The sequence below is a fragment of the Burkholderia sp. Ac-20392 genome (assembly GCF_017104585.1).
Taxonomy (GTDB): domain Bacteria; phylum Pseudomonadota; class Gammaproteobacteria; order Burkholderiales; family Burkholderiaceae; genus Burkholderia; species Burkholderia lata.
This window is the reverse complement of record NZ_JAAGPB010000006.1, coordinates 1-57,671: the sequence shown is the minus strand read 5'-3', so window position 1 is coordinate 57,671 and position 57,671 is coordinate 1. Positions and strand designations below refer to the sequence as shown.

Sequence of the window (57,671 nt, the reverse complement as noted above, 5' to 3'; positions counted from 1 at the left end):
ACACCTGGCCCGAGTTGCGCAGCGAGCCCATCCGCAGCGACTCCACCGCCTTGCCGATATCGGCATCGTCGAGCACGATGGCGGCCGATTTGCCGCCCAATTCGAGCGTGACGCGCCTGATCTCGTTTCCGCACAATGCGCCGAGGCGCTGGCCGGCGGCGCTGGAACCCGTGAACGAAACCTTGTCGACCTCCGGATGCATGCAGAGGTACTCGCTGACCTCGCGGTCGGCAGGGAGAACGTTCAGTACGCCCTTCGGCAAGCCGGCCTTCTCCGCGAGTTCGGCCAGCAGATAGGCGTCGAGCGGCGTTTCGGGCGCGGGCTTGAGGATGACCGTGTTCCCGGCCAGCAGCGCAGGGGCGAGTTTCAGGACCGCTATCTGCAGCGGCGCGTTCCATGGCACGACAGCGGCAACGACGCCGAGCGGTTCGCGTAACACGAGGCCGTTGCCGGTCGCGGTGAGGCGGACCTGCGAAAACGGATAGTGCGGCGCCACCTCCAGGAACATGCCCAGCATGCTGACGGGCCCGCCTGCCTGCATCCATCGCGAGATCGAGATCGGGCAACCCATCTCCTCGGTGACGAGGTGCGCGATCAGGCTTTCGTACTCGATCAGCAACTCGCGCAACCGGGCCATCACGTCCATGCGCTGGTGCAGCGACAGGCGCGGCCACGGGCCATGGTCGAATGCATGGCGGGCAGCGGCCACGGCGGCATCCGCGTCCACTTTCGACGCGGAGATGACGCTGGCCATCTTCTCTTCGGTCAACGGGGACACGAGATCGACGAAGTGCGTGGAGTCGGGTTTGACCCATTCTCCACCGATGTACAGCCGGTCGTTTCGGCCTTCCCAGATCATGATTGTTCTCCGCCCGTCGCGCTCAGCCCTTGATGTACTGGTCGAAGTTGTCGCCGAAGCTTGCACCTGCGCCGAGCGGTTCGGCGCGAACGACGGCGGCCAGCAGCGTGGCCGGCTGGCCGCCGGTTTCGCGCCAGCTGTGCTTGACTCCGCGATCGACGATCAGGTCGCCCGCCTTGAGCTCCACGCTGCCCGTTTCGAGTTCGAGGAGAACCTTGCCGCTCAGGACAACGACATAATCGATCGTGTCGGTCGTATGCCAGGCGGACGGCGCATCGGACGAGGACGGAGAAAACAGCAGGAAGAACGTCGAGCTGGAAAAAGTGTCCGTGCCGAACGGTGCCGCCGCCTCGTCGTTGCCGGCGTTGCTGACCGGATAGCCGTCCGTTTTCCAGATCACGGCCGGAACGCCCTGACATTCGGGAATCTGGTTCAGCGTCTTGTCGGAAACCACGCAGGACTTGCCTTCGTTGTCGAGGCCCGTGACGATGCGGCGATGGGTGAATGCCATTGTTTTCTCCTGATGCGCAGCGAAGATTGCCGATCGTCGATCGATCGGTTTCGGGAATCCGGAACGGACAGGAGAAGGCTATCGGGTGGGGCCGTGCATGTCTGCTACCTGCCGAGGGGGCGCACTTACCCTAGGTCGTCGTTCGTATCGTTGCTGCGTGACCGGTTTCGTCGAGCCGGATGCGGCGCAATTTGCCTGCCTGACGTCCCGGCGAACGCGCGGCTATCGTGAAACGGCGCGCGACGTGACGCCTCGATCGGCGTGCCGGAATGCTATTCTTTTCGCAAAGACAGCATTCGAACGATTCATGGAGACAGACGTGCGTACCAAGGTAGAAAGGTCGCCTGCTTCATCGATGGCGACGGACTGGCGATGGAGCAGCGGCTTCCAGTGGGACAGCCTGCTCGCATCATTCGGGCGTCCGACATTCGAAGTCGAGGTGACGCGGCTGCTGGTCGAGGCGCTGGGTGTCGACCAGGTGCATATCTTTCGCGGCACGGTCGACGAACCGCAGATCGTTGCATCCATTTGCGCGAGCGGCACCGGACGAGCCGAGCAGCAGAGCGGAATCTATATCGACCAGAAGGTGTGGCGCTTCGATTCCGAGTTTTCCCGCTACGACCATGACATCGAGCACGGCCCGGCCGTCTTTCGCTTCGATACCGTACGCACCAAGAGCCAGGAAATGCGGGATTTCTACGAGTTCGTGGACGTGGGCGAGCGGGTCGTCGCGATTGGCGACAGTCCTTCCGGGAGGCTCTATCTGGCTGGCATCCGGTCGCGAGCACGCGGATGCTTCACGGCGGACGAGGAGAACCGGTTGCGCCTGCTCGGCGAGATGGCCTTTCCGATGGTGGCGCGGCATTACGCGTTGCAACGGGAGAAGCAGGCGATGTCCAGGGCGCTGACGTCACTGCCCATCATCGAACGGTGCCTGTCGTTGTGTCGCGAGAATTTTTCGAAGCGGGAAGGCCAGGTGGCCGCGCGCATGCTCTACGGCCTGTCGACGGAAGGCATCGCACTGGACCTGGGCATCAGTGCCGATACGGTCGTGTGCTATCGGCGCCGCTTCTATCAGCGTTTCGGCATCGGCTGTTTTCGCGACCTGGTCATCTGGTACATGGACCTGTATGGCGCGGTGGGGCATTACCTGGAACCGAACTAGGCATGCCGTTCTTTTCCGGCGGGCCATCGGCCCGTACCACCGAACGGCGAATCGATCGGCGCGGGAACGCCGAACGGATTCGCCACGGCGCGTGTATCGGTCAGGGCTTGCGGTAGTACTTCGGATAGTACTGGGCGACGACCGGCGTCGATTCCGCCCACGTTCGGCAACGGTTGATGAAAAATGGCGGTGCATCGTTGCCGAACGTCGTGTCGACCTGGTCGGGCGTGAACTGCAACTGATACGCGAAGATCGTCTGGTAGGCGGTCGTCGCCATCGACAGGATCAGGTCTCTCAGGTGCGTGCAACTCCGCACACCGCCGAGGGTGTCGTCAACGGCACGCCGGAAACCGCGCGTCAGCGATTTTCCGACGAGGCCCTGCGTGGGATCGTTCGCGCCCGGGCAATACGCGAACGGCGTCGCGGGCATCGACGTGGCCACTTCGTGAATCTTCAGGTCGTTGTCGACGGTCAGTCTTGCGCACATGTTGTGATACGGCGTGCCGGCGGGCAGCGTGCCGCGCTCGCGATCCACACTGTCGTAACCCTTCTCGTCGACGATCTCTCCTTCGATGTCCCACAGGCCGTCGTCGCGTAGAAAACCTCGGGTAATGACGCGCCGCTCGTGCAACATCTGTCGTGGTTGGGGAGGAGGCAGCTTCATTTCGTCATTTCCTTCGGAGCGGAGCGGGGGCGTCGCGTTGAACGGCATCGATGGTTGGGGGAACGGCGATCGCGGTGCACATGCGACCGCGGCGTGGCAGGGGGCGAAGCTGCGGTGGTGAATCGACATCGCGACCGGTGCGGCGCTTCGTGCCGCAGGTGCGATTTTAACCTACCTTCCGTTAGGCTGGATTGCCGCGGAAGATCGAGCGGAATGGATGTGCCGGCCAGCGGCTATGGCCGCTTTGCCTTCATCGAAACCTCCGTGTGCGCATGACTCCGGCGTTTCAGCGGGATCGGGAAATCAAATCGAAAAGAGCGGCCGGCATGCCTGCAGGCAGAGGTCGGCCGCTCGCGCCGTCAGAGCGTCGTATAGCCACCGTCGACTACCAGTTCCGAACCCGTCACGTAGGACGACTCGTCGCTTGCAAGGAAGAGCACGACGTTCGCGACTTCCTCGGGCTTGCCCGGGCGGGACAGCGGAATCCTGGACAGCACGGCCTTGACGATCTCGGGATCCTCGAACAGATACGCGCTCTGCGGGGTATGGATCAGGCCCGGGTGCACGGAATTCACACGAATGCCGAACGCCGCGAGATCGACGGCGGCACCTTTCGACAGGAGGCGGTTCGCCCCTTTCGATGCGCCGTAGCCAGGATGCAGGTTGGGGAAACAGATCATCCCGGCGATCGACGACATGTTCACGATCGATCCACCGCCGGCCTTCTTCATGTGGGGCAGCACCGCCTTGATGCCCAGGAACTGGCCATTGAGGTTCAGCGCGATCAGCTGGCTTAGCCCGTCGAGGGTGGCTTGGTCCCAGGTCTCCGGGGTCCCGGGCAATCCCGCGTTGTTCACGAGGACGTTCACTTGCCCCCATTGCGTCAGCGTCTTGTCGACGGCCGCCTGCCAGTCGCCTTCCTGCGTGACGTCCAGCCGGGCGTGATCTGCGGTCAGGCCTTGCTCCCGAATCTCCGCCGCAACCTGCGCGGCTCCATCCTCGCGGAGATCCGTGACCAGGACATTCGCACCTTCCAGCGCGAGGCGTCGCGCGCTGGCGGCGCCCATGCCGCTGGCAGCGCCGGTGATGATCACGGTTTTTCCGAGCATTCGATTCATTCAAGTCTCCTGGAAATGTTGTTCTTGACTCTGTTTTTAATGCAGGACTACTTATCGAGAAAGCTGGGCGACTCGAGGAAACTGCCGCAGGTAACGTCCGGTGTGCGTCGTGAGCCGGTGAGTGGCTCAGCCGCGCAATGCCAGTCGTGCAGCGGACTGGACGGTGGCAGCGCAGGGTACGAACACGGACATCGCGTCATGTCCGGGGCAATCGAGTGCTTGTGCAGCGTATCCGCATCGAGTCGCCCCGTAAATTCGCATTTTTAGAATTGTCGCTTCGACGAGCCCGAATCGCTGCATGTCGCAGTCGATTTGTTCCGGGCGATGGAATCGGATTGCCGAATCGCGATCGCCATGGGGGGCGTGGATGTCGGCGCGCAGCGCAGAAGCGGACCGCGACCGCGTTACGTGTCGTGCGACTGGGCCGACAGCGCGCCGGCCACGTCCCGACGTTCTTCGGATGGCGTGGACTGGCGCCGATATTGCAGCGGGGAACAGGACATCGTCCGCTTGAACGCGGTGCTGAACGCGCTTTCGGATTCGTAGCCGAGCGAAAAGGCGATCGACGAGACGCTCTGCTCGCCGTCGCGCAGGAGATTCGCGGCCGTCAGCATGCGCCATCGCGTGACATAGCCGATGGCCGTCCCGCCTTCGAGCTCCTTGAACCGTTGCGCGAAACCCGAACGCGACATCCCGGCGATCTTCGCCAGTTCCGCCAGCGTCCAGGGATGGGCCGGATCGGCATGGATCGCGCGAATGGCCGCACCGATCTGCCGGTCGGACAGCGCCAGGAACCAGCCGGGAGACAGGCTGGTCGAGGTTTCGAGGTGGAGCCGCAGTACCTGCACCAGCATGCAGTGAACGAGGTGCGTGGCCATCAGCGCGGAACCCGGCCGTTCCTGGCGGACTTCCTCGGCAAGCTGCTCCAGCGACCAGCGCAGCACTTCCGCATGACCCGTTGCGCTCGGGACATTGACGATCGCCGGCAGCGTGTCGAACAGCGGCGCGGCGTGGCTTGCGGAAACGTCGAAGCGGCCGCTGATCAGCAGCACCTCGCCGCCGCCGTTCCAGACCGCCACGCCGTCGCGGGCCGCGGCATCCATGACCGGCTGGCAGTCGGCGGGCGGCAACGCGGGATCGGACGCGAGCACGAACCGTCGGCCGCTGTTCAGCAGGAAGCAGTCGCCCGGGTTGAACCGGACGGGTTCGGCAAGGTCGTCGACGATGCCCCAGCAACTGCCGCGGACCACGGCGGTGAACTTGATGCCCGGATTGGCCGGAAACGAAAAGGACCAGTCTCCCGCCGCATCGAGCGATGCGTAGAACTGGCTGCGCGGCTTCAGGAGCGTGAGTACGTCTGACAAGGGATCCATCGAGGGCGTCCTGGACGATCTACAAAGAATGACAGACTTTATCGTATGGAGTGTCCAGGGTTCAACCGCTAATCTTGAGGGCGTCGAAGGAGGCGGCGTGCCGATCTCCTTCATGTCCCTGGAGCGCCGGGCTTGCGGCCCGGATTGGCATTCGGCAGTCGTTGCACGCTCCTTCAGCCCGATGGTGGGCGGACACGGCAAGGAGAAGGTTCATGAGCAAGGTGTGGTTCATTACCGGCGCATCGTCGGGATTCGGGCGGGCGCTGGCGGAAGCGGTGCTGGCCGCCGGCGACAGCGCCGTGCTGGCGGCTCGCCGGGGCGATGCGCTCGACGCGATCGTCGGCCGGCATGGCGATCGTGCGCTGGCGGTATCGATGGACGTGACGAACGCCGACGCGCGGCAGCGGGCCGTTCGTGCGGCGCTGACGCGCTTCGGGCGTGTCGACGTGCTCGCGAACATCGCGGGCCGGGGATCGTGCGGGGCGGCGGAAGAATTTTCGGGCGAGCAGCTTCGCGAACAACTGGAGCTCAACTTCATCGCTCCCGTCGAGCTGACGCGGGAAGTGTTGCCCCATATGCGCGCACGGGGCGCCGGACACATCCTCAACCTGACCAGCATCGCGGGTCTCGCGCCCATTCCGGCCTGCGCGCTCTATTGCGCGGCGAAGTTCGCGCTCGAAGGATGGAGCGAGACACTGCATCAGGAGGTCGGGCCGCTGGGCATCCGCGTGACGATTGTCGAGCCGGGTGGTTTCCGGACGGAATTCAACGGCGCGGCGATCATGCGGCCCGATCGATCCATCGACGCCTACCGGCCGACGGTCGAGCCGATTCTGCAGTTCCTCGAGAGCGAGAGCGGCCGGCAGCCGGGGGACCCGGACAAGGCTGCGCGCCTGATGATCGAAGCGGTCAACAGCGATACGCCGCCGCTGAGACTGATGCTCGGCGCCGATGCGTATCAACTCTGGGAACAGACGGCGGCCGCGCGCGATGCCGATATTTCCGCTTGGCGCGAGAAGGGCGAGGCGACGGCCTACGACGACGCGCAACCGACGCCGATCGGCGGCGCTTGAGCGCGACCGTCCCCATTCATTGAATCAGGAGTGCAAAGGAATCGATATGAGCAAGAATCCAAAAGTCTGGTTGGTCACGGGTGCATCGTCGGGCTTCGGCAAGGCGCTGGCCGAGGCCGTCATCGCCAACGGCGACAGCATTGCCATCACCGCTCGTCGCCTGGATCGGCTGCAAGCCATCGCGCAGGGTCATGAAGACCGCGTGCTCCCGCTGGCCGTGGACGTGACCGACGCCGCCGCGCGCGACAAGGCCGTGGCCGACACGCTCGCGCGCTTCGGTCGCATCGACGTGCTGGCCAACGTCGCCGGGCGAGGGGTGGCCGGCGCTTGCGAGGAGTTCAGCCTCGATCAACTGCGTGAGCAGATGGAACTGAATTTCTTCGCCGCTGCCGAGATGACCCGCGCGGTGCTGCCGCAGATGCGCGCGCAGGGCTCGGGCCATGTGCTCACCGTGAGCAGCATCGCGGGGCTGGTGTCGATGAATGCCGCGGGCCCGTATTGCGCAGCGAAATTCGCGATCGAGGGCTGGACCGAGGCGCTGGCCATCGAGGCCCGACCGCTCGGCATTCACGTCACGCTGGTCGAACCCGGCGCGTTCCGCACCGAGTTCGCGGGCGACGTCAACATGCGGCCCGTGCAGCGCATCGATGCTTACCGGCCCGTGGTCGAGCCGTTCGAAGCCTATCTCGAACACTCCGCCGGCAAGCAGATGGGCGACCCTGCCAAGGCCGCGCGGCGCATGCTGGAAGTCGTCGCGAGCGACGCCCCGCCGGTGCGCCTGATGCTGGGCCGGGATGCGTTTTCGATCTGGGATGCGACCATCGCCAAGCGGATTCAGGACATCGACAGCTGGCGGGCAAGCGGCGAAGACACCGCATTCGACGGTGCCGAGCTGGAGGAAATCCGGCTGTAACGCGGTTGCAGCGGGAAGGAAGAGGGGCCGGTCGATGAAGTCGACCGGCCCCTCTTTCGTCAGGATGACCGGCACCCGCATCCGCGAATCGACCGGGCAGGGTTCAACGCGCTCAGAGCGCCTGCGCGGTGTTCTTCACGGCGCCCGGAATGGCCGTGTCCTCGCCACGTGTGCGCCATACGCCGAGATCGCGGTTGCGCGACGCGACGGCGCCGTCCCACAGCTGGTAAGCATCCTCGCCCAGCATCAGGCGAACCGGCGCGGTGTCGCCCGCCACCATGTCGACCACCACCTGCATGCCCTTGACCGGGTCGCCCATCTGCTGGCCGTTCTGCGTGGTGTAGTACTCGTCCATCCCGGCATCCAGCGGCGCGTAGGCGGCGATCCGCTGTTCGGCCTTCATCGCCGCGCTGCCCGCGAAGCCGGTGCGGAACGCGCCCGGCTCGACCAGCGTCACGCGGATGCCGAACGGCTTGACCTCGTGGTGCAGCGCCTCGGTGAAGCCTTCCAGCGCAAACTTGGACGCGTTGTACAGGCCGCTGCCGGGAAACGCGACCAGGCCGGCAATGCTGGTCAGGTTGAGGATATGGCCCGACTGCCGCGCGCGCATCTGCGGCAGTACTTCGCGCGACAACTCCGCGGCAGCGAAGAAGTTCAGTTCCATCTGGGCGCGAATCTGGGCGGACGTGAATTCCTCGAGCGCGCCGTACGAGCCGGCGCCTGCGATATTGGCCAGCACGTCGATGCGCCCGAATTTCTCGTTCGCGGCCTTGAGCGCGGCGGCGCGTGCGGCGGCGTCGGTCACGTCCAGTTGCAGCGCCAGCGCGCGCTCGCCGTGAGGGGCGGCGATGTCCTGCAGCGACGCCAGGCGGCGGGCGGTCAGCACCGCGCAGTCGCCGGCGGCCAGTACCAATTCGGCGAGTGCTTTGCCGAAACCGGACGATGCGCCGGTGATGAACCAGATCTTGTTCATTTCGATTCCTTGAAAATAGGCGTTGGATCTGTCTTGCGATGGGAGCAAGACGAAATCGGGAGGTTGCTCCGGAAGCGGCCGCGCGCCTGCGTGGTGCGGCCTTGGGCCGGGCCGGCCGGTACAGGTCCGGGTGCGTGCCGATGGGCGCGATGGGACCATCCCGTGTGCCGGCGGGCGCGGTCGTGTCGAATGATTCCGGGGCATTGACGAACGGCATGGCGTGCGCAGACGCACGCTGCCAAGGCAGTCAACGATATTCACTGACGGCCGAACGATCCATGCTTCAACGTCTTTATTTTCTTTTCGATCGTACAAGCGTGGCTGCGGGCCTTCTGCCGGACGTGCGGCATTTCTTCTGAACGGCGAGGGCGGTGTGGCGGGTATGTCGGGGTGAACGATCGCGGCGAGTCTGGACGATAACGGCCCGGGGCGGGCGCGATGCGCTTGGTATACTTCGACACCTTCCCGCCTTCGACGTCATTCCTGCATGCCCAGCTCCGATACTTCGACCAAGCGCCAGCCCACTGCCAAACGCACCAGGGGACGCCCGTCCGGCACTGCGCACGTGGGTTTCGATTCGCTGCTGCGATGTGCGCGGCAGCGGTTCGCCAAGCAGGGCTACGCGGCAACCAGCGTGCGGGAGATTGCGGGGCTCGCGGGCGTCGATCCTGCATTGATGGCCCATCATTTCGGATCGAAAGAAGGGCTGTGGACTGCGGTCGTCGACCAGCTGGCCGCGCAGCTGGCACAGCTGATCGAGACGACGAACCAGTTGCGCAACAGCCGGATGTCGCCGATCGAACGGATCAGGCAGGCACTGACACTGCTGACCGACAGCGTGTTCGAAAACCCGGATATCGGCATGTTTCTTTCGACTGCCACCACGGAGCACGGCGAGCGCCTGAACGTACTCGTCGAACGACTGATCAGCCCCTATCGCAACGCACTCATTCCGCTTCTCGAGGATGCAATCGAAGCCGGCAAGATGAAGCCTCACGATCCCGAGTTGTTGCACGCGATGATCGTGAATTCGATCAGCAATACGATCTCCTACGGGCACGTGCTCGAGAAGTTTTCAACGCTGCCGGAGCAACCCGAAAAATTCAAGCAGGGTGTGCTGGAGATCGCCATGGGGCTGCTGCGATAACCCGGCCATTGCGGCGAAGTCCCCGCGATGAGCGTCGCTCTGAGGGTCGCCCGGCCGGCGCGTCATGCTGCCGAGCGGGCAGCGGCTGTCATGCGATATCCGCGGTTGCCTGGTATTGAGCCGGTGCGGGACAGTGCGGTGCGCCCGCCGATTCGTCGAACGTCGCCAGCAGATGGTCGATGAAGGTTCGCACCTTGGCGGGCAAATGGCGACGGCTGGGATAGACGATGCCGAACGTGGGTGCCGGGCCCCAGTGATCCGGAAGGACGCGCTTCAGCGTGCCTTGCTCGAGTTCCCGCTGAACCAGCGCGGGATGGATCAACGCGATTCCTGCGCCCGACAGGACCATCTGCATCAGGAAATCGATGTTGTTGGCCACGACGGCCGGATTGCACGTGATCGTTACGGCGCCGTCGGCACTGTCCAGTTGTAGCTCGGATTTGCCGCGCTGGGGGCCCGAGATCGCGAGGTACGCGTGCTCGGCCAGCTCCGCCGGGTGCGTCGGCTCGCCGCGCCGCTGAAGATAGCCGGGTGAGGCAACGGCGATGAGCGGCGCGCTGAAGACTGACCGTGCGACGAGGCTCGTGCATGACAACGACGCCAGGTCGACGATGCCGGCATCATATCCGTCCGCGACGAGATCGACCGGGCGATCGACCAGCACGGGAACCGGAAGGACTTCCGGATACGAATCGCAATAATCACGCAGGCACGACGACAGGTGCCGCAACGACAGGCCGACGGAGACCGCTACGCGCAGGGTTCCGGACGGCGTTTGCGTGGGCACCGATACCGCATGCTCGACTTCGTCGAGCTTCGCCAGAATGTCGCTGACACGCGTGTAGTACGTCTTCCCGAACTCCGTCAGCGACACGCTCCGCGTTCTGCGGACGAGCAGGCGCCTTTCCAGCTGTTCCTCGAGCCAGTTGACGCGACGGCTGATCATCATTGGAGAGATGCCGAGGCGGGTGGCCGCACGGATAAAGCTCCCGTCGTTCACGACCTGTACGAACGACCGCATCGATTGAAGTTTGTCCATATCCGTTTTCTGGTTCAGGCGCCGTTCCCGTCCCGGGCAGGTCGGGCCTCGCAATCGAGGTGGCCGGTTGGCGCACGGGAGCGGCCGTCTGTGTAGTCCGCAAGCGATATTCAACGAATGATGAATAAAATGATATCGCAAAAATGCCACCGCGTGAAGACTGCCGGTGACCGCCTGTCGCAGGCCTGCATCACCACGATGCTTGAGCGGGTCGAGCGCGCCGGCAGTGCGGGGCGTGGCAGCGCTGTCGACACCGCGGCCCGATTCGACGCTCGGCCCCCGTCCGAGGGGCTCAACCACTGAAACACGCTGACGGCCGGGGCATATGGCACATCGCGCCCGCTATCTGAGCATGGCTTCTAGCGGCTGCCTGCTTTGCCGCGTGCGAGCCGCCTGACGCGGCCACGAGCGTGCCACGGCGTCGCAGGGCGTGACGATCGAACGGTTGACAGCGTCGCGACGGATGCCCTACCATCGCAATAAATCAACAAGTGATGAATAAATTTTGACCATGAGGATTCCGGCCATCGGGGACGGATAGCGCGCAGCGCGCTCAGCTTCCGCCTTCGCACGACAGGCGCCCGGCAACCCGGGTCGCATGCCTGCCACGTCGGGTGGATGTCCCGTCGCATCGCGTGCTCATTCGGATGAGTGAGTCGTTGCGTCGGTCGTGCGTTAACGGGCGGGAGGTTCGGCACCGTTAACGTCCTTTCTTATCGATCAGTACACCTACTGAATGGGTGGGAGTCATGCTGCGCGCAGAAATCGTTGAATCCGGTGTCGCTTGCCGATTCGAGGTTGCGTGCGGTGGATCGTATGCACGTCGCGATGGCGGATGCGCCGAGCAGGCGTCCATATGGACAGACGAACCGGACTTGTCGTTCAGCCCGGCGCACGGAGGGGCTTCCCCAGTGGCTGCCGGATTCGCAACGTTGAGAGTGAGAAACATGAAACGAACAGTGAGGGATGTTGTATGTACCGGATGATCATTCCCAAGAGAACCGCCTTGCTTGCGACGTGTGTCGTAGTCGGGTCGATGGCTGTCGCCGGATGCCAGAAGAAGGAAGCCGCGGTGGCGGCTGTGCCCGAGGTCGGCGTGGTCACGCTGCAGCCGCAGGAGATCACGCTCAAGTCGTTGTTGCCGGGTCGCGCCAATTCGTGGCGTGTCGCCGAGGTGCGCCCGCAGGTCAACGGCGTGATCAAGCGGCGGCTCTTCGTCGAAGGCGACGATGTCAAGCAGGGCCAGCAGCTCTACCAGATCGACGATGCGCCGTACAAGGCCGCGTACGAGAAGGCGCGCGCCGCGCTGGTCTCGGCGCAGCATCTCGCCGAGCGCAATGAAAAGCTGCTTGCCGACAACGCGGTGAGCCGTCAGCAGTACGACGACTCGGTGTCCTCGTACCGCCAGGCGCAGGCCGACCTCGATACCGCGAAGGTCAACCTGGACTACACGAAGGTCTACGCACCGATCGCCGGGCGCATCGGCCGCTCGCTCGTGACGGAAGGCGCCCTGGTCACGAACGGCCAGGCCCAGTCGATGGCCGTCATCACGCAGCTCGATCCCATCTATGTCGACGTGACGCAGTCGTCGTCCGACATGCTGCGCCTGCGCAAGGAACTTGCCGACGGCCAGTTGCAGACCGTCAGCGCAGGCGCGGCCAGTGTCGGGCTGTTGCTCGAGGACGGCACGTCGTATGCGCACGGCGGCACGCTGAAATTCTCCGAAGTCAGTGTCGACGAAGGCACGGGCTCGGTGACGTTGCGCGCCCAGTTCCCGAACCCGGATCACCAGATCCTGCCGGGCATGTTCGTGCGCACGAAGCTCGACGAGGGCATCAAGCGGGACGCGATCCTGGTGCCGCAGCAGGGCGTCACGCGCGATACGACGGGCACGCCGGTGGCCTGGGTCGTCGGCGCCGACGGCAAGGTGCAACTGAAGCAGCTCGCGGTGGACCGGACGGTCGGCAATACGTGGCTCGTCCGCTCGGGGCTGAATGTGGGCGAACGCGTGGTGACCGAAGGCGTGCAGAAACTGCAGGTCGGCATGAAGGTCGTCGCGGTGCCCGCGACGAACGTCCATGTCGACCTCGGTGACGCGCGCATGGCCGCGCCGTCTACGGCAAACGGCAGCTAGTCGGAGCGCGCATGTCACAGTTCTTTATCAGGCGGCCCATCTTTGCGTGGGTGATCGCCATCGTCATCATGCTGGCCGGTTATCTGGCGATCCGGTCGTTGCCGATCAACCAGTATCCGAACATCGCGGCGCCTGCGGTGTCGATCACGGTCAACTACCCGGGCGCGTCCGCGCAGACGGTTCAGGACACGGTCGTCCAGCCGATCGAGCAGCAGCTCAACGGCCTCGACGGCCTGCGTTACATGTCGTCGGAAAGTAACGCCGACGGCAGCATGACGATCGTCGCGACGTTCGACCAGGGCACCAATCCCGATATCGCGCAGGTCCAGGTGCAGAACAAGCTGTCGCTCGCGACGCCGCTTCTGCCCCAGGAAGTGCAGCAGCAGGGGATTCGCGTCGTCAAGTACCAGATCAACTTCATGATGGTCGCGGCGCTCGTCTCCGAAGACGGAAAAATGTCGAGCGGCGACCTCGGCAACTATCTGGCGTCGAACCTGCAGGATCCGATCCTGCGAACGAAAGGGGTGGGCGACTACCTGCTGATGGGTTCGCAGTACGGGATGCGGATCTGGCTCGACCCGGCGAAGCTCGACAGCTATTCGCTCACGCCGCTCGATGTCACGAATGCGATCCGGTCGCAGAACGTCCAGGTGTCGTCGGGCCAGCTCGGCGGCCTGCCGACGCGGCGCGGCGTGGAGCTGAGCGCGACCGTGATCGGGAAGGTGCGCCTGCGTACCGCCGACGAGTTCAAGCAGATCCTGCTCAAGGTGAATGCCGACGGTTCGCAGGTCAAGCTCGGCGACGTCGCGACCGTGAGCCTCGGGCCGGAGAACTACTCGATCTCGAGCATGTACAACGGCAAGCCGTCGGCCGGTATCGCACTGCGCCTGGCGACCGGCGCGAACCTCCTCGAGACGGTGGAATCCGTCAAGAAGCTGCTCAAGGAGCAGGAAGCGCTGTTGCCGCCGGGCGTGAAGATCGTCGTTCCGTACGATACGTCGCCGGTCGTTCATGCGTCGATTCATGAAGTGGTCAAGACGCTGATCGAAGGCATCATCCTGGTGTTCCTGGTGATGTACCTGTTCCTGCAGAACATCCGCGCGACGCTGATTCCGACGCTGGCGGTGCCGGTCGTGCTGCTGGGTACGTTCGGCGTGCTCTCCGCGTTCGGCTTCACGATCAACACGCTCACCATGTTCGGCATGGTGCTGGCGATCGGCCTGCTGGTCGACGACGCGATCGTCGTGGTGGAGAACGTCGAGCGCGTGATGACCGAGGAAGGGCTGAGCGCGCGGGAAGCGACGAGCAAGTCGATGGGGCAGATCCAGGGTGCGCTGGTCGGCATCGCGATGGTGCTGTCGGCCGTGTTCCTGCCGATGGCGTTCTTCGGTGGATCGACGGGCGTGATCTATCGCCAGTTCTCGATCACGATCGTGTCGGCGATGGCGCTGTCGGTGCTGGTTGCACTGGTGTTCACGCCGGCGTTGTGCGCGACGATGCTCAAGCCGGGCGACGCCGATCATCACGCGAAGAAGGGCTTCTTCGGATGGTTCAACCGCACGTTCGACCGCGGGACCGACCGCTACGAAGGTGCGGTCGCGGCGATCCTGCGCAAGAAGGGGCGCTACATTGTCATCTACCTGCTGATCGTGGTCGGCATGGGCTTCCTGTTCACGCGCATTCCGACGGCCTTCCTGCCGGACGAAGACCAGGGGACGCTGTTCGTTCAGCTCCAGATGCCGAGCAATGCATCGGCGGAACGGACCGAGGACACGCTGGCGAAGGTACGTGACTACCTGTTGAAGGACGAGGGCGATGTCGTCGAATCGGTCTACACCGTGAACGGCTTCAACTTTGCGGGGCGCGGGCAGAGTTCGGCGCTGGCATTCGTCGCGCTCAAGCCGTGGGAACAGCGCAAGGGGAGCGATCCCAGCGTGTTCGGGCTTGCAGAGCGTGCCGGTGCGGCGTTTTCGAAGATCAAGGATGGCGTCGTGATTCCGATCGTGCCGCCGGCGATCATGGAAATGGGCAACTCGCAGGGCTTCGACGTGTATCTCCAGGATCGTACCGGTCAGGGCCACGACGCGTTGATGGCCGCGCGCGACCAGTTCCTGAAACTGGCGCACGAGAATCCGCTGCTGGCCAACGTCCGCCCGAACGGCATGAACGATGAGCCGCAGTTCCACATCGATATCGACGACGAGAAGGCGCGTGCGCTGCAGGTCAGCATCGCCGACATCAACGATACGATGACCGCCGCCTGGGGTTCCCAGTACGTGAACGACTTCGTCGATCGCGGCCGTGTGAAGAAGGTGTACGTCCAGGGCCTGCCGGATGCGCGCGTGGGTCCGGAGGATCTCTACAAATGGTATTTGCGCAACAGCAACGGCCAGATGGTGCCGTTCTCGGCGGTGGCGTCGGGGCACTGGGAATACGGTTCGCCGAAGCTCGAGCGTTACAACGGCATTCCGGCCGTCGAACTGCAGGGCCAGCCGAAAGCCGGCCACAGCTCGGGCGAAGCGATGCAGGAGATCGAGAAGATCGCGGCGCAGCTGCCGAACGGATTCGGTCTGGCGGTCACGGGGCTGTCCTATGAAGAACAGTTGTCGGGTTCGCAGGCGCCGGCGCTCTATGCGCTGTCGATCCTGATCGTGTTCCTCTGTCTTGCCGCGCTGTACGAGAGCTGGTCGGTGCCGTTCTCGGTGCTGATGGTCGTGCCGCTCGGCGTGATCGGCGCCGTGGTCGCCACGCTGGCGCGCGGCCTGACGAACGACGTGTTCTTCCAGGTGGGCCTGCTGACGACGGTCGGCCTGTCCGCGAAGAACGCGATCCTGATCGTCGAGTTCGCGAAAGAGCTGTACGAAAAAGAAGGGATGTCGTTGATGCAGGCGGCTGTTCAGGCGGCACGGCTGCGGCTGCGCCCGATCATCATGACGTCGATGGCGTTCGTGCTCGGCGTGCTGCCGCTCGCGATCTCGAACGGCGCCGGCTCGGGCAGCCAGCACTCGGTCGGTACGGGTGTGGTCGGCGGGATGATGACCGCGACGTTCCTGGCCGTGTTCTACGTGCCGTTGTTCTATGTGCTGGTGACGGGCCTGTTCTCGCGCGGCAAGAAAGGCAAGGCCGACAAGGCCGACGACATGGACAAGGTTGACGAGGTGACCGCATGAAGATCCTGAAACTCGCGGCATTGCCCGCCGCGCTGCTGATGGCGAGCTGCACGATGATCCCAACCTATCATCGTCCGGACCCGTCGGTCGCCGCGCGGTACGCGACGGCCGCGCAGGACCACGCCGGCAGGCCGTCGGCCGCGGAAGTCGGCTGGCGCGACTTCTACACCGACCCGCACCTGCAGACGCTGATCGGCATGGCACTGGAAAACAACCGCGACCTGCGCGTGGCCGTGCTGAACATCGAAGCGGCACGCGCGCAGTACCGGATCCAGCGGGCGGACCTGCTGCCGACGCTGTCGGCCAGCGCGTCCGGGTCGATCCAGCGGCTGCCGTCGGACCTGTCGACGACGGGCCAGGCCGGCGTCACGCGGTCCTACAACGTCGGGGGCGTCGCGTCGTACGAGCTGGACCTGTTCGGCAAGATCCGCAGCCTGACGGAGCAGGCGATGCAGACCTATCTGGCGACCGAGGCCACGCGCCAGGCCACCCGGATCAGCCTGATCGCCGAGGTGGCCACCGCGTGGTTGACGCTGCAGGCCGACCAGGACATCAAGGCGCTGACGGCCGATACGCTCGCCAGCCAGCGGGCGTCGCTGAAGATCGCCGAATCGGGGTACCGGAACGGCACGTCGTCGCTGCTCGATCTGCGTCAGGCAGAGACGACCGCTCGTGCGGCGGAAGCGAATCTCGCGCAGTACGACCGGCAGGTGCGGACCGACATCAACGCGCTGACGCTGCTGGTGGGCGTGCCGCTCGACGATGCGCTGCTGTCGCGCGAATCGTTGACGACGGTTCGTCTCGACGAGGATCTGCCGGCCGGGCTCCCGTCGGACCTGCTTGCGCGGCGGCCGGACATCATGGCGGCCGAGCATCAGCTGATGGCGGCCAACGCGAACATCGGCGCCGCCCGCGCGGCGTTCTTCCCGAGCATTTCGCTGACGGCAAGCGGCGGCACGGCCAGTGCGTCGCTGCGCAACCTGTTCGATCCGGGCAGCGCCGCGTGGTCGTTCGGGCCGACGATCAGCGTGCCGATCTTCGACTACGGGCGCAACAGCGCGAACCTGGAAGTCTCGAAGGTCAATCGCGACATCGAAGTCGCGACGTACCAGAAGGCGGTCCAGACGGCGTTTCGCGAAGTCTCCGATGCGCTCGACGGGCGTGCGACCTGGGGCCAGCAGGAGACGGCCCAGCGCCTGCTGGTGGAGGCGAGCCAGTCGGCGTACCGGTTGTCCGACGTACGCTATCGCGAGGGTGTCGACGGCTACGTGAACGTGCTCGTCAACCAGCGGTCGCTGTACGACGCGCAGCAGAATCTGGTCAAGGTCCGGCTGGCGAGGATGTCGAACACGGTCGACCTCTACCGCGCATTGGGCGGCGGCTGGCAGGACCGGACGGTGAAAGCCGACGCGTCGGCCGGGCAGGCCGCGCATCCGCCGGGTTGACCCGTGCGCTGACGTGAAGCAGGACACCGCAACGGGCCCGGCCCGTTCGGTGATTCAGGATGCGTGCCCCGACACCCGGGGCGCGCAATCGCATGCCCTTGCCGGGCCGCTGCGATGTGACACGCGAGCCATCCGGACCCGGATGGACGTTCGGAAACGTTATGGTGAAACGAACCCGTGAACAGGCACAGGCGACACGGGCCATCATCGTCGAGTCGGCACAGGGCGTGTTCTTCGATCATGGCTTCGCGCATGCGTCGCTCGAGGAAATCGCCCGCCGGGCCGGCGTCACGCGCGGGGCCGTGTACTGGCACTTCGCGAGCAAGCTCGAGGTGCTCGATGCCATCTTCGCCGATGCGGCGATCCCGCTGGATCCTTTCCTGATTGCATCGCGACACGATGCCGAGCATGAGCTCGACGCGCTGATCGATGCACTCGGTGCGTGCTGGCGGATGGCGACGCGCTCGAAGTTGTCGCGCCGGCTGTACACGCTGTCGTACACGCGATGTGAAAACGCGAAGGAAACGGCGGATTTCTGCGAACGGGTCTGCCAGGCTGCGTACGCGGCGGAACAGCGCATCGATGCGTGGTTGCGTCGTGCGATATCGGCCGGGCAGCTGGCGAGCGAGCATGAACCGGCGGTGATCGCCAGCGTGGTTCACGCGACGTTGAGCGGATTGCTGCACCGCGAATTGACGCGGCCAGGATGCCGCAATCCGGACCGGGTTGAAGTGACCGAGGTCGTCCGCACCCTGATTCAAGGATGAAGGTATCGGGCGCTCGACGCATGGCGTGGCGCCGCGATCCATGAGTGCTGTCATGAATCCCGTACCGAAAGAGCTTGAAATCGCGAAAGAACGAGCCCGTGAAATGGCACCAGGCACGTCTGGTTCGCATTTCGTCCTGCCGGAAAGGCGCCACCGTGGCATGTCCATCGTGCCATTGCTGTCGGCTGCCGATTCGTTGCAGTCCAGGTGCATCGACCGGCGCGTCGAGCAGGCGCTCGGCATTACGAAGTCGCAGGCGTCGATCCTGCACGTGCTCGATGACGAAGCGTCGCTGACGGCCGGCGAACTGGCCGATGCCTGCGGCATTGCCGGCAGCGCGGTGACGCGTCTGGTGGACCGGCTGGAGGCGCAGTATCTCGTGGTGCGGACGCAAAAGGAGGACGATCGCCGCGTCGTCTACTTGTCGCTCACGTGTGACGGGCGCCGGATCGCGGCTGCGTGGCGCGACCTGCAAGACGAGATCCAGTGCGAACTGCGCGCCTTCGCGAGCGACGACGAGCTTCGATTGCTGGGCAATTTGCTGTCGCGCATGCTCGGCAATGCAGCACGAGGCGATGCGACCGGATGAATGGCAAGGCCGGTTCATCGGTACGTGCCGAAAGGCGGCCTTCGTCCAATCCTCCCTGGTAACTGGTCGGCAATGCCGCCGTTCGCCGAATTCCGGTCGGCCCGGGTCGCGCCGTCGGTCGGCCCCGGGAACGGCCGCAGCGGCGGCCCCGGGTCGGACAGGCAGGCTTCGTCGCGTTGCGTGGCCGGCTGCTCGACGTGTATCCGACGCGCGACCTGCAAACGGCGATCGATGCAGGGCGCCTGCGGGTCGGCCACGTGATGGTCGCCCGGGATATCGCGCTCGGGGCGATCATGTACGGGATCGAAACCCTGCTGTCGGGGGGCGGGCCCGAAGACAATCGGCATCACGCTGGCGCAAAGGGGCCCGCCTTCACGACGGCTCGCCCGGGTGGCCGAGCGCGCTTGAACCCGTCATCCCCGATCAGGGGAATCCATGCTCCCAAACTACCCGAACGGGTAGCTGCCACCCGTCCCCCCCATACCTACACTCCTTTTCCAGAAACAACGCGACTGAACGGCGGCGATACCGCCGGGTCGTGACTCCCGCGCAAAAACAGGTGCACGGGACGTGATTTGTTTCGTCCTGCTTCCGATTGGCGCATGCGCGTCGACGGCAATCCTGTCGATCAACGTGCACGGACGGTCGGACTCCGCCGCGTGACGACCGGGCCCGGGCAAGCCGCGGCATCCGGTCCGGCGGACATTCGCAACAGCGAAGCACAGGTATCCAACAAACAGAGACTAGAACAGGAGACATTCCCGATGACGATCATCCCGTCCCGCAAACGTTTCGCGTCCGTTGCCGGCGTGCTGCTGGCCACGGCCGGCTTGCCCGTGCATGCGCAAAGCAGTGTCACGCTCTACGGTGTCGTCGATGCCGGCATCCTCTATACGAGCAAGGCGATCGATCCGAAGACCGGGCTGAATGCCGGGCATCAGGTATCGATGGTCACCGGCGGGATGACGCCGTCGTTGTTCGGCCTGAAAGGCACCGAGGATCTCGGCGGCGGCGTGAAGGCGCTCTTCACGCTCGAAAGCGGCATCGACGTGTCGAACGGCGGCTATGCGGACTCGAACGGCAACCTGTTCGGCCGGCAGGCGTGGGTGGGGATCGAGAGCCGCTACGGCACGGTGAAGGCCGGCGTCCAGTTCTCGCCGTTCGTGCTGTCGTTGATCGCCACCGACGCGCGCAGCGTGTCGTACTTCGGCAGCGGCGTGCCGATCTATGTCGGCGGCGTGCTCGTGACGGGGATCTTCAACGCGAATGCGATTTCGTACACGAGCCCGGTGGTGGCGGGCTTGCAGGGCAGCGCGATGCTTGCGCTCGGCGGCAAGGCCGGCGATTTCCAGGCGGGCCGCCAGTATTCGGCGAGCCTGAATTACACGTATGGGCCGTTGCTCGTCAGTGCCGCGATGTACAACGGCAACTCGGGCGGCACGGCCGCATCGACGCCGGTGCCGAGCACGGTGCCGTTTACCGGGCGCACGCTCGGCGCGAGCTATCAGTACGACGCGCTCACGGTGAAAGCCGCGTACGTCAATTACAAGATCGCGGGCTCGTTCGACAGCCGCGTCTACGGCGGCGGCGCCGCCTATCAGTTCACGCCGGTCGTGAGCGCGGACGCCGGCGTCTGGTACACGAGCGATGGCAACGACACGAACAATCACTCGATCCTCGCTGCGGCAGGGCTGACCTACAGCCTGTCGAAGGCGACGTTGCTGTACGGGCAGCTCGGCTATGTGAACAACCACGGCAAGATGAATACGGGGCTGTCGACGAACGGTGCGCTGTACGGCGCGAACGGGTCGACGTTCGGCACCGTGATCGGCATGCGCCACCTGTTCTGACGACGGGGTTCCCAGGTTTCGACAGGAGGGTGACATGCAGATCGAGATAGGTTTCGAGCAACGGCACGTGTTCGTCTTCGGCGGCACGACCGGCATCAACTTCGGCATCGCGCAAGCATTCGCGCGATGCGGCGCGGCTGTCAGCGTGGCGAGCCGCAAACGCGAGAACGTCGACGCTGCGGTGAAGACACTGCGCACGACCCATGCGTCGGTGTACGGCGCATGCGCCGACGTCCGCGATTTCGACGCGGTGGGCGCCGCGCTCGGCGATGCGGTGCGCGAATTCGGCCCGATCGACGTGCTGATATCCGGCGCGGCGGGCAATTTCCTGTGCGACGCGAACGCGATGTCGGCGAACGGCTTCCGCACGGTCATCGATATCGACCTGATCGGCTCGTTCAACGTGATGCGGCAGGCCTATCCGCATCTGCGCAAGCCGGGCGCGTCGATCATCAGCATCACCGCACCGCAGGCGACGGTGCCGATGCGCCATCAGGCACACGCGTCCGCGGCGAAAGCCGGCATCGACCAGCTCACCCGCGTGCTCGCGCTGGAATGGGGCGCCGACGGCGTGCGCGTCAACGCGATCTCGCCGGGCCCGATCGACGGTACGGAAGGCTTTCGCAAGCTGATCGCCCGCACCGACGACGAACTCGCGCTGGCCGAATCGGCCGTGCCGCTGCGCCGGTTTGGCTCGACCGACGACATTGCGAACCTCGCGCTGTTCCTCGCGTCGCCGTATGCGTCGTACGTGTCCGGCGCCGTGATTCCGTGTGACGGCGGCGGCGCGATCGACAGCGTGAAGCCGGCGATCGAACGGGCGGGCGCGAACGCGTCGGCCGGCGCCTGACGCGCGGATGCGACCGATACGGGCAATCCATACCCGATAACTACCCGGACGGGTGGCGGCGGCCGACAGGCCGCTGCCTACACTGATTCCACGACGAACATAACCAGACAGGAGACGACGTGCATTCCCTTCCTTTTCCGACGCCGCACCGTTGCATGACGGAGCCGCGCGCGCCCATCGACCTGCGCCGTGCCGCACGGGCACGGCGGCCGGGCCGCGCCTGAACCGGCCGATCACGAAGCGAGAGAGCTCATGACAATCCCAACCGATTCGATCCAGCACGCGGCATCGGGCACGTCCGGCACACGGACCGCGCGACATCGCCTGATCAACATCGACAACGGCGGCACGCTGACCGACATCTGCGTGATGGACGGCGACAACGTGATCCGCACGAAGACGCTGACCACGCCGCACGACCTGTCGCAATGCCTGTTCGACGGGCTGCGCAAGGCGTCCGTGGCGATCTACGGCAACGAAGACCTGGAGGCGCTGCTGTTGTCGACGGCCGCGATCCGCTATTCGACGACCCAGGGGACGAACGCACTCGTCGAGCGCAAGGGGCCGCGGCTCGGGCTCGTGGTCGGCGGGACGCTGTCGGCCGCGCAGGTGCGCGAAGCCGACGGCGCCGCCGACCTGTTCGACGCGGTGATCGGCAGCCGCGCAGTCACGCTGTCCGGCGCTTCGCCCGAAGCCGACGTGGTTCGCGCGGTCGGTGAACTCGCGGCGTCGGGGGCCAACCGGCTCGTGGTGGCGATCGGCGGCCCGGGCCGCGTCGAATTCGAACAGCGCCTGAAGCGCAAGCTGCTGCGCAGCTTTCCGCCGCACCTGCTCGGCGCGCTGCCGATCCTGTATGCACACGAAATTGCCGACGACGCGAGCGACGTGCGCCGCACGTGGACCGCACTGTTCAACGCGTTCCTGCATCCGGCGATGGAGCGCTTTCTCTACAGCGCCGAACAGAAGCTGCGCGATGCGCGCGCGCAGAGCCCGCTGCTCGTGTTCCGCAACGACGGCTATGCAGGGCGCGTCGCGAAGACGATCGCGCTGAAGACCTACAGTTCCGGCCCGCGCGGCGGGATGGAGGGCGCGCGCGTGCTGGCCCGGCACTACGGGCTGACGCATCTGCTGTCGATGGACATCGGCGGAACGACGACCGACATCGGCGTGGTCGACGAACGCGGCGTGCGCGCGGAACGGCACGGCAACGTCGAAGGCGTCGCGACGTCGTTCGCGTTGTGCGACGTGGTGAGTGCGGGCGTCGGCGGCAGCTCGATCATCCGCGTGGAAGGCGAACGCATCGCGGTAGGGCCGGAAAGTGTCGGCAGCGCGCCGGGGCCGGCCTGTTTCGGCCTGGGCGGCACGCAGGCGACGATCACCGATGCGTTCACGCTGTCGGGCCTGCTCGATCCCGCGTCGTTCTTCGGCGGCAAGCTGCAGCTCGACAAGGCGCGCGCCCGCCAGGCGATTCATGCGCATGTGGCCGATCCGCTGAAGATGGGCGACCTGGAAGCGCTCGCCGCGATGGAAGCCGCGTGGGTGAAGAAAGTCGCCGACAGCCTCACCGCCTATGCGTCGATCCGGCCCGACACGACGCTTGCCGCGTTCGGCGGCGCGGGGGCGCTCGTCGCGTGCCGCGTCGCGGAGGCGATCGGCGTGAAGCGGGTGTTGATTCCGGGGCTGGCGGCCGTGTTTTCCGCGTACGGAATCAGCTTTTCGGATGTCGGGCACAGCTTCTCGGCGCCGCTTGCCGAAGCGACCGACGGCGCACTCGCTGCCGCGATGGACACGCTGTTCACGCAGGCGTCGCGTGCGATGTTCGGTGAAGACGCGGCGATCGACGACTGCCGGTTGGTCTATACGGTCGAAGCGACCGACGCCAGCGGCCGGAGTAGCGAGCACGCGGTGACCGGCACGACGCTGCCGGCCGGGCTTGCAACGGATGCGACGCTGTCCGTGTCGCTGACCGCGATCAAGCGCATGCCGCAAGCGACGCTGGACGGCCGCTTCGGCGAGACCGGCCACCAGCCCGCCGTTGCGCACGGCACGCGGCGCGTCGTGGTCGATGGCCGCGAAGCCGAACTGCCGCTGTACCGCGTCGAGGATCAGCCGAAGGGCGTCGCGGTACGCGCGGCCGGCCCGGCGGTGCTCGAGGAAGCGTTCTTCACGGGGCGCATCGACGCCGGCTGGCATTTCGACATCAATTCCGCCGGAGACATCCTGCTCAGCAGCGGCACGGAGAACGAATAATGAAAGTCCTGATTACCGAAACCCTGCGCATCGATCTCGGCACGGAACAATGGGAATGCCGGCGCTGCGGTCATGCGCACGGCAGCGCGCGCGACAACTACAAGCGCGGCCTGCTCGTCCACGATCGCGATCCGCGCGAGATCCACAAGCCGCTGCTCGATCCGAACCGCTACGCGCGCACTTATTCGCCGGACCCGGACTGGTGCCGGATTCTCGAATACTACTGCCCGGAATGCGGCGTGCTCGTCGAAGCCGAATACCTGCCGCCCGGCCATCCGCCGCTGCACGACATCGATCTCGACATCGACGCGTTGAAGCTGCAATGGAAGGATCGCGAGGAGATGACGGAGCCCGCGCAGGCGCCCGATCTTGCACTCGAACGCGTGAAGCTGCAGCGCGCGCTGCATGCGGCCGCCCATCATCGCCACGCAGTCGGTGCCGGCACCGACGCGTCGTCCACTTGAGCCACGGGGAGATTCGATCATGAAACGTGTTTCCGTCGACATTGGCGGCACCTTCACCGATTGCTTCGTGGCATGGGGCGATCATTGCGTCGAGGGCAAGTCGCTCACGACGCACCACAATCTGGCGGTCGGCTTCAACGATTCGCTGGCCGACGCCTGCCGCCAGCTCGAACTGACGCCGACCCAGCTGCTGTCGGAAGTCGATTCGGTGCGCTACGCGACGACGCTCGGCACCAACGCGCTGATCGAGCGCAAGGGCCCGCGCGTCGGCCTGCTCGTCACGACGGGCTTCAAGCACACGGTGCCGCTGTCGCGTGCCCGCGGCTACGGGGAAGGGCTGTCCGAACACGAGCAGATGGACATTCCGAATGCGGCACGCCCGGAGCCACTGGTGGCGATTCCGCTGATCCGCGAGATTCGCGAGCGTGTCGACTACGTCGGCCAGGTGTTCTGGACGCTCGACGAGGACGACGTGCGCTTGCGCATCCGCGAGCTCGTCGACGCCGGTGCGCAGGCACTCGTCGTGATGTTCACGAACAGCGTCGTGAACCCGGTGCACGAACTGCGTGTGCGCGAGATCTTCCTCGAGGAGTACCCGGCGCACATGCTCGGCGCGATCCCGATGCTGCTGTCGCATCAGGTGGTCGGCCGCAAGGGCGAGTATTCGCGCGCGACGTCGTCGATCATCGACGCGTTCCTGCATCAGATCATGTACCACGGGCTCGGCACGCTGGAGCTGAACCTGCGCCAGCAGGGCTATACGAAGCCGATGCTCGTCAATCACAACTCGGGCGGGATGGCGCAACTCAACTCGACCGATGCGCTGCAGACCGTCCACTCGGGGCCGGTGTCGGGCATCGCCGCGAGCGAGTACCTGGCGGCGGCCGCCGAGCTGGGCAACGTCGTCGCGACCGACATGGGCGGCACGAGCTTCGACATCGGGATCGTCGTGCAGGGCGGGCAGAAGTTCTACGACTTCAACCCGGTGATCGACCGCTGGCTCGTCAGCGTGCCGATGGTGCACCTCGTCGCGCTGGGCGCGGGCGGCGGCTCGATCGCGCGCTACGAGCGGATGTACAAGACGGTCGAGATCGGCCCGCAGTCGGCCGGCTCCGATCCGGGGCCCGCGTGTTACGACCGGGGCGGCCAGCATCCGACCGTCACCGACGCCGACCTGCTGCTCGGCTATCTGGATCCGAAGAACTACGCGAACGGCCGCATTCCGCTGAATCCGCGCCGCGCGAAGCAGGCGATGCAGGACGACCTGTGCGACGTGCTCGATCTCGACGTGATCGAAACCGCCAAGCTGATCAAGAAGCAGGTCGACGCGTCGATGGCCAACGGCATCGCCACCGAATTGCGCACGCGCGGCTTCGAGCCGAAGGAATTCACGGTGCTCGCGTACGGCGGCAACGGGCCGCTGCATGCGTGCGGGATCGCGTCCGCGCTCGGGGTCGCGAAAGTGCTGGCGCCGCCGTATTCGTCGACGTTCTCCGCATGCGGTGCGGGGACGGTGAACCAGATGCATATCCACGAAATGAACACGTGGACGGTGCTGTTCAACCCGAACACGAAATCGTTCTTCCTGGATTTCGACGCGTTCAACCGCGGCGTCGAGGAACTCGAGCGGCGCGGGCGCGAGGATCTGGAGCGGCAGGGGATGGACCCGTCGCAAATCCGCTACCGGCTCGAACTCGACATGCGTTACGGCAACCAGCGCGTGCAGACGGCCGTCGTCACGCCGCTCTCGCGCCTGAAGACACAGCGCGACGTACTGACGCTGATGGAGCTGTTCCACGAGAGTTACGGCTCGCGCTTCGGGGACGGCTCGCAAAGCCCGGAAACCGGCGTGCGGATCAACACGCTGCGTGTTTGCGCGTACGTCGAACAGCCGTCGGTGAAGTTCGCGAAGCTCGCGGTCAGCGACAACCCGCTGCCGCCGCCGGAACCGGTCGGTTACCGCGAATGCCACTTCGTCGGGCACGACGGGCCGCAACGCACCGCCATCTACGACGACCGCGCCCGTGCCGAGCGCACGCAGATCGAAGGGCCGGCCGTCATCACGACCCGCGCGACGACGTTCCTCGTCGAGCCGAGCTGGATCTATCAGGCGACGGCCCAGGGCGGCGCGTGGTTCCTGCGCAAGTAAGCAAGGAGATCGACATGCAAAACGACATCAATGCGGAAGACCGGGCGCTGCTCGACAAGTTCATCGCCGACAACACGCTGTTTCTCGGCCCCGATCCCGAGATCATGCGCAATCACAGCATCCTGCCGCGCTCGAAGCTGGAGAACGAAGTGCTGGAGCGCGGCGTCGACCCGCACCAGGTCCACCATGTGCGCGGGCTGATCAACTCGGCGCTGTCCGAAGCGTTCACGATGGTGAACCAGATGGGCGCGGCGCCGGGCGCGAAGTGGGGCGATCTCGTCACCGCGATCTACACCGCGCAGGGCGACCTGTCGATGATCGCGCCGCACGGGATCATCGCATTCGCCGCGTGCTGCTTCTATCCGATCCGCTTCATCATCAAGAACTGGGTGAACGACCCGACGGTCGGCGTGAAGGACGGCGACGGTTTCATCCACAACGACGCACGCTACGGCGGCATCCACAACACCGACCAGTCGATGATGGTGCCGCTGTTCTACAAGGGCGAACTCGTGTGCTGGCTGTCGTCGACGATTCACGAGGGCGAAAACGGCTCGACCGAGCCGGGCGGGCTGCCGGCCAAGGCGGAGAGCAAGTACGACGAAGGCATCAAGATGCCGCCGTTCAAGATCGTCGAGAACTTCGAGCTGAAGCGCGACCTCGTCACGTTCCTGCAGAACTCGGTGCGCGACCCGCGCCTGCAGCTCGAGGACATGAAGGTGAAGCTGCACGCGGTGCTGCGCCTGCGCGAGCGGATCATCGCGCTGCTCGACCAGTATGGGCGCGACGCGCTGATCGGCACGTTGCGTACCCACCTGGAAGACGTCGAAACGGAGATGCGGCGCCGCATTCGCGAACTGCCCGACGGCACGACGCGCGTGCTGCAGTTCATGGATTCGAGCCTGCGCGAGAACGCGCTGCAGAAGATCTCGTGCGCGATCACCGTGAAGGGCGACCGGATGGTGATGGATTTCCGCGGCTCGGCGCCGCAGTTCATGAACCGTTCGGTCAATACCAACATCGCGTCGTTCAAGGCGGCGCTGTGCACGGGCCTGCTGCAGAACATCTGGCCCGACCTGCCGCATACGATGGCCGTGCTGTCGCCGATCGAGATCATCACCGATCGCAACTCGATCCTCGATGCGGAAGGCGAGATGCCGCAGGCGATGAGCCTGATGCCGCTGTTCAAGGGCTGCGTCGTGTGGACGATTCCGATGAACAAGCTGAGCTACAGCCTGCCGCATCGCTACTCGGCGGTGATCGCGTCGCAGTACGACCAGGCGGCGACGTTCATCTACGGCGGCCTGACGCAGCACGGCGACGTGACCGGCAACTTCTGCGCGGACATCAACGGCAACGGGCAGGGCGCGCGCAGCCACGCGGACGGCGAGCATTCGATTTCGCCCGTGTTCGGCTTCATGTGCGACACCGGCGAACACGAGATCGCGGAAGAGGACACGCCGATCATCCGCCTCGGTGCACAACGGCTCGCGAAGGACCGGATCGGCTGGGGCAAGTATCGCGGGGGGATGGGCTACGAGCAGATCGCGACCGCGCGCGGTTCCGGGCTGTGGGGCTTCATGACCGGCTGCGAGGGCTCGAAGTTTCCGTCGGCGCAGGGGTTGTTCGGCGGCTATTCGTGCCCGAGCTACCAGCTGATGAAGATCAAGGGCATCAACATCTTCAAGGTGCTCGAGGAGAACCCGAAGGCCGTCGACACGTTCGACATCGTCGAGCTGATGAACAAGCGGCCGATTCCGGGCGCGCAGTACAGCAGCCACGACATGGGCATGACGTTCGAGATCTGCAACGAGGGCGAGATCTACATGATCTGCCAGGGCTCGGGCGGCGGCTATGGCGACGTGCTCGAACGCGATCCGGCGCTCGTGATGAAGGACCTGCGCGAGGAGCTGATGTCGCACGAGAACGCGCGTGACATCTACAAGGTCGTCTACGACGAGGAGACGCTCGTCGTGGATGTCGAGGCAACGACGGAAGCGCGGGCGGCCGAACGGCTCGCACGGATTGCGCGCGGCAAGCCGTTCGACGCGTTCTGCGATGCCTGGGTGACGCCGGAGCCGCCCGCGACGCTGCCGTACTTCGGCAGCTGGAACGACCGCACCGAGATCTACGCGACGACGCTGGGCCAGCGCGTCCGGATGCCGGCGGACGCGATCCAGGGCGCCTTCATGCTCGATCCGAAGGATGTCCGCATCGCGGAACTGGAGGCGCAGCTGGCCGACAAGGCGGCGCAGGCATAAGCCGGCGCCACGGCCGAGGCGCGGCGGGCGAGAGCCGTCGCGCCGGACGCTTTTTTCTGCAGGACGGGCGGCGATCGCGTGATTGACGGCCACCCGGCCTCATGCTGAACTGGAAGGCATCATGTCTCGACTCATCGATACCGCTCGGGTGCGCCGGCCGCTCTGGCTGAATCACGCTGGCTACAGCGTGCCGTTGCTCGCGGGCGGCAGCGCGCCGTGGCTCGACAGTGCCGCGTGCGTCGCGTGGGCACGCCAGGCGCACGGGTTGCTCGGATCGGACGTGCTCACGTTGCCGCTGGCGGAGCTTGCCGCCGCATGGCTGACGCGCGACACGGCATTGCAGGACGCGATGGCTGCGAACACGAAGCGCGCGCATCTGCCGCTGAAGGCCTGTCTCGCGAGCACGCCGCTGCGCGAGCAGGCGGCCGCGCTGGCGGGCGCGTTGCGCGCGGCGTTGCCCGATGCGATCTTTGCACTCGTGCTGCCGTCTCCACGCGACTGGGCGGCTCGGGCGCTTGCATCGGCAGGCGGCTCGCCGCACGGCGAGGTCGACGAGGATGCCGCCGATGCGGCGGCGTCGAGCATCGCGGATTTCCTGCGGGCGTTCGCGACGGCGGGTGTCGATGCGGTACTGCTGCACGAGTCGCGTACCTGGGAGGCCGACGAAACCGCGCTGTGGCTCGAACTGTATCAACCTGTCGCGAACGTCGCGACGCATTACGGCTGGGACTGGGGCATGCAATGGCCGGCGGCCGTGACGCTTGCCGACGGCCAGGGGCCGGATTTCACGATCGCGCCGACGCGATGCGGGCCCGGCGCGGCCGGTATCGTCGTGCCGGACACGTTCTGGCAAGACGGCGCGCTGCCGGCGCCGGAACCCAAGGCGTTCGACGTGGCCGAGATTCCCGCTGCGGCACATCCGGAGACCGTTCTCGAACGGCTCGCGCTCTTACATGAAAGGCGATTGACATGGTGAACGAAGGCGAACTGCTGTGGACGCCCGGCGAGACGTCCGTGCGCGGCTCCCATCTTGCCCGCTATCTCGACTGGCTCGCGACCGATCGCGATCTGGCATTCGCGGACTACGACGCGCTATGGCGCTGGTCGGTGCGCGAGCCCGACGCGTTCTGGGCGTCGATCTGGCAATGGTACGGCGTGCAGTACGACGGCTCGGCGCGACGCGTGACGGACGGCGCGCCGATGCCGCATACGCGCTGGTTTCCGGATGCGCGCGTGAACTACGCGGAGCATGTGCTGCAGAACGCCGCGCATGCGGGTGCGGCGCCGGCCTTTCATTACGCTTCCGAAACGCGACCGCTGCAGACGATGTCGCTCGCCGAGCTCGCGAGCCAGGTGCGGCGCTTCGCGACGCGCCTGCGCGACCTCGGCGTGGTGCCGGGCGATCGCGTCGTCGCGTACCTGCCGAACGTGCCCGAGTGCGCGGTCGCGATGCTCGCGACGACCGCCATCGGCGCGATATGGTCGTCGGCTGCGATCGACTTCGGCGTGCGCACCGTCGTCGACCGCTTCCAGCAGATCGCGCCGAAGGTGCTGATCGCCGCCGACGGCTACCACTTCGGCGGCAAGGTATTCGATCGTCGGCGCGAGGTCGCCGAGATCGCGCGGTCGCTACCGTCTCTGCAGACGCTCGTCTGGCTGCCGAACGTGGCGGATGCGATGCCGGCCGATGCGACGTCGCTGCCGTGCGCGGTGCACGCATGGGACGCGTTGCTCGCCGGCCCCGACGTGCCGGCCGATACGTTCCGCTTCGAGCGTGTCGGCGCCGATCATCCGCTGTGGATCGTGTTCTCGTCGGGCACCACGGGCTTGCCGAAGGCGATCGTGCATGGTCATGCGGGCATCCTGGCCGAGCACCTGAAGTTGATGCATCTGCATGTGGACCTGCACCCGGGCGACGTGATGTTCTTCTACAGCACGACCGGCTGGATGATGTGGAATCTGCTGGTCGCCTCGCTGCTGACCGGTGCCTCCGCCGTGCTCTACGACGGCAGCCCGATGCACGGCGGCCCCGAGTGTCTGTGGCGGCTCGCGGCCGACGCCGGCGCCACCTGCTTCGGCGGCAGTCCGACCTTCGTGCAGATGATGGAGAAATCGGGCATCGAGCCCGGGCGGCAGTTCGACCTGTCGGCGCTCAGGAGTGTGCTGCTCTCCGGTGCGCCGAGCACGCCCGAGACGTTCGCATGGTTCTACCGTAACGTGAAGCAGGACTTGTGGGTCACGTCGCAATCGGGCGGCACCGAGCTGTGCAGCGGGCTGGTGGGCGCGGTGCCATCGCTGCCGGTGCGCGCGGGCGAGATCCAGGCGCGCATGCTCGGCATGGCGGTCGACGTGTGGAACGACGACGGTCAGCCGGTCGTCGACGAAGTGGGCGAGCTCGTCGTCACGCAGCCGGCCCCGTCGATGCCGATCTTCTTCTGGAACGACGACGGTGGCACGCGCTATCGCGAGTCGTACTTCGAAACTTTCCCCGGCGCATGGCGGCACGGCGACTTCATGCGCATCACGCGCGACGGCGGCTGCTACATCTACGGTCGAGCGGATTCGACGCTGAATCGATACGGTGTGCGAATCGGCTCGGCGGAGATCTATCGCGTCGTCGAGGAGATCGACGAGGTGGCTGACAGCCTGGTCGTGTGCTGCGAGTTGCCGGGCGGCGGTTTCTTCATGCCGCTGTTCGTGCGGCTGCGCAATGGCGAAACGCTCGATGACACGCTGCGTGCGCGCATCGCCGAGCGGCTGCGCACGCTATGCAGCCCGCGCCACGTGCCGGACACGATGGTCGCGATGGAGCAGATACCGTACACGCTGACGGGCAAGAAAATGGAGGTGCCGGTGCGCAAGATCCTGATGGGGCGGCCGGTCGAGCAGGCGGCGAGCCGCGACGCGATGGCCAATCCGGCCGCGCTCGATGCCTACGTCGCGTTTGCCGCCGAGGTGCCGAGATGAGCGCGACTGCCTCGCTTCCCGAAGCGGCCGCCGCGCCCGGCGACGACGACCCCGCAGCGCATGAATCGGCGGCATGCCTGCGGCCTTACTGCTGTAATCCGTTTGCAGCGTTCTCCGCGTTTTCCCGGGTGGGCGGGTGGACGCCGCCGCTGCCTGACACGCGTGCGGCACTGGATGGCGATGCCACGGCTTGAAGCTGCCGCGTGAATGCGGCAGGATGAACGACCCGACCCTTCACCCGGATGATCGTGACCGTTTCCCGAAATGCGATCCAGCGCAGCGTGCGTCATGACGGCGTGGACCTGCGCGAGCACAAGTTTTCGCCCCCTGCCGCGCGACGCGGCGCGATCGTGCGGCACGCGTTGCTCGAACGCGTGACGCGGCTCGGCGTGCCGCACGTCGTGATCCTGCATGCGCCGCTCGGCAGCGGCAAATCCACGCTGCTTCGGCAGATCATGGAGATCGGCACCGCGAAGCGCTGGACGATCGGCTGGCTGACGCTCGACGAGAACGACAACGATCCGCGCCGCTTCGAAACGTACTTCATCGCGCTGGTCACGCAGATGGTGGCGGACGCGGGCGGCCCCGCGCCCGAGCAGTCGCCGGCGACGACCGACAACATGATCGACTGGGTGCTCGATCGATTCGGGCAGATTCCCGGGCCGATCGGCTTGTGCATCGACGATCTCCAGTGGATCCGCGATCCCGCGATCCTGCGGTTCCTGCGCGACCTGTTGCGTGCGCTGCCGGGCCGCTGCCGGATCTATATCGGGTCGCGCAATTTGCCGGACATCGGCGTGAGCACGCTGCTGGTCGCCGAGGAGGCGCTGGTGCTGCGGATGGAGGACCTGCGTTTCTCGCCGGCGGAGTCGGTCGAATTCATGACCGCGTCGGACGACGAGGCGCTCGACGCGGAGATCGCGTCGTTCGTGCAGGCGCGCACCGAAGGCTGGCCGGCCGGGTTGCAACTGTTCAAGCTTGCGCTTGCGCGCGGCAATCCGTGGCACACGGTCGACGAGATGCGCGATTGCGGGCCGCTGGAGCTGGTGCGCTACCTGTCGGAAAACACGCTGTCGCTGCAGCCGCCGGACGCGCAGGTGTTCCTGCTGAAAACCTCGTTGCTGCGGCGCCTGAACGGATCGCTGTGCGCGGAGGTGACCGGCGCGCATCACGCAGACGCGGTGCTGCAGCGACTGGAGCAGGACGGCCTGTTTCTCGAGGCGCTCGACGGCAATCCGGGCTGGTACAGGTATCACAGCCTGTTTGCGCGCTTCCTGTCCGACCGTCTCGGCCAGGACGATCCCGATGGCGTGCTCGACGTGCACCGGCGCGCGGCGCACTGGTACGTGCGCCATGGCGTGCCCGAGGAGGCGATGTATCACGCGGTCGAGGCGCGCGAGTACGCGCTTGCGGTGCGCACGCTCGACGAATGGGCGTCGCGGCTGATCGCGGGCGCGGAACTGGCCACGGTGGCGTACTGGTTCGACCGGCTGCCGTTGAACGAGGTGCTCGGCAACCGCAGTCTCGCGATCAAGGTGGCGTGGGCGCTCGTGTTCCTGCGTCGCGGAAGCCCGACGCATCCGCTGCTGTCGTATCTCGACGAGACGCGCGCTCGCGAACATGACGGCGCCGCGCACAATCCGGACGTCGTGCTGGCGATGGCGACGATGTTCAACAACGACCTGCGCGGCGCCGCGCGTCTCGCGAACATCCCGGTGCTGCATCAGCCGGCGCGCGACATCTTCGAGGCGTTCGAACTGGGCGCCGCAGCCAACCTGCTGACGTTCAGCGCGATGGCGACGTGGAACGAGGAAGACATCCACCACATGCTCGTGCTGGCGAACAGCCACAACGATCATGCGCAGGCCGCGTTCAGCCAGGGCTACACGCTCGCGCTGCGCTGCATCCTGCAGGTCACCAGCGGGCAGCCGAGGCTCGCGACCGAAGCGCCGCGCGCGACGTCGGGCACCCGGCCGTGGCCCTACGTGAATCGCGGCATGGCGGCGGTGGCGCTTGCGGCATCGCGGATCTGGGCGTGCTATGAAGCCGATGCGCTCGATATCGGGGAACGGCTCGCGACCCAGTTCGAGGACGAGATCGCGCTGGCGGCGGTGCCGGAATTCATCGCGCTGTCGATGGTTTCGATCGCGCGCATCCACGCGGCCCGCGGGCGGCTGATCCAGGCACGCGACACGCTCGACACGCTCGAGCGCCTGAGCTTTCAGAGCCAGTGGTCGGGCGTGCGCGAGATGATCGCGTGGGAGCGGCTTTACTTTGCCGGGCGCAGCGGCGATGCGGCGCGGGTCGATGCGCTGCTGCCGCACGTGACGGACGACGCGTCGCCGTCGGACCCCGTGTGGATTCCGATCACCGAGATGCTGAGCGGACGGCTGCTGGGCCGGATCCGGCTCGCGCTGTTCCGGCAGCAACTCGACCGGGCCGGCGAGTTGCTGAAAGCCGCGCTGGCGATCACGCCGGCCCGGCCGCTGCTGTCGGTCAAGCTGCACGTGCTGCAGGCGCTGGTGCAGCATCGGCAGGGGCATACGCGGCTCGCGCTGCGAACGCTGCAGGGCGTACGCGAAACGGCGAGCGCCGGTGGCTGCCGGCGCGCGCTGCTCGACGAAGGCGCCGAACTGATCGCGTTGCTCGATCAGGCGCCCGACGCGGAGATGCCGCATACGGCGCAGGCATCGGAACAACGTGTCCATACGGCGGCGTGGTACGGCGCTTTGTCGCAGCGCGAACAGGAAATCCTGCGGCTGCTGTGCAGCGGCGCATCGAATCGCGAGATTTCGGAGAAGCTGTTCCTTTCCGAAAACACCGTGAAGTTTCATCTGAAGAACGTGTACCTGAAGCTGGACGTCAAGAATCGCGCGCAGGCGATTCTCAAGGCGCAACTCGACTTGCGGTGATGCAATGCGAAGAGGACGGCCGCGCGGGTTGCGTGGCCGTCCTCTTCGGTACGTCAGCTCGGGCTATCGCGGCACGAGAGGGTGCGGCGGAAGAGGCCGGCTTGGGCCGACCAGCGGCATGTTGCGCCGGCAGGCAGCCCGCGTCGCGGCGGGTAACCGACGCGTCGCGTTACGCCCCCAGATGCTTCTTGAAGAACGGCACCAGTTGCTCCAGCGCCTGGCCGGTCGGCGCGGGCTGGTCGTACAGGTCGTAGTGAGTGGCGCCGGGCACGATCTGCAGCGTCTTCTCGCTCGACCGCGCGCGGTTGTACAGGTCGAAGCCGTCGCGGTACGAACCGAACGCGCCCGGCTCGCCGCCGCCGATGACGATATGCAGCGGCTGCGTCAGCAGGTGCTCGGCCAGGTGGAACGCATCCCAGCCGACTGCCGGCGCGAGGCTCGAGAAACGCAGCTGGTTGGGCGAACCCGGCTGCTGGCCGCGCGGCGTCGTGTAGTACTCGACCGCCTCGACGATGTCCACGTTGGTCAGGCCGGCCTGCTCGAGCGCCGCCCTGGAGGTCGGGATGTAGGTGGTCAGCAGCGGTTCGGCGCCGCGTGCTTCCGCCGTACGCTGGCTGGCGATCGCGTCCAGCGCTTTCAGCGCCGAATCCGGCGTCAGGTCGCCTTCACGCATGATGCGGCCGTAGTTGGCTGCGACCACCGTGGCCACCGCCTTGAAACGGCGCTCGGTCATTGCGGCATTGACCGCATAACCGCCGCCGCCGCACACGCCCAGCACGCCGATGCGCTTCTCGTCCACGAAGGGGAGCGTGACCAGGTAGTCCACCGCGCAGCGGAAGTCTTCCACGCGCAGCGTCGGATCTTCGCTGAAGCGCGGCTCGCCGCCGCTCGCGCCCTGGGTCGATGCGTCGAAGGCCAGCGTGATGAAACCCTGCTCGGCGAGCTGTTCGCCGTAGATGCGGCCCGAGGTCTGCTCCTTGCAGCTGCTGATCGGGTGCGCGCAGACGATCGCCGGGTAGGTCTTCGTTTCGTCGAAGTCCTTCGGGAAGCGAAGGTCGGCGGCCACGTCCCACGTGCGGTTCTTGAAGGTCACGGATTTCATGATGAGGTCCTGTCGTGTGCGCGTGGCCGGTCGGGCCCTGCGCGATGAGTGGATCGGGACACGTTTCCCGGTGAGCGAGCCGAACGCCGGCATGCTGCCTGGGAGGGCGTACCGTTGGTGCTCGCGGTAAGGAACACTTTAGACCTTGACAGGCTCGGTGATAATCCAGAAAAATCTTGATGCAGTTATTAGTGGAGCTTCTGAATGAACGGCAGCAACCTCAAGGACCTGACGGCCTTCCTGCTGGTCGCCGAAGAAGGCAGCTTCACGCGCGCGGCCGCGCGCCTGGGCATCTCGCAGTCGGCGCTCAGCCAGGTCATCCGCGCGCTCGAGACGCGGCTCGGCCTGCAACTGTTCGCGCGCACCACGCGCAGCGTTTCGCTGACCGCGGCAGGCAGCCGGTTGCTGGAGCTGATCGGCCCGGCGATGGGCGAGATCGATTCGGGCCTCGACGAAATCACCCACCTGCGCGACAAGCCTGCCGGGACGATCCGCCTCAATGCCGACGAATATGCGGTGCAGCATGTCCTGCAGCCGGCCGTGACGCGGCTCCTGCCCGCGTACCCCGACATCCGCGTCGAACTCAATATCGACTACGGGCTGACCGACATCGTCAGCGGCCGCTACGACGCGGGCGTGCGGCGCGGCGGGCTCGTGGCCAAGGACATGATCGCCGTGCAGATCAGCCCGCCACATCCGATGTCGGTCGTCGGGGCGCCGGCGTATTTCGCCAACCGGCCGGCGCCGAAACTCCCGCGCGACCTGACCGACCATCTCTGCATCAACCTTCGCCTGCCGACGCACGGCGAGTATTTCCCGTGGGTGTTCGCGAAAGCGGGCAAGGAGCAGCGCGTGAAGGTCGACGGCCAGCTGGTCGGCAACAGCATCGGGTCGGCGCGCGATGCCGCGCTGAGCGGGCTTGGCCTGGCGCACCTGCCGCATGCGTTCGTCGCCGATCAGCTGGCGTCGGGGCAACTGGTCGAAGCGCTGTCGGGCTGGCGCAAGACCTACGAGCCGTACTACCTCTACTACCCGAGCCGCCGTCATGCGTCCCCCGCGTTTTCGCTGGTGGTCGACGCGCTGCGCTACCGCGGATAGGCCCCGTCGCCGTGCCGGCGGCGCGGGCGGGCCCTGCGCCGGTCATCGAGTGGCCGGCGTGGTTCGATCGCGATCCGGCCCGATTGGTCGGCATGGCGTCCGGGCGCGTGCCGGTACTGTAGCGGCGCGTCCGGAACCGGCGCACCGTCTCTTGTCTGAACGTTCCGCGGGCCGGAAGCGAATCGGCCGCGATAGCCGATTCCGTTGTACGGAAACCGCCGCGCTCCGGAATTGACCGCTCGACGGCATGGCCGCACGCTGCACGTGAACTGATGACGCGCCCCCGATCGTGCCGATTCCCATCGGCGTCCGGGCGGACGCACGCAGCGAAACCATCGCCAATACGGAGACAAGTGATGCCCCGTTCCCCCCGCGCACGGCCGAATCGTCGTGTCGATTTCGATGTGCACGCCGACGATCGCGCCGGATTGCATCGCGACGCTTCCCGACCCGCCGACGAGTAATGCCGATGCCGCTCGATCCGCAAATTGCCGCGATTCTGAAGACCCTCGAAGCCGCGCCGCCGATGGAGAGTCTGTCCGTCGACGCGCTCAGGAACAGCCTCGCGTACCCGCCGCTGGAGCGGCGCACCGTCGTCGGCGAGGTCGTCGATTTCGACCTGGCGCTCGAAGGGCGCGTGCTCGCGGCGCGCCTGTACCGGCCGAAGGTTGCGCACAGCAATGGCGTCACCGTGTTCTTTCATGGCGGCGGCTTCGTGATCGGCAATCTCGACACGCACGATCACGTGTGTCGCGATCTCTGCGCGGAAAGCGGGGCCGCCGTGATTGCCGTCGACTATCGGCTGGCGCCGGAACACCCGTTTCCGGCCGCCGTCGACGATTGCTTCGATGCCGTGTGCCGGATCGCGCAACAAGCCGACACGCTGTCGTTCGACCCGTCGCGCATCGTCGTGGCCGGCGATAGCGCCGGTGGCAACCTGGCCGCGGTGACCGCGCTGAGGATCCGCGACGAGGGCGGCCCGCCGTTGCGCGCGCAGGTGCTCGTGTATCCGGTGACCGACTATCACACGCCGCCGACCCGTTCGTACATCGAGAACCAGTCCGGCTATTCGCTGACGCGCGCGGCGATGATCCGGTTCTGGAACGACTACGTCGCGAACGAACGGCAGGCGCTGGATCCGCATGCGTGCCCGCTGCGCGCGAAATCGCTGGCGGGCCTGCCGCGTGCGCTGGTGATCACGGCCGGGTTCGACCCGCTGCGCGACGAAGGCGAAGCCTATGCCAATCGCCTGTTCGATGCCGGCGTGCCGGTCACGTTCTGGCGTTACGACGACATGATTCACGGCTTCTTCCGGATGGGGCCGGCCTGTGCGGCTGCTCAGGAAGGGTTGCTGCGCGTGGCGGCGTGGATCCGCGACGTGATGGCGCGCTGACGAACGATAAAGCGTCGTGGCGCGGTCGCGTCATGACTTGTTGGACAAACGGATTCGGAGTGCGAATGGAAACAGAACGATCTATCGGATTTCTCGGCCTCGGTCAGATGGGCGGCCCGATGGCCGAGCGCTTGCTCGGCCACGCGTTTCGCCTGCATGTGTACGATCCGTCGCCGGCGGCGCTCGCGCCGTTCATCGAAGGCGGCGCCGTCGTCCACGATTCGCCGCGCGCGGTCGCCGATGCGGCCGGCATCGTGTTCGCGTGCCTGCCGAACCGGGACGTGTCGCTGGCGGTCGGCCTGGGGCCGGACGGCGTCGTGCACGGATCGGCGATCCGTATCTACGTGGAGATGTCGACGATCGGTCAGGACCTGATCGAGCGGATCGGCGACGCGCTCGCGCAGAAGGGAATCGGTATCGTCGATGCGCCGATCTCCGGCGGCGCGCCGGCCGCACGCGCCGGTACGCTCGCGATGCTCGCGGCCGGCGCACCGGCGCTCGTCGAGCAGGTGTCGCCGCTGCTGTCGCTGATCGGCAAGGACGTGTTCGTGATGGGCGAGCGTGCCGGCATGGCGCAGGTCATGAAGATCGTGAACAACATCATCATGGCGACCAATCTCGTCGTGTGCTCGGAGGGGCTGGCAATGGGCGCGAAGGCCGGTCTCGATCCCGACATGATGATGCGGTTGCTCGACGCCGGAACGGCGCAGAGCTTCGCGTGTTCGAAGATGCTGAGCCGGGCCGTGGCGGGGCGATTCGACTACGGTGCGGCGGTCGCGATCATCGACAAGGACATGTCGCTCGGATTCGACGCGGCGCGTTTGCTGGACATCGCGGCGCCGACGATCGAACGGGCGCGCGACGTCTGGCACGCGGCCTATGAAGCAGGGCGCGGCAGGGACGATTTCACGTCGATCCTGACGTTCGTCGCGGAGCAGGGCGGCACGCAGGTGCGCGGCGGGCGCGCGCCCGGGTGACGCGTTTCGAACCGCACCGGTGCGCCGCGGGCGCGATCACGGTTCGTAGCGAACGTCGCGCAGCTCGTGTTCGAGATCGAGCGCGGCCTGCTTGAGCGCCGGCACGATGCGCTGCCTGATGGCGTCGATGTCGGCACGGGCCTTGATCGCGCCGCAGCTCAGCGACATCGGCGTGGCCGTATCGCCGACGCTGACCGGCAACGCGATGCCGTACGCGTTGCGCTGGAATTCACCGTACGACATGCACACGCCGTTCTCGCGCAAATCCCCGAACGCGTGGTCGATGCCGGTGCGTATCGCATCGCGCTGCGCTCCGGCGGCCTCCAGCAGCCGCGCGACATATTCCTGCCGCAGAGGGTCGGGCAACCCCCATAGCCACGCGCGCCCGATCGCCGTCAGGCCCATCGGCAGCAACGAGCCGACGCCGAGCCGCAGCGTCGCGATGCCGGAACTCGTGCGATGCGCGATGTACAGCATGTCGAGGCCATCGGCCGTCGCGAGTGCGACGGACACATCGAGCCGGTCGGCGAGTTGCTGCATCAGCGGCTGCGCGAGCCGCGTGACGGGATTGGTTTCGAGGTACGCATGGCCGATGCCGAAGACGCCCGTCGCCAGTTCGAAGCGCGTGCCGCCCGCGACACGGCGGATATAGCCGAGCTGAATCAGCGTCGACGTGAGGCGGGACACCGCCGACCGGGACATCCCGGTGCGCTGCGCGAGTTCGCCGTTGGTCAGCGGCGCGCGTTCGGCATGAAACGCGCGCAGCAGCTGAAGGCCGCGGTCGAGCGTGAGTGTGACCTGCGCGGGTTCGGGCGTCGCGGTTTCGGCATGATTCGACGGATTCGTCATCGTGCTCCCGCGCCCTCAGCCCTGGCGCGGCACGCGATTGCGCAGCGTCTGCGCAATCGCGACGAGTCGCGGCCCGAGTTCCCGCTCGATCCGCGCCTGCGCGAGGCGCGCGGTGCGGCCGACGCAGCCGAGCACCAGCGGCGGGCGATCGGGCAGCACCAGCGGCGCCGCGACGCACGCGAGTTCCTCTTCCCATTCGCCGTGCAGCATGCCGAAGCCGAGTTCGCGCACCTGCGCGATTTTTTCGTGCATCCGGCGCCCGATGGTCGGCCAGTTGTCGTCGGGCCGCCGTTCGAGTTCGCTCAGCAGATAGCTGCGCTCCGACTCCGGCAGCACGGCAAGCAGCGACCAGCCCATCAGCGAATACGCGATATGCATGCGCATGCCGGGCTGCAACTGCAGGTTGAGCACGACGCGGCTGCCGATCTGGACGTCGAGGATCAGGATGTCGGACCGGTCGCGCGTGCCGAGCAGCACGCAGGTATCGGTCGCCTCGGCGAACTTGCGCATCTCGATGCCGGCGACCCGCTGCAGGTCGGGATCGGAAACGGCCGCGTAGCCGAGCGCCAGCGAGGCGGCGGCCAGCGAATACTTGCGGCTCGCTTTGTCGTGATGCAGGTAGCCGAGCGCGACGAGCGAGCGCAGCAACCGCAGCACGGTCGGCGCCGGAATGCCGGTGGCGTGCGCGATTTCCAGGTTGCCGAGCCACGCATGTTCCGGGCCGAACACCGACAGGATCGACAGCCCGCGCGCGAGGGGCGTCACCATCGTGCTGCTCGGCGCGCGTTCGCCGCGCGGTGGCTTCGGCCACGCGGTGTCGACGCCGTGCGGGCCGTTGCCGGACCTCGCATCGACGTGCGTCGGCATGGATCTGCCGGGTTGCATGAGTGTCTCCGTCGGTTCGTTCGATCGCGGGCCGCGTGCGGGCCCGTTGCGCGTTGCTGGTCGAATCGTACTACCATCGCGCCGATCGTGACGCTGGGGCGAGCCCGGAGGCGGGCCCGGCGCGTCAGCGCGCCGATCGCGCGACGAGGTCGCGGAGCCGCTCGCACACGAATTCGAGGCCGTCGCGGCTGCCGGGCAGCACGCCAATCATCATCAGAAAGCCGTGCATCTGCCCCGGCGCACGGCGATGATGAACCGGCACGCCGGCCTGTTCGAGGCGCTGCGCATATGCCTCTCCTTCGTCGCGCAACACGTCGTGCTCGGCGGTCACGACGATCGCTTCCGGCAGGCCGGACAGGTCGGTTTCCCGCAGCGGCGACGCGAGGCTCGAATGTCGGGCTGCGTCGCCTGGCGCATAGTGATTCCAGTACCACATCATCGCGTCGCGCGTGGTCAGCAGCTGGTTCTCGGCGGCGACGTACGAAGGCCGGTCGAACGCGCAATCGGTCACCGGATAGACGAGCAACTGGCCGGCGAACGACATCGTTCCCTCGCGGCGGGCGAGCAGCGTCGCCGCGATCGCGAGGTTGGCGCCCGCGCTGTCTCCTCCGACGAATACCGGCAGTTCGGCGCCGAGCAGCGCGACCCGTTGCGAAGCGAGCCACTGCGCAGCCTGCCAGGCGTCGTGCACCGGCCCCGGGAATGGATGCTCCGGCGCCTTCCGGTATTCGACGAGCGCAACAGCAACACCCGCGCCGGCGGCGATTTCCCGGCACAGCGGCGTGAACGCGTCGATTCCGCCGACGACCCAGCCGCCGCCGTGGAAGTAGACGAGCAACGCCTGCGGGCGCCCGTCCGGCACGAACAGCCGCGCGCGGAGCGTGCCGCCGTCGACCGGGATGTCGATCGCGGTGGTGGCGTGCACGTCGGCGCCGGGCGACAGGATCGTGCCGATGCGGGCAAACGCCGTGCGCGCTTCGTCCGGCGTCATCAGGTGACGCGGCTTCGATGGCGTTGCGGCGAGCTTGTCCATGAACGCCTGGGTGGCGGCGTCGAGACTCATGATGGCGACCTGCGGGCGGCCAGGCGAAGCGGGGCGCCGGGCGAGGCGGTCGAGCGGTCCATGGGGTGTCTCCGTGATGGGGTGATATCAGGTGGGCGATTTCGCCGATGTGCGTCGCGCCGAGTCGTGCCGCGCCGCGCTGCCGGCGCGACGCGGGCGATCCGGCCTACTGCGGCGGCTGCAGTGCGCCGAGCACGGCGTCCACGCCGCCGAACAGGTTCCAGCCGAAGGTGGCGGTGGCGCCGGCATCGACGACGAGGTTGGTGCCGGTGATCGCGGAGGCCGCGTCGGACAACAGGAACGCGATCGGTCCGGCCAGTTCGCCGGGCGTGATGACGCGGCCGAGCGCGGTTTGCCGCGCCATCACGGCGGGATCGCGTTCGCCGCGTGCGTAGCTGGCCTCGATCACGGGCGTGCGGACGGGCCCCGGCGACACGGCGTTCACGCGCACGCCCTGCCGGCCGAGATAGACGGCAAGCGAACCCGCGAGATTGATCATCGCGGCCTTCGACGGGCCGTAGGCGAGATGGGGCGTCGGGACCATCCCGGCGAGCGACGACAGCATCACGATGCTGCCGCGCCCACGCGACGCCATGCGCAGTCCGACCGCACGGCAGACCGCATAGGCGCCGCGCGCGTTGATGTCCAGGATGTGGTCCCAGACCGGCAGGTCGGCCTGCAGCGGGCCTTGCGCGGGCGGGATCACGCCGGCCGCGAACACGAGCGCGTCGATGTCGCCGCAGTCGCGTTCGATGGTGTCGATGCACGGCTCGATGCCGTCGACCTCACCGACGTCGAGCCCGTACGCGCGGCCGCCCGTTTCGGCCGCCACGCGTTCGGCGGCCTGCGCGTCGCGGTCGACCACGATCGGGTTCCACGTCGCCGAGAGCGCCGCACAGCAGGCCGCGCCGATGCCGCCGGCGCCGCCCACCACGAGCACGTTTTTGCGCAATTCCATGTCTGTCTCCTTTGATGTTGTATGTGCCGCGGCCACGCTGCCGCGCGCTGCGACGTGTCAGTCCAGGCCGGCTTCCGCACGTACGGCGAACACTGGATCGTCCGGACCGCGACGGCCAAGCGTCCAGGCCGGGTTGAGCACGTTGTCGGCCGGATCGACGAGGTGCGACTGGATGGCGTCGAAGACGGTGCGCCGCCGTGCGATCCGCCATTCGCCGTCACGTTTCTCGAAGCGGTCGACGTAGCGGCCGAAAACCTCGACCCGGCTGTTGTGCGTGCTGCCGGCGTGTTTCGCGTCGAGCATCGAGCGGTGTTCGCTGGCTTGCGGCGCGATTTCCAGCCGCGCGAAGAAATACGTCTCGACCGCGGCGACGCGGTCGGATGCGAGTTCCACGAGGCAGTTGCCGAGAAAGTGGGTGGAGGTCAGCAGGCCGGGCGCATCGTGCCGCTCGCGCACCCACGCGATGAACGCATCACGCGTGCCCTTGAAATCCGCGTGGTCGTCTTCGCCGTCCTCGAAGAAGGCGGCGCGCACGAGCGCCCAGTCGCGACGGTCGACGCCGCGTGCGTAACGCAGCATCACGTCGCGGATCAGGTCCTTGTCGATCAGTCGTTGCATGGCGTCGGACACGGCATGAGTCTCCTTGTGTTTGATGGCATCAACGATGAAGAGCCGGTCCGTATCGCGTCAACGCGCATCGCGCCGGTTTGCCGTACTTTGAAATTTGATCGGGTTTGCCGCAGCGCGCGGCCGGCGGCCGGCGCCGGCCGATTTCAATGTACGGTAAGGCCGCACCGTCGCCGTTGATGCAAGCCGGCGTGCGGTCTTTCAATGGGCTCCTGCGATGCGCAATCATTTCAAAGGAGACACCCAACATGAACCAACCTCTCGACGTGCTCGATGCCGTCGTCGTCGGTGCCGGCTTCGGCGGCCTGTATGCGATCAAGCGGCTCACCGACGCGGGTTTCCGGATCCAGGCATTCGAATCGGGCGACGGCGTCGGCGGCACCTGGTACTGGAATCGCTACCCGGGTGCGCGCGTGGATCTCGAATGCTGGGACTACTCGTATTCGTTTTCCCCGGAGCTGCAGGACGAATGGGACTGGCCGGAGCGCTATCCGACGTCCTCGGAACTGATGCGCTACCTGAACCACGTCGCGGACCGCTTCGATCTGCGCCGGCACGTCCGCTTCAATACGCGGGTCGAATCCGCGGTGTTCGACGAGCAGCGGAATATCTGGCGCGTGACGACGTCGGACGGCAAGGTCACGCATGCGCGTTTCTTCGTACCGGCCACGGGCGTGCTGTCGGTGCCGAAGCCGCCTGAAATCCCGGGGATCGACACGTTCGCCGGCGAAAGCCATCACACGGGCCGCTGGCCGCATCATGAAGTCGACTTCGGCAACAAGCGCGTCGGCGTGATCGGCACGGGTTCGTCGGGCATCCAGGTGATCCAGGCGCTTGCCGGCAAGTGCAAGCACCTGACGGTGTTCCAGCGCACGGCCGTGTACGTGGTGCCGGCGAAGAATCATCCGCTCACGCCCGAGATGCGGGCCCGCGTGCGGGCGACGTATCCGGAGCGGCGTGCGGTGAGCCGTCTCACGCGCTTCGGCATCGCGGTGCCGTTCCCGGTGGAATCGGCGCTCGACGCAACGCCGGAGGAGCGCCAAAAGAAATACGAGAATGCGTGGGAAAACAGCCAGCTGCTCGGTTTTCGCATGTGCTACGGCGACATCCTGTCGAACGAGGCCGCGAACGATACGGTGGCCGAGTTCATTCGCGGCAAGATCCGCGAGACGGTGAAGGACCCGGCGGTGGCGGAGAAGCTGATGCCACGCGGCTTCCCGTTCGGCACGAAACGCCCGTGCCTCGGCGACACGTACTACAGCGTGTACAACCGCGACGACGTGACGCTGGTCGACTTGAAGCAGACGCCGATCGATCGCGTCGTGCCCGAAGGGATCATGACGAGCGAAGGGCTGCACGAACTCGACGTGCTGATCTATGCGACCGGCTACGACGCGCTGACGGGCGCACTCACGCATATCGACGTGCGCGGCGTGAACGGCCGCCCGCTGACCGACAAGTGGGCGAGCGGCGCGAAGACCTATCTCGGCCTGATGACGAGCGGTTTCCCGAACCTGTTCACCGTGACGGGGCCGGGCAGCCCGGGGCCGCTCGCGAACATGTCGATGAGCATCGAGCAGCACATCGACTGGATCGCGCGCTGCATGAGCGACCTGCGCGACGCGGGCGTCGACCGGATCGACGCCGGCCAGCAGGCGGAAGAGGACTGGATGCAGCACGTGCAGGACGTCGTTGCGAAGACCCTCTATCTGAAGGCGAACTCCTGGTACGTCGGCGCGAACGTGCCGGGCAAGCCGCAGGTGTTCCTGCCGTATCTGGGCGGACACGGCAACTACCGCAAGAAGTGCGACGACGTCGCGGCCGCCGGCTATGCGGGCTTCGTGCTGACGCAGGCCGACGATCGCGAAACCGAATCGCAGAACGAAACGATTGGAGATGCAGCATGAGCAACATCAACGGGCGCGTGGCCGGCAAGGTCGCGTTCATCACGGGCGCAGGGGCGGGGATCGGCCGTGCGGCGGCCGAGCTGTTCGCCAGCGAGGGAGCGACGGTCGTCGTGGCCGAATTCGACCCGCAGACCGGGCAGGCGACGGTCGACGCGATTCGCGCGGCGGGCGGCACCGCGACGTTCGTGCGAACCGACGTCACGAGCGAGGACAGCGTGCGCGACGCGATCGCGACCGCGCTTGAATTCGCCGGGCGGATCGACGTGCTGTACAACAACGCGGGCGGCTCGACGTCGGTCGACGCGCAGGTGACGGATTGTCCGGCGGACGAGTTCTGGCGGGCGATCAAGCTCGACCTGTTCGGCACGTGGATCACGTGCAAGTACGGGATCGCGGCGATGCTGAAGACCGGCGGCGGTTCGGTCATCAACAGCAGCTCGGTGTTCGCGCTGGTCGGCACGCGCGGCAAGGACGCGTACACGGCTGCGAAGGGCGGCATCTCGGCGATCACGCGCTCGATGGCGGTCGAGTACGCGCCGCATCGCATTCGCGTGAACGCGGTGGCGCCGGCCGTGACGGTCACGGCCCGCGTGGCCGGGCTGCTCCAGTCGCAGCCCGACGTGATCAACAAGACCGGCGAGCGCCAGCTGCTGGGCCTGATCGACCCGAAGGAGGTCGCGCTGACGGCGCTGTACCTGGCCTCCGACGAATCGCGCACGACCACCGGGCAGATCTTCCCGATCGACGGCGGATTCTCGATCTCGTGATGACGGAGAGCGCCCCGAGGGCGCTCGATCGCACGACAGGAAGGGGCGCGGAAATCGCCGCGTTCGTGAGCCGGAACGCGGGCGATTCCCGTGGCGCCGGCGCGGGATCGACGGCTCAGCGCCCGTGCCCGTCCGCGCCCGATACACGGAGCGACTGTAACCCCGTCGCGGCCTCGAACCCGGCGATGCCGCTGCGCGCGTTCGCGTCGGCTGCAAGACGCCTTTCCCGCTCGCTGGCATGCACGCGATCCCATGCGAGCACCTTGGGCGTCATCAGCCGGTGCCAGAGCGGCGGAATCATCGCGACGACGATGGTCGTCAGATAGCCGCCGATCATCATCGGCGCATCGCGAAACGGTTCGAGCGCGTGATAGGGCACTTCGCCCTGCGCATGATGATGCGAATGGCGCGTCAGGTTGAACATCGACCACGAGCTGATGCGCCGGTTCGTATTCCACGAATGACGCGGCTGGACCGGCGTCGCCGGATCGCGAACGATGCCGTAGTGCTCCATGTAGTTGACGATTTCAAGCAGCGCCTTGCCCCACAGCGCGCAAAGCGTGAAGTACGCGGCCGTCCGCCAGCCGCCGGCGCTCCAGGCGCAGGCGATCAGCAGCACGCTCATCAGGTGGCCGCGAATGACCGCGTTGAACGGCGTGAGCAGCCCGTGCCCGGCGCGCTTCAGGCGCTTGCCTTCGATTTTCCACGCGCTGATGTTGCCTTTGACCGTCGATGCGAGCACATGAAAATACACGTTGCGGCCGCGCGGCGCCGTGGCGGGATCTTCCGTCGTGGATACATAGCGGTGATGCCCGTACACGTGCTCGATCGAGAAAATCGTATCGAAGCTGAACGCCAGCAGCCAGCGGCCGATGAACATCGAGATCGGGTCCCACGTGCGATGCGTCAGCTCGTGCGCGGGAATGGTGCCGATCATGCCGATCATCAGTCCGGTCAACAGCATGCCGGACACGCGATGGCCCCAGCCGTCCGCCGCGCGCGCCGCCAGCGCATCGTATCCGGTCGCGCGTTCGATCAGCGCGCCGAAGCCGAGCGGGTCGGACGCGCTGACCGACCAGACCGACGCGAAGACGATCAGCGCCAGCAGTGGCAGGGCCATCCACAGTTGAACCGTCAGGATGCCGGGATGGCGCAGGGTCGGCGTCGACGTATCGTCACCGCAGATCGCGTCGCCGACGATGTAGAACGCGACGAGTGTGACGAAACAGACGGTGATCCACGGGCCGCCCGCGACGAACGCGACGATCGACGCGATGCCGATCACGTGGAACAGAAAGTATTTCAGGTAATGGAACATCTCGGTGTCTCCTCCTCCATGCCGATATGGGAAAGTCAGGCGATTGCCTGCATGTCGTGCTGCGTGGTGAAGCGGTCCGCGTGAATCCGCGAGCGGGAGAGGCCGCGCGCGACCAGGACGTCGGTCGCCGCGTCGATCATGCGGGGCGGCCCGCACAGGTACGCGTGCGTCTGCGCCGGCAGGTCGGCCGCGATGGCGTCGGTCACCATCCCGCGCGAGCCGCGCCACGACGAATCGGCCGGCTCGTCGGACAGGATCGGTTGAAAATCGAAGCGGCCCGCCCAGCGGGCGGAGAGGTCGTGAATCGTGTCGAGCGCATACAGGTCGTGCTGCGCGCGTGCGCCGAACAGCAGCGTGACCGCGCGCGTCGTGCGTGCCGCGACGCCGTCTTCGAGCATCGCGAGAATCGGCGCGAGCCCGCTGCCGCCTGCGATCAGGATCAGCGGCGTCTCGGCCGGGCGCATCCAGAAATCGCCGAGCGGGCCTTCGACGCTCACGGTTCGGCCGACGAGATCGTGCGCATGAACGTGGCCCGAGAACACGCCGCCGGGCACCTTGCGGACGAGGAAATTCACTTGCGCATTCGGCCGCACGCGGGTCGCGAACGAGTAATGGCGCGCCTCGCCGGGCAGCGACGCGATCGACAGCTGCGCGTACTGGCCGGCCTTGTACGGCAGCGATTCGTCGAGTTGCACGCACAGGCGGACGATGTCGTGGGTCAGCCGGTCCTGGCCGATCACGCGGCCGTCGATCTTTCGTCGCGCGGCCTGCCGGCTCGTGTCGACGGCGATCGTCACGTCCGTTTGCGGGATGCTCTGGCACGCGAGGATGAAACCCTGGTCGAGATCGTTGTCGGACAGGATGTAGCCGGTCTGCGTCAGCTCCTTCACGCGCCCGTCGACGAGCTTGCACTTGCAGGTCGCGCAGCCACCGACGCGGCAGCTGTGCGGGAAGTCGATGCCGTGGCGCAGCGCTGCCTGCAACAGCGTTTCCGCCGGTTCGACCGTGATGGCGCGATCGTTGATGACGGCCTTCACAGTCTTGGTTTTTGTCAGGAATCGGAACATGTTCTCCCCATGCGGCCATAGCGATTGATGTGGCTTCATCGTAGGGAGCCGGCCGGCGTTACGGGAGTGCGCGAATTGACATCGATGGCGCATTTATTGTCAATTGATGTCCGTCGCTCACCCGGGAAACCCGACATGTCCGAGACGGACTTTTTTCTTCAACCGCAGTACGCGATCCAGATCGCCGATCAACTGGTCCGCATGGGCGGGCGTCCGCCCGACTGGTTCGTGCAACTGCAGCATCCGGGGCCGAACGGCGAGCTGACGATCCGGGATTTTTCGTTCGACGCGTTCAAGCGGCTGGTCGGCGATGCGCTCGACGCAACCGGCGAGCCGGCATTCGGGCTGCTGGTCGGTGAACGCCTGCGCGTCGGCAGTCACGGGATACTGGGCTACGCGGTCGCCAACAGCGTGACGGCGCGGCAGGCGCTGGAACTGATCGAGCGGTTCGTGCAGGTGCGCACGTCGCTCGTTTCCGCGAAGCTCGAGATCGTGGGCGAACATGCGCGGCTCGCGTTCGTCGAACGTCATCCGCTGGGCGACATCCGGCAGCCGGTGATGGAGGCGATCGTGCTGACGATCAAGAATCTGCTCGACTACATCACGCGCGGCACGAGCCGCACATCGTTCGTGGCGTTCCCGTTCGACGTGCCCGGCCATGCGGCGCTGGCGGGCGAACTGTTCGGTTGCGACGTGCGTTACGGCGTCGACTGGGCAGGCATGGCGTTTCCGGTGGCGGAACTCGACCGGCCGCTCGGCACCAGCAACCCGCACGCGTTGACGGAGGCGGTGCGCATCTGCCAGGACGAACTCGCGAACCAGAACCGGCAGCAGGCTTTTTCATCCAGGATCCGCCGGTTGATGTTCGACAAGGTCGGCGATTTCCCGACGCAGCGTTCGACCGCGCAATTGCTGAACGTCACGCCGCGCACGATGCATCGGCGGCTGGCCGACGAAGGCACGTCGTACCGCGAGATACTGGAAAGCGTGCGCCACAAGCTCGCGATCGAGAGCGTGAAGGCGGGCAAGCTCAGCCTGCAGGAAATCGCGTTTCTGCTCGGCTATGACAGCCTCGGCAATTTCCGGCGCGCGTTCAGGCGCTGGGAGGGCATGTCGCCGTCGGAATATCGTCAGTCGATGTAGCGGTGGCTTGGCGGCTGCTTCGGCGCGCAGGCCGGGGCGCGATGGCCTGTGCAAGCTCGATGACTTGCCGGCGCAACCACCCGTACGCCGGATCGTCGTGCGTGCGCTCGTGCCGGAGCATCGTCAACGCGAAAGGGCGACGTCGAAGGTCACCGCACCGGCGCGGCCGCGGCCAGCAGGCCGCGCAGGAACACCATGATCATGTGCCCGATCGGCACTTCGGACAGGATCGACTGCTGCAGCGACAGGCCCTGCGAGAGCCCCATGAACGAAATGGCCAGGACGGACGGCGGTTCGGGCGGCACCTTCTTCAGCCGCGCGAAAATCTGTTCGATGCAATGGGCGAGGCCATCGCGGTGGGCGTCCAGCAACGCCTGCGACGCGACGGCAAAAGCGGGGTTGCGCCGCCCCAGAAGCTTGAACTCGACACCCAGCACCGACCACTCGGGCTCGGCATCGACGGTCCGCGACCAGACCTCCAGCGCATTCAGTATGTCCTCCCCGGACGCGGACGGGTCGCTCAGCGCCCGGGCGATGTCGGCCACCTGCGTCGTCGAACGCTCCCGCATCAGTTCGACGAACAGCGCCTCCTTGCTCGCGAAGTTCGAATAGAACGCTCCCTGCGTATAGCCGGCCTCGGCCGCGATATCCCTGAGCGACGTGCCGCCGAACCCGCGGTCGACGAACAGCCGCTTCGCCGCGGCAAGCAAATGGGCGCGGGTCTGCAATTGGCTTGCTTCGCGGGTCAGCCGCGGGGGAAGGGGGGCCATGTTCATGGCAGGCAGGATATCAGTTGATATTTAAGATAGATACCATTACGATCCCATTTCAAATATCACTCGATATTTGAAATGCAGGGCGCGATTGTGTTGCTGAACGTTCGCAACGGGGATCCCCGGGGCGGACGATCGGGCGACGCGGGGGCGCGCACTGTGTGCCGGTGCGTGGTGGCGTGTCGTTGCCCTCGTGTCGCGTGCTTCGATGCGCCGACGCGAGCCGCTTGCCGATCCAGCGAATGCCGTCGTCACCGGGCGTCGTGAAACAGTCAGTTAGTCATGCGAATCATGCCGGTTCGCATGCGGACGCGGGGCAGGATGCAGAAGATGAGCGCGAGCAAGACCTATGCACAGCTCGTAGTCGAGCTGGCCGAACTGGACGAGGAAATCGAGCGCGCACGCGCGCGCGAACGCGTCGATGCGATCGAGGCGGTTCACTCGCTGATGGATACCTACGCGATCAAGCATCGCGACCTGGTCGGCCGCAACGGCAGTCGAGGTTCGTACGTCGTGAAGGTGCTGCCGGCGCGCTATCGCGATCCGGCGAGCGGGAAGGAGTGGAGCGGGCGCGGCAATGCGCCGCTCTGGATCCGGGGCAAGGATCGTCGTCAGTTCGTCGTCGTCAAGCCGCCGTCCACCGGCAAGAAAACCAGGACCCGCTGACCGCGTGCGCCGGGCTACGGCGACAGCGGCTTCGCCGGTCCCTGGCCGGGCGGCGTGAGCACCACGAGCAGCGTCGCGCCTTCGGGCGACGGCGCCACGTACGCATGCGGTCGATGCGACGAGAACAGCGCGCTTTCACCGGCGTGCAACCGCGTCGGCTCGCCGTGCTCGAAGTGCAGCTCCAGCTCGCCCGACAGCACGTAGCAGAACTCGTCGCCCTCGTGGCCGGCGAGCCCGCCGGCTTCGTCCACCGTGCGCGCGTCGACCTGCATGCGCAGCGTGATCATCCCGGCCGAGCTGTCGCGATGCAGCAGCGCATATTCGTACGGGATGTTCGCGATGCGCGTCGTGACGATGTCTTCCGCGTGGCACACGCTCAGCGCGTTGCGATGACGCGGCTGGTTGGTCAGCACGTCGCGCCAGTCGAAGCCCATGCCTTCGATGATCCGGTGCAGCACGCCGAAGGTCGGCGACATCTTGTTCGTCTCGATGCGCGAGAACGTTGCCGCGGGCACGCCCGTGAGCTGGCTGGCCTCGTTCAGCGTGAGGTCGCGCGACTGGCGCAGCGCGCGCAGCCGCTGTCCGATCTGGTCGGCGGGCACCTGAAGATGCTCGCGGCGCCGCGGCTTGAGCGGCAGCGCCGAAAGAATCGACGTGACGCGGGTTTTCTTGCTCATGATCGTCCGCCGGGGAGAATGTTTTTACCGATACGTAATGAAAATATACCGCATCGGTGCGAAGCCGGGCGATGGATTGCATGGCGCTTGTCGTCGACGGATATCGAGGCGTACACTTCCCGGGCGTCGACACGACGAGAACGGGGCATCCACGATGCCTCGTTTTTTCGGCCCTTGAATTTACGGATATGTAAATTCAAGGGCAGGGTACGACGCATCTCGTCCCGGCCGTCGGCACGCGGTGCCCCGTAGACGAAGGATGCAAGGGATGCCGCGCGCGTCCACGGCCAGAAATTTACGTATCGGTAATTTCGGAGAGAATGACCATGAGTCTGCAAGACGATCGGATGAACGGCGCGTATCGCGCGGAAGGCTGGGTGCAATGGCCCGGCGAGCCGGAGTTGAGTTTCCAGTTCGCGCGCACGCTCGGCGGCGCGCAGGAAGGCGCGAGCCTGATCAGCGAGTGCTTTCGCGCGGCGTCGCGGATGACGCCCGGCGATACCGAGAGCTGGTACCGCGAATGGCAGGTGCTTGCGAAAGCCAGCGAGCAGCGTGCGCTCGACGCGTACGAGCGCGGCTTCCTGCGTACCGCGAGCAGCAACTGGTTGCGCGCGGCCAACTACTACCGGTCGTCCGAGTTCTACCTCGCGCATGACGATGCGCGCCGGCGCGACAGCTTCGACAGCGTCGAACGCTGCTCGCATCGTTATCTCGAAGGGTTGACGCCGGCCGGCGAGGTCGTGCGCATCCCGTACGAGGGCGGCGCGCACCTCGACGCGTATTTCATCCCGTGCGCGGGCGGCGACGTGCGGTCGCCGGCGGTGATCGCGTTCGGCGGCCTCGACGAGTACAAGGACGAGCTGCTCCACGAGATGCCCAAGCACGCGCTCACGCGCGGCATGTCGCTGCTGCTGGTCGACCTGCCGGGGCAGGGCGGGACGCTGCGCCGGCAGGGGATCGTCAACCGCCCGGATACCGAAGTGCCGGTCGGTGCGTGCGTCGACTACCTGCTCACGCGCCGTGACGTCGATCCCGGCCGGATCGCGCTGTACGGCGCGAGCGTCGGCGGCGTCTACGCGGCGCGCGCGGCGTCGTTCGAAAAGCGCATCGTCGCGGTGGTGTCGGATTCGGTGATGTTCGACATGGCGTCGCTGTTCGCGAGCTGGCTCGATACGCCGGAGCGGCTCATCTGGCGCCACCTGAAATGGGTGTTCGGCTGCGCGACGCCGCAGGAAGTCGTCGACAAGGCGCGGGATTTCCGCCTCCAGGGCGTGATCGACCGGATTCCGGTGCCGTACCTGGTGCTGCAGGGCACGGAAGACTGGCTCGGGCTGAAGACGGCGACCGATACCTACGACTACGCGAAGGCGCATGGCGTCGACGCGACGCTCAGGTTGTTCGATCCGGATGAAACGGGCGCCGCGCACTGCCAGGTCGACAATCCGACGCTCGGCCAGGAATTCATCTGCGACTGGCTGGCGGCGCGGCTGGGCGTCGACCAGCGTGCGGTGCGGCAGCGTAGGCCGGCATTGGCGTGAGTTGAGCGCGGGCGCGCATCGATCTTCGGGAGACATCGTTCGCCGTGATGGCGCAGGTGACGTCTCCCGTGCGGCGCGCGCTTATCCGCGACCGACGAACGGCATGGCCGTCGCCATGATCGTCATGTTCAGGATGTTCGTGTCCAGCGGCAGGTTCGCCATCTGGACGATCGCGTTCGCGACATGCGTGACGTCCATGCGCGCCTCGGGTGCGAGGCTGCCGTCGGCCTGCGGGACGCCTTGCGTCATCCGGTCCGTGAGCGACGTTGCCGCGTTGCCGATGTCGATCTGGCTGCATGCGATGTTGTACCGGCGGCCGTCGAGCGCCAGCGATTTGGTGATCCCGGTCACCGCATGCTTGGTGGCCGTGTACGCGATCGTGTCGGGGCGCGGCGCATGTGCCGAGATCGAGCCGTTGTTGATGATCCGGCCGCCCTGCGGCGTTTGCGTTTTCATCAGGCGCCACGCGGCCCGCGCACACAGGAACACGCCGGTCAGGTTCGTCGCGACGACGCTGTTCCACACGTCGAATTCGTATTCGTCGAGCGAAACCGGCGGCGCGTTGCGGCCGGCATTGTTGAACAGCACGTCGAGCCGGCCGAACTGCTGCGCGATTTGGGCGAACGCGTGGTCGACCGATGCTTCGTCGGTGACGTCTGCAGGAAACACGTGCGCGTCGCCGCCGGCGGTGCGGATCGCATCCTGCGTGTCGCGCAACGATTCCTCGGTGCGTCCGAGCAGCGCGACGGTGAAACCGGCCTCAGCGAGCGCGATGGCCGCTGCACGACCGATGCCGGAGCCGGCGCCCGTGACGGCTGCGAATTTCTTCGAGACAGACATGGCTTGATTTCCTGCTGGTTGAAAGAGGGGCGAGGTGGCCGATGACCGCGATCATCGCCACTTCGGCAATGTAATTGAAATGCGCGGCGCGCATGTTCGAGCGACATCGTAAAGCCGGCGCGATGGCCGTGGCTATTTCTTCCGGCCCGGTACGGCCTTCCGCGCCCGCGTGCCCGTTTCCGCGAACAGATCGACCACCACGTCGCGCAGCCACTTGTTCCCCTCGTCCTGGTTGACCCGCGTATGCCAGAGCATGTGAATCGGCGCGCCCGGCACCGTGACGGGCAACGCGCGCCAGCCCAGCGAGAACGGTGCGGCGAGCTGCTGCGCGAGATGCTCGGGCACCGTCGCGATCAGGTCGGTGCGCTGCAGGATGTAGCCCACGCTCATGAAATGCGGCACCGTGAGCCGCACCTGGCGCGCCACGCGGCGGCGCTTCAGCCATTCGTCCACCTGCCCGTGACCGGTGCCGGCCGACACCACGACCAGATGCTCGGCATCGCGCCACGTGTCGACCGTCAGCGGCGCGTCCTCGAGCGGATGCCCGCGCCGGAACAGGCACACGTAGCGCTGATCGAACAGCCGGCGCTGATAGAAGCCGCCCTTGAGCTGCGGCAGCAGGCCGATCGCGAGATCGACGCGGCCGTCGGCCATTTCGTCGCCGAGGTTGACGCTCGTGTCGCGCACGGTATTGAGCGCAATGCCCGGCGCCGCTTGCGACAGGTGTTCGAGCAGCGCGGGCAGGAACACGACTTCGCCGATGTCGGTCATGCCGATCGTCAACGTGCGCGTGGCGCGCAGCGGATCGAAACCGGTCTCGGGGTTCAGCGCGGCGTGCAGTGTCGCGAGCGCGTGCGACACGGGTTCCGCGAGGCGCAGCGCGAACGGTGTCGGCACCACGCCGCCCGGCCCGCGCACGAACAGCGGATCGCCGAGCCGGCGGCGCAGCTTCGCGAGCGCATTGCTCACGCCCGGCTGGCTCATGTTCATCTGTTCGGCGACGCTCGACACGCGCCGTTCCTGCATCAGCCGCTGGAACAGCAGCAGCAGGTTGAGGTCGATATCGCTCAGTTCCATGGGTTTTGCCTTGCCGGGTTCATTGCTGCCAGTGATGAAGCAGATTCTGGTCATTTTATTGCGGGATGAAAGTCCGCTCCCGAGAATACCGATACGGCCCATGCAATCGACATGACCGCTGCGCACGCCGCAGACCCCACATCGGAATATCGGAGACACCTTCATCATGCAGACGAACCTGAAGATTGCGATCGTCGGCGCCGGGATCGGCGGCCTGACGCTCGCGCTCGCCCTGCGCGAGCACGGCATCGACGCGCAGCTCTACGAACAGACGGAGGTGTTGCGCGAAGTCGGCGCGGCCGTCGCGCTGTCGGCCAATGCGACGCGCTTCTACGAACGCATGGGATTGCGGGCGGCCTTCGACGCGGTGTGCGCGGACATCCCGGGGCTCGTCTATCGTGACGGCCGCAGCGGCGCGGTGATCGGCCATCATCGCGGCGATCCCGACTATCGCCGGCAATTCGGCGGCGCGTACTGGGGCGTGCATCGCGCGGACCTGCAGGCCGTGCTGTCCAGGGCCGTCGGCCTCGACGCCATCCATCTCGGCCATCGGCTGACCGATCTCGCGCAGCATCCCGATCGCGTCACGCTGTCGTTCGACAACGGTGTGCGCGTCGACGCCGATCTCGTGATCGGCGCGGACGGCGCGCGCTCGATCACGCGGCGCTGGATGCTCGGCTACGACGATGCACTGTATTCGGGATGTTCGGGGTTTCGCGGCGTGGTGCCGGCCGCGCGGCTGAGCCTGTTGCCCGATCCTGAAACGCTGCAGTACTGGATCGGGCCGCACGGGCACCTGCTGCACTATCCGATCGGCGACGACGGCGACCAGAATTTCCTGCTGGTCGAGCGTCATCCGTCACCGTGGCCGTCGCGCGACTGGGTGATGCCGTCGGAAGAGGGCGAGCAACTGCGCGTGTTCAGGGACTGGCATCCGGCGGTGGTGCAGATGATCACGGCTGTGCCGATCAGCCAGCGCTGGGGACTGTTCCATCGGCCGCCGCTCGGCCGTTGGAGCCGCGGGCGCGTGACGCTGATCGGCGACGCCGCGCATGCGCTGGTGCCGCACCACGGGCAGGGCGCGAACCAGTCGATCGAGGATGCGGTGGTGCTGGCCGCGCAACTGGTGCAGGCCGGGCCGGGCAACTGGCGCGAAGCGCAGGAAGCGTACGAGCGGCTGCGTCGTGGCCGCACGCGCAAGGTGCAGTACGCGTCGATCTCCGTGGCCGACGTGCTGCACCTGCCCGACGGGCCGGCCGCGCAGGGGCGCAATGCGCGTCTGGCCGAGCGCGACAGCGTGTTGCATCACCTGGACTGGATTCACGATTTCGATGCGCTGGCCGGGGAGCCGAGCGAGCGGCAGGGTGGCACGTGGCTTTGAGCGCTCAGTCTCGAGCACGTCATCCCGGCGCGACAGGTGTGCCGGGATGGCGGGCGCAGGGCATGAGACTGATCGAGAGATGACGGCTCGCTGGTCACCGGCCGGTTTGACGAACAAAATGGGCGGGGCAGTGCCCGCCCACCGTCACTTCACGCATTCGAGCGCGTACTTCAACCCCTGCCCGAGCAGCCCGCGCCATACGTCCCACGTATGCCCGCCGTCGACGATGCGCAGCTCGGCCGGGTTCTGCGCGCGGCGCAGGTGCGTGTACAGCACGCTCGATTCGGCCTGGATGGTCAGGTCGTCGTCGCCGGCTGCGATGAACATCGGGATTCGCCAGCTGCGCGCGAAATAGCCGCGCATCAGCGCCGGGTAGTTGAGCTCGTGCCACACGCGCGAGTCGAACTGCCGGTCGCCGAACACGCCGACGTAGCGCGCGGCGGAATTGAGCGGCGGCTCGTTCGCATAGATCGCGGGGCTCAGCAGCATTGCGCCGCAGAACAGCCCGGGTTCGAGCAGCGAGAAGCGCAGCGCGCCGAAGCCGCCCATCGACACGCCGCCGATCGCGCGGCCGGCACGCTGGTTCGACACCGCGAAGTGCGCTTCGACTTCGGGCAGCAGGTCGTTGAGGAACGCGCTCTGCATCTTCTCCTTGCGGTCGACGTACCAGTCGGTGCCGCCCTGCGGCATCACGATCACGACCGGCGGAATCTCGCGGCGCTCGATCAGCGTGTCGGCGGTGGCCTGCAGCCGGCCCTGCGTGACCCAGTCGTTCGCGTTGCCGGCGTTGCCGTGCAGCAGGTACATCACCGGGTAGCGCGCGCCTTCCGGGTTGTAGCCGGGCGGCAGGTAGACCGTGTACGACCAGTCGCGCTTCAGCGACGCCGACCGGAACGTGCGCAGCACGACGCTGCTGCCCGGA

Annotated in this window: 47 protein-coding genes (1 of these 47 running past the window's edge); 27 read left to right on the top strand and 20 right to left on the bottom strand. The window is 66.5% G+C overall.

Annotation, left to right across the window (positions count from 1 at the left end):
* Both G3N99_RS01720 and G3N99_RS01715 read right to left on the bottom strand, forming a co-directional pair.
* Positions 1-859: the 5' portion of an aldehyde dehydrogenase gene (locus tag G3N99_RS01720; protein WP_206121466.1), read on the bottom strand. Its footprint begins 608 nt before the window's first position; 859 of the gene's 1,467 nt are visible here — the first part of the coding sequence; the start codon lies at positions 857-859; the stop codon falls past the left edge of the window.
* A 22-nt stretch (positions 860-881) separates the two neighbouring features.
* Positions 882-1,370 (bottom strand): cupin domain-containing protein, encoded by a 489-nt coding sequence (locus G3N99_RS01715; RefSeq protein ID WP_174951731.1) that lies wholly within the window; start codon positions 1,368-1,370, stop codon positions 882-884.
* 157 nt (positions 1,371-1,527) lie between these two features.
* Here G3N99_RS01715 and G3N99_RS42505 point away from each other — a divergent pair, with 157 nt between their 5' ends.
* Positions 1,528-2,535 carry a LuxR C-terminal-related transcriptional regulator gene (locus G3N99_RS42505; protein WP_206121465.1) on the top strand — a complete coding sequence of 336 codons (1,008 nt, stop codon included), beginning with the start codon at positions 1,528-1,530 and terminating at the stop codon, positions 2,533-2,535.
* Between the two features lie 100 nt (positions 2,536-2,635).
* Here G3N99_RS42505 and G3N99_RS01705 read toward each other — a convergent pair whose 3' ends face one another.
* From G3N99_RS01705 to G3N99_RS01695, 3 genes are all read right to left on the bottom strand, one after another.
* Positions 2,636-3,199: a DUF2889 domain-containing protein gene (locus tag G3N99_RS01705; protein WP_206121464.1), complete on the bottom strand. Its 564-nt coding sequence runs from the start codon at positions 3,197-3,199 to the stop codon at positions 2,636-2,638.
* Between the two features lie 359 nt (positions 3,200-3,558).
* Positions 3,559-4,317, bottom strand: a complete 759-nt coding sequence (locus G3N99_RS01700) for a glucose 1-dehydrogenase (RefSeq protein ID WP_174981925.1) — start codon at positions 4,315-4,317, stop codon at positions 3,559-3,561.
* A gap of 404 nt (positions 4,318-4,721) precedes the next feature.
* Complete coding sequence (locus G3N99_RS01695) at positions 4,722-5,804, bottom strand: AraC family transcriptional regulator (RefSeq protein WP_241011408.1); 1,083 nt, start codon at positions 5,802-5,804, stop codon at positions 4,722-4,724.
* A 98-nt stretch (positions 5,805-5,902) separates the two neighbouring features.
* Here G3N99_RS01695 and G3N99_RS01690 point away from each other — a divergent pair, with 98 nt between their 5' ends.
* Together G3N99_RS01690 and G3N99_RS01685 are read left to right on the top strand one after the other, a co-directional pair.
* The gene (locus G3N99_RS01690; RefSeq protein ID WP_206121475.1) at positions 5,903-6,763 is read left to right on the top strand and encodes an oxidoreductase; all 861 of its coding nucleotides are present in this window, start codon (positions 5,903-5,905) and stop codon (positions 6,761-6,763) included.
* A gap of 46 nt (positions 6,764-6,809) precedes the next feature.
* Positions 6,810-7,676 carry an oxidoreductase gene (locus G3N99_RS01685; protein ID WP_206121463.1) on the top strand — a complete coding sequence of 289 codons (867 nt, stop codon included), beginning with the start codon at positions 6,810-6,812 and terminating at the stop codon, positions 7,674-7,676.
* Positions 7,677-7,788: 112 nt separating this feature from the next.
* Here G3N99_RS01685 and G3N99_RS01680 read toward each other — a convergent pair whose 3' ends face one another.
* Positions 7,789-8,649, bottom strand: a complete 861-nt coding sequence (locus G3N99_RS01680) for an oxidoreductase (protein ID WP_206121462.1) — start codon at positions 8,647-8,649, stop codon at positions 7,789-7,791.
* 487 nt (positions 8,650-9,136) lie between these two features.
* Between G3N99_RS01680 and G3N99_RS01675 the strand changes: the two genes are divergently transcribed.
* Positions 9,137-9,796 (top strand): TetR/AcrR family transcriptional regulator, encoded by a 660-nt coding sequence (locus G3N99_RS01675; protein ID WP_174981901.1) that lies wholly within the window; start codon positions 9,137-9,139, stop codon positions 9,794-9,796.
* An 88-nt stretch (positions 9,797-9,884) separates the two neighbouring features.
* Here G3N99_RS01675 and G3N99_RS01670 read toward each other — a convergent pair whose 3' ends face one another.
* Complete coding sequence (locus tag G3N99_RS01670; RefSeq protein WP_346778454.1) at positions 9,885-11,135, bottom strand: LysR family transcriptional regulator; 1,251 nt, start codon at positions 11,133-11,135, stop codon at positions 9,885-9,887.
* 736 nt (positions 11,136-11,871) lie between these two features.
* Between G3N99_RS01670 and G3N99_RS01665 the strand changes: the two genes are divergently transcribed.
* The 14 genes from G3N99_RS01665 (at position 11,872) to G3N99_RS42335 (ending at position 34,643) form a co-directional block, all read left to right on the top strand.
* Positions 11,872-12,969, top strand: coding sequence for an efflux RND transporter periplasmic adaptor subunit (locus tag G3N99_RS01665; RefSeq protein ID WP_277396310.1), 1,098 nt, complete (start codon positions 11,872-11,874; stop codon positions 12,967-12,969).
* A gap of 11 nt (positions 12,970-12,980) precedes the next feature.
* The gene (locus tag G3N99_RS01660) at positions 12,981-16,139 is read left to right on the top strand and encodes an efflux RND transporter permease subunit (protein WP_206121460.1); all 3,159 of its coding nucleotides are present in this window, start codon (positions 12,981-12,983) and stop codon (positions 16,137-16,139) included.
* A complete protein-coding gene (locus G3N99_RS01655) occupies positions 16,136-17,584 on the top strand; it encodes an efflux transporter outer membrane subunit (protein WP_206121459.1) in 1,449 nt (482 codons plus the stop codon). The genes G3N99_RS01660 and G3N99_RS01655 overlap by 4 nt, the downstream gene beginning before the upstream one ends.
* 164 nt (positions 17,585-17,748) lie before the next feature.
* Positions 17,749-18,351 (top strand): TetR family transcriptional regulator, encoded by a 603-nt coding sequence (locus G3N99_RS01650; RefSeq protein ID WP_206121458.1) that lies wholly within the window; start codon positions 17,749-17,751, stop codon positions 18,349-18,351.
* A 52-nt stretch (positions 18,352-18,403) separates the two neighbouring features.
* Positions 18,404-18,940 (top strand): MarR family transcriptional regulator, encoded by a 537-nt coding sequence (locus tag G3N99_RS01645; protein ID WP_206121457.1) that lies wholly within the window; start codon positions 18,404-18,406, stop codon positions 18,938-18,940.
* Between the two features lie 764 nt (positions 18,941-19,704).
* Positions 19,705-20,790, top strand: a complete 1,086-nt coding sequence (locus G3N99_RS01640) for a porin (protein WP_206121456.1) — start codon at positions 19,705-19,707, stop codon at positions 20,788-20,790.
* A 34-nt stretch (positions 20,791-20,824) separates the two neighbouring features.
* Entirely contained in the window at positions 20,825-21,640 is an 816-nt protein-coding gene (locus tag G3N99_RS01635; RefSeq protein ID WP_174937600.1) for an SDR family oxidoreductase, read from the top strand.
* A 252-nt stretch (positions 21,641-21,892) separates the two neighbouring features.
* Positions 21,893-23,890 (top strand): hydantoinase/oxoprolinase family protein, encoded by a 1,998-nt coding sequence (locus G3N99_RS01630; RefSeq protein WP_206121455.1) that lies wholly within the window; start codon positions 21,893-21,895, stop codon positions 23,888-23,890.
* Positions 23,890-24,354 carry an acetone carboxylase subunit gamma gene (locus tag G3N99_RS01625; RefSeq protein WP_011354810.1) on the top strand — a complete coding sequence of 155 codons (465 nt, stop codon included), beginning with the start codon at positions 23,890-23,892 and terminating at the stop codon, positions 24,352-24,354. Before G3N99_RS01630 ends, G3N99_RS01625 begins: the two co-directional genes overlap by 1 nt.
* Positions 24,355-24,373: 19 nt before the next feature.
* Entirely contained in the window at positions 24,374-26,503 is a 2,130-nt protein-coding gene (locus tag G3N99_RS01620) for a hydantoinase/oxoprolinase family protein (protein WP_206121454.1), read from the top strand.
* A gap of 14 nt (positions 26,504-26,517) precedes the next feature.
* Positions 26,518-28,764 (top strand): hydantoinase B/oxoprolinase family protein, encoded by a 2,247-nt coding sequence (locus tag G3N99_RS01615; protein ID WP_206121453.1) that lies wholly within the window; start codon positions 26,518-26,520, stop codon positions 28,762-28,764.
* 121 nt (positions 28,765-28,885) lie between these two features.
* On the top strand, positions 28,886-29,740 hold the full coding sequence (locus G3N99_RS01610; RefSeq protein ID WP_206121452.1) for a hypothetical protein: 855 nt from the start codon (positions 28,886-28,888) through the stop codon (positions 29,738-29,740).
* Positions 29,734-31,731 (top strand): acetoacetate--CoA ligase, encoded by a 1,998-nt coding sequence (locus G3N99_RS01605; RefSeq protein ID WP_206121451.1) that lies wholly within the window; start codon positions 29,734-29,736, stop codon positions 31,729-31,731. Before G3N99_RS01610 ends, G3N99_RS01605 begins: the two co-directional genes overlap by 7 nt.
* A gap of 242 nt (positions 31,732-31,973) precedes the next feature.
* Positions 31,974-34,643, top strand: coding sequence for a LuxR C-terminal-related transcriptional regulator (locus G3N99_RS42335; RefSeq protein WP_206121450.1), 2,670 nt, complete (start codon positions 31,974-31,976; stop codon positions 34,641-34,643).
* A 169-nt stretch (positions 34,644-34,812) separates the two neighbouring features.
* On the opposite strand, the gene G3N99_RS01595 is transcribed toward G3N99_RS42335, so the two are convergent.
* Entirely contained in the window at positions 34,813-35,838 is a 1,026-nt protein-coding gene (locus tag G3N99_RS01595) for an alpha/beta hydrolase (RefSeq protein ID WP_277396309.1), read from the bottom strand.
* Between the two features lie 111 nt (positions 35,839-35,949).
* Here G3N99_RS01595 and G3N99_RS01590 point away from each other — a divergent pair, with 111 nt between their 5' ends.
* The 3 genes from G3N99_RS01590 to G3N99_RS01580 all read left to right on the top strand — a co-directional run bounded on the left by G3N99_RS01590 (position 35,950) and on the right by G3N99_RS01580 (position 39,213).
* A complete protein-coding gene (locus G3N99_RS01590) occupies positions 35,950-36,843 on the top strand; it encodes a LysR family transcriptional regulator (RefSeq protein WP_206121448.1) in 894 nt (297 codons plus the stop codon).
* A gap of 469 nt (positions 36,844-37,312) precedes the next feature.
* Positions 37,313-38,236 carry an alpha/beta hydrolase gene (locus G3N99_RS01585; protein ID WP_241011406.1) on the top strand — a complete coding sequence of 308 codons (924 nt, stop codon included), beginning with the start codon at positions 37,313-37,315 and terminating at the stop codon, positions 38,234-38,236.
* Positions 38,237-38,301: 65 nt separating this feature from the next.
* Entirely contained in the window at positions 38,302-39,213 is a 912-nt protein-coding gene (locus G3N99_RS01580) for an NAD(P)-dependent oxidoreductase (RefSeq protein WP_206121446.1), read from the top strand.
* Positions 39,214-39,249: 36 nt separating this feature from the next.
* On the opposite strand, the gene G3N99_RS01575 is transcribed toward G3N99_RS01580, so the two are convergent.
* The 5 genes from G3N99_RS01575 to G3N99_RS01555 form a co-directional block, all read right to left on the bottom strand.
* On the bottom strand, positions 39,250-40,062 hold the full coding sequence (locus G3N99_RS01575; RefSeq protein WP_206121445.1) for an IclR family transcriptional regulator: 813 nt from the start codon (positions 40,060-40,062) through the stop codon (positions 39,250-39,252).
* 15 nt (positions 40,063-40,077) lie between these two features.
* Positions 40,078-40,947: an IclR family transcriptional regulator gene (locus G3N99_RS01570; RefSeq protein ID WP_174937578.1), complete on the bottom strand. Its 870-nt coding sequence runs from the start codon at positions 40,945-40,947 to the stop codon at positions 40,078-40,080.
* Positions 40,948-41,071: 124 nt separating this feature from the next.
* Positions 41,072-42,010, bottom strand: a complete 939-nt coding sequence (locus tag G3N99_RS01565) for an alpha/beta hydrolase (RefSeq protein ID WP_206121444.1) — start codon at positions 42,008-42,010, stop codon at positions 41,072-41,074.
* 166 nt (positions 42,011-42,176) lie between these two features.
* Positions 42,177-42,968, bottom strand: coding sequence for an SDR family oxidoreductase (locus G3N99_RS01560; RefSeq protein ID WP_206121443.1), 792 nt, complete (start codon positions 42,966-42,968; stop codon positions 42,177-42,179).
* A 57-nt stretch (positions 42,969-43,025) separates the two neighbouring features.
* A complete protein-coding gene (locus G3N99_RS01555) occupies positions 43,026-43,598 on the bottom strand; it encodes a nuclear transport factor 2 family protein (protein ID WP_174937571.1) in 573 nt (190 codons plus the stop codon).
* Positions 43,599-43,843: 245 nt separating this feature from the next.
* On the opposite strand from G3N99_RS01555, the gene G3N99_RS01550 reads away from it, so the two are divergent.
* On the top strand, positions 43,844-45,502 hold the full coding sequence (locus G3N99_RS01550) for an NAD(P)/FAD-dependent oxidoreductase (RefSeq protein WP_206121442.1): 1,659 nt from the start codon (positions 43,844-43,846) through the stop codon (positions 45,500-45,502).
* Positions 45,499-46,269: an SDR family oxidoreductase gene (locus G3N99_RS01545; protein ID WP_206121441.1), complete on the top strand. Its 771-nt coding sequence runs from the start codon at positions 45,499-45,501 to the stop codon at positions 46,267-46,269. The genes G3N99_RS01550 and G3N99_RS01545 overlap by 4 nt, the downstream gene beginning before the upstream one ends.
* A 115-nt stretch (positions 46,270-46,384) precedes the next feature.
* Here G3N99_RS01545 and G3N99_RS01540 read toward each other — a convergent pair whose 3' ends face one another.
* Positions 46,385-47,587, bottom strand: coding sequence for an alkane 1-monooxygenase (locus G3N99_RS01540; protein WP_206121440.1), 1,203 nt, complete (start codon positions 47,585-47,587; stop codon positions 46,385-46,387).
* Positions 47,588-47,622: 35 nt separating this feature from the next.
* Entirely contained in the window at positions 47,623-48,654 is a 1,032-nt protein-coding gene (locus tag G3N99_RS01535; protein WP_206121439.1) for a 2Fe-2S iron-sulfur cluster-binding protein, read from the bottom strand.
* A gap of 135 nt (positions 48,655-48,789) precedes the next feature.
* Here G3N99_RS01535 and G3N99_RS01530 point away from each other — a divergent pair, with 135 nt between their 5' ends.
* Complete coding sequence (locus tag G3N99_RS01530) at positions 48,790-49,797, top strand: AraC family transcriptional regulator (protein ID WP_206121438.1); 1,008 nt, start codon at positions 48,790-48,792, stop codon at positions 49,795-49,797.
* 149 nt (positions 49,798-49,946) lie between these two features.
* Here the strand turns inward: G3N99_RS01530 and G3N99_RS01525 are convergent, their stop codons facing one another.
* Entirely contained in the window at positions 49,947-50,573 is a 627-nt protein-coding gene (locus G3N99_RS01525) for a TetR/AcrR family transcriptional regulator (RefSeq protein ID WP_206121437.1), read from the bottom strand.
* A gap of 327 nt (positions 50,574-50,900) precedes the next feature.
* Between G3N99_RS01525 and G3N99_RS01520 the strand changes: the two genes are divergently transcribed.
* Positions 50,901-51,236, top strand: a complete 336-nt coding sequence (locus tag G3N99_RS01520) for an H-NS histone family protein (protein WP_241011405.1) — start codon at positions 50,901-50,903, stop codon at positions 51,234-51,236.
* 14 nt (positions 51,237-51,250) lie between these two features.
* Here the strand turns inward: G3N99_RS01520 and G3N99_RS01515 are convergent, their stop codons facing one another.
* Positions 51,251-51,913, bottom strand: coding sequence for an XRE family transcriptional regulator (locus tag G3N99_RS01515; RefSeq protein WP_206121436.1), 663 nt, complete (start codon positions 51,911-51,913; stop codon positions 51,251-51,253).
* 326 nt (positions 51,914-52,239) lie between these two features.
* Between G3N99_RS01515 and G3N99_RS01510 the strand changes: the two genes are divergently transcribed.
* Complete coding sequence (locus G3N99_RS01510) at positions 52,240-53,451, top strand: alpha/beta fold hydrolase (RefSeq protein ID WP_174937553.1); 1,212 nt, start codon at positions 52,240-52,242, stop codon at positions 53,449-53,451.
* 81 nt (positions 53,452-53,532) lie between these two features.
* On the opposite strand, the gene G3N99_RS01505 is transcribed toward G3N99_RS01510, so the two are convergent.
* Positions 53,533-54,291: an SDR family oxidoreductase gene (locus tag G3N99_RS01505; RefSeq protein ID WP_174937551.1), complete on the bottom strand. Its 759-nt coding sequence runs from the start codon at positions 54,289-54,291 to the stop codon at positions 53,533-53,535.
* Between the two features lie 132 nt (positions 54,292-54,423).
* A complete protein-coding gene (locus tag G3N99_RS01500) occupies positions 54,424-55,368 on the bottom strand; it encodes a LysR family transcriptional regulator (RefSeq protein WP_206121435.1) in 945 nt (314 codons plus the stop codon).
* Between the two features lie 166 nt (positions 55,369-55,534).
* On the opposite strand from G3N99_RS01500, the gene G3N99_RS01495 reads away from it, so the two are divergent.
* The gene (locus tag G3N99_RS01495; RefSeq protein WP_206121434.1) at positions 55,535-56,749 is read left to right on the top strand and encodes an FAD-dependent monooxygenase; all 1,215 of its coding nucleotides are present in this window, start codon (positions 55,535-55,537) and stop codon (positions 56,747-56,749) included.
* A gap of 144 nt (positions 56,750-56,893) precedes the next feature.
* Here G3N99_RS01495 and G3N99_RS01490 read toward each other — a convergent pair.
* Positions 56,894-57,671: alpha/beta hydrolase-fold protein (locus G3N99_RS01490; RefSeq protein ID WP_241011404.1), on the bottom strand; the 778-nt coding region annotated here is incomplete at its 5' end.

What these genes read in the sequence shown, in the direction of transcription:
- G3N99_RS01705 (WP_206121464.1), bottom strand. Translation starts at nt 3,199, where the DNA reads ATGAAGCTGCCTCCTCCCCAACCACGACAGATGTTGCACGAGCGGCGC.
- G3N99_RS01675 (WP_174981901.1), top strand. Translation starts at nt 9,137, where the DNA reads ATGCCCAGCTCCGATACTTCGACCAAGCGCCAGCCCACTGCCAAACGC.
- G3N99_RS01615 (WP_206121453.1), top strand. Translation starts at nt 26,518, where the DNA reads ATGCAAAACGACATCAATGCGGAAGACCGGGCGCTGCTCGACAAGTTC.
- G3N99_RS01640 (WP_206121456.1), top strand. Translation starts at nt 19,705, where the DNA reads ATGACGATCATCCCGTCCCGCAAACGTTTCGCGTCCGTTGCCGGCGTG.
- G3N99_RS01540 (WP_206121440.1), bottom strand. Translation starts at nt 47,587, where the DNA reads ATGTTCCATTACCTGAAATACTTTCTGTTCCACGTGATCGGCATCGCG.
- G3N99_RS01690 (WP_206121475.1), top strand. Translation starts at nt 5,903, where the DNA reads ATGAGCAAGGTGTGGTTCATTACCGGCGCATCGTCGGGATTCGGGCGG.
- G3N99_RS01685 (WP_206121463.1), top strand. Translation starts at nt 6,810, where the DNA reads ATGAGCAAGAATCCAAAAGTCTGGTTGGTCACGGGTGCATCGTCGGGC.
- G3N99_RS01570 (WP_174937578.1), bottom strand. Translation starts at nt 40,947, where the DNA reads ATGCAACCCGGCAGATCCATGCCGACGCACGTCGATGCGAGGTCCGGC.
- G3N99_RS01655 (WP_206121459.1), top strand. Translation starts at nt 16,136, where the DNA reads ATGAAGATCCTGAAACTCGCGGCATTGCCCGCCGCGCTGCTGATGGCG.
- G3N99_RS01560 (WP_206121443.1), bottom strand. Translation starts at nt 42,968, where the DNA reads ATGGAATTGCGCAAAAACGTGCTCGTGGTGGGCGGCGCCGGCGGCATC.
- G3N99_RS01545 (WP_206121441.1), top strand. Translation starts at nt 45,499, where the DNA reads ATGAGCAACATCAACGGGCGCGTGGCCGGCAAGGTCGCGTTCATCACG.
- G3N99_RS01645 (WP_206121457.1), top strand. Translation starts at nt 18,404, where the DNA reads ATGAATCCCGTACCGAAAGAGCTTGAAATCGCGAAAGAACGAGCCCGT.
- G3N99_RS01630 (WP_206121455.1), top strand. Translation starts at nt 21,893, where the DNA reads ATGACAATCCCAACCGATTCGATCCAGCACGCGGCATCGGGCACGTCC.
- G3N99_RS01665 (WP_277396310.1), top strand. Translation starts at nt 11,872, where the DNA reads ATGGCTGTCGCCGGATGCCAGAAGAAGGAAGCCGCGGTGGCGGCTGTG.
- G3N99_RS01680 (WP_206121462.1), bottom strand. Translation starts at nt 8,649, where the DNA reads ATGAACAAGATCTGGTTCATCACCGGCGCATCGTCCGGTTTCGGCAAA.
- G3N99_RS01610 (WP_206121452.1), top strand. Translation starts at nt 28,886, where the DNA reads ATGTCTCGACTCATCGATACCGCTCGGGTGCGCCGGCCGCTCTGGCTG.
- G3N99_RS01575 (WP_206121445.1), bottom strand. Translation starts at nt 40,062, where the DNA reads ATGACGAATCCGTCGAATCATGCCGAAACCGCGACGCCCGAACCCGCG.
- G3N99_RS01565 (WP_206121444.1), bottom strand. Translation starts at nt 42,010, where the DNA reads ATGAGTCTCGACGCCGCCACCCAGGCGTTCATGGACAAGCTCGCCGCA.
- G3N99_RS01585 (WP_241011406.1), top strand. Translation starts at nt 37,313, where the DNA reads ATGCCGCTCGATCCGCAAATTGCCGCGATTCTGAAGACCCTCGAAGCC.
- G3N99_RS01635 (WP_174937600.1), top strand. Translation starts at nt 20,825, where the DNA reads ATGCAGATCGAGATAGGTTTCGAGCAACGGCACGTGTTCGTCTTCGGC.
- G3N99_RS01715 (WP_174951731.1), bottom strand. Translation starts at nt 1,370, where the DNA reads ATGGCATTCACCCATCGCCGCATCGTCACGGGCCTCGACAACGAAGGC.
- G3N99_RS01510 (WP_174937553.1), top strand. Translation starts at nt 52,240, where the DNA reads ATGAGTCTGCAAGACGATCGGATGAACGGCGCGTATCGCGCGGAAGGC.
- G3N99_RS01625 (WP_011354810.1), top strand. Translation starts at nt 23,890, where the DNA reads ATGAAAGTCCTGATTACCGAAACCCTGCGCATCGATCTCGGCACGGAA.
- G3N99_RS01590 (WP_206121448.1), top strand. Translation starts at nt 35,950, where the DNA reads ATGAACGGCAGCAACCTCAAGGACCTGACGGCCTTCCTGCTGGTCGCC.
- G3N99_RS01500 (WP_206121435.1), bottom strand. Translation starts at nt 55,368, where the DNA reads ATGGAACTGAGCGATATCGACCTCAACCTGCTGCTGCTGTTCCAGCGG.
- G3N99_RS42335 (WP_206121450.1), top strand. Translation starts at nt 31,974, where the DNA reads ATGATCGTGACCGTTTCCCGAAATGCGATCCAGCGCAGCGTGCGTCAT.
- G3N99_RS01700 (WP_174981925.1), bottom strand. Translation starts at nt 4,317, where the DNA reads ATGAATCGAATGCTCGGAAAAACCGTGATCATCACCGGCGCTGCCAGC.
- G3N99_RS01530 (WP_206121438.1), top strand. Translation starts at nt 48,790, where the DNA reads ATGTCCGAGACGGACTTTTTTCTTCAACCGCAGTACGCGATCCAGATC.
- G3N99_RS01660 (WP_206121460.1), top strand. Translation starts at nt 12,981, where the DNA reads ATGTCACAGTTCTTTATCAGGCGGCCCATCTTTGCGTGGGTGATCGCC.
- G3N99_RS01515 (WP_206121436.1), bottom strand. Translation starts at nt 51,913, where the DNA reads ATGAGCAAGAAAACCCGCGTCACGTCGATTCTTTCGGCGCTGCCGCTC.
- G3N99_RS01580 (WP_206121446.1), top strand. Translation starts at nt 38,302, where the DNA reads ATGGAAACAGAACGATCTATCGGATTTCTCGGCCTCGGTCAGATGGGC.
- G3N99_RS01505 (WP_174937551.1), bottom strand. Translation starts at nt 54,291, where the DNA reads ATGTCTGTCTCGAAGAAATTCGCAGCCGTCACGGGCGCCGGCTCCGGC.
- G3N99_RS01495 (WP_206121434.1), top strand. Translation starts at nt 55,535, where the DNA reads ATGCAGACGAACCTGAAGATTGCGATCGTCGGCGCCGGGATCGGCGGC.
- G3N99_RS01520 (WP_241011405.1), top strand. Translation starts at nt 50,901, where the DNA reads ATGAGCGCGAGCAAGACCTATGCACAGCTCGTAGTCGAGCTGGCCGAA.
- G3N99_RS01550 (WP_206121442.1), top strand. Translation starts at nt 43,844, where the DNA reads ATGAACCAACCTCTCGACGTGCTCGATGCCGTCGTCGTCGGTGCCGGC.
- G3N99_RS01695 (WP_241011408.1), bottom strand. Translation starts at nt 5,804, where the DNA reads ATGAAGGAGATCGGCACGCCGCCTCCTTCGACGCCCTCAAGATTAGCG.
- G3N99_RS01525 (WP_206121437.1), bottom strand. Translation starts at nt 50,573, where the DNA reads ATGAACATGGCCCCCCTTCCCCCGCGGCTGACCCGCGAAGCAAGCCAA.
- G3N99_RS01535 (WP_206121439.1), bottom strand. Translation starts at nt 48,654, where the DNA reads ATGTTCCGATTCCTGACAAAAACCAAGACTGTGAAGGCCGTCATCAAC.
- G3N99_RS01620 (WP_206121454.1), top strand. Translation starts at nt 24,374, where the DNA reads ATGAAACGTGTTTCCGTCGACATTGGCGGCACCTTCACCGATTGCTTC.
- G3N99_RS01605 (WP_206121451.1), top strand. Translation starts at nt 29,734, where the DNA reads ATGGTGAACGAAGGCGAACTGCTGTGGACGCCCGGCGAGACGTCCGTG.
- G3N99_RS01595 (WP_277396309.1), bottom strand. Translation starts at nt 35,838, where the DNA reads ATGCCGGCGTTCGGCTCGCTCACCGGGAAACGTGTCCCGATCCACTCA.